The 56,817-nt window shown below is 41.4% G+C and carries 61 protein-coding genes and 3 riboswitches (1 of these 64 cut by a window edge); of the genes, 43 read left to right on the forward strand and 18 right to left on the reverse strand.

From position 1 onward, the window contains the following. The first annotated feature begins 42 nt into the window (after positions 1–42). Complete coding sequence (locus G476_RS22820) at positions 43–474, forward strand: SRPBCC family protein (protein WP_051314682.1); 432 nt, start codon at positions 43–45, stop codon at positions 472–474. A 97-nt stretch (positions 475–571) separates the two neighbouring features. On the opposite strand, the gene namA is transcribed toward G476_RS22820, so the two are convergent. Continuing rightward, positions 572–1,585, reverse strand: a complete 1,014-nt coding sequence (gene namA / locus G476_RS0106400; protein WP_026689363.1) for an NADPH dehydrogenase NamA — start codon at positions 1,583–1,585, stop codon at positions 572–574. 174 nt (positions 1,586–1,759) lie between these two features. Between namA and G476_RS0106405 the strand changes: the two genes are divergently transcribed. After that, positions 1,760–2,140 (forward strand): DUF2512 family protein, encoded by a 381-nt coding sequence (locus G476_RS0106405; RefSeq protein ID WP_026689364.1) that lies wholly within the window; start codon positions 1,760–1,762, stop codon positions 2,138–2,140. Positions 2,141–2,175: 35 nt separating this feature from the next. Here the strand turns inward: G476_RS0106405 and cbpB are convergent, their stop codons facing one another. Beyond that, on the reverse strand, positions 2,176–2,625 hold the full coding sequence (gene cbpB, locus G476_RS0106410) for a cyclic-di-AMP-binding protein CbpB (protein ID WP_026689365.1): 450 nt from the start codon (positions 2,623–2,625) through the stop codon (positions 2,176–2,178). 250 nt (positions 2,626–2,875) lie between these two features. Between cbpB and G476_RS21385 the strand changes: the two genes are divergently transcribed. Next, complete coding sequence (locus G476_RS21385; RefSeq protein WP_051314683.1) at positions 2,876–3,142, forward strand: hypothetical protein; 267 nt, start codon at positions 2,876–2,878, stop codon at positions 3,140–3,142. 49 nt (positions 3,143–3,191) lie between these two features. Further along, positions 3,192–4,820 (forward strand): M20/M25/M40 family metallo-hydrolase, encoded by a 1,629-nt coding sequence (locus G476_RS0106420; protein WP_026689366.1) that lies wholly within the window; start codon positions 3,192–3,194, stop codon positions 4,818–4,820. 46 nt (positions 4,821–4,866) lie between these two features. Here G476_RS0106420 and G476_RS0106425 read toward each other — a convergent pair whose 3' ends face one another. The 4 genes from G476_RS0106425 to G476_RS0106440 all read right to left on the reverse strand — a co-directional run bounded on the left by G476_RS0106425 (position 4,867) and on the right by G476_RS0106440 (position 7,853). After that, the gene (locus tag G476_RS0106425) at positions 4,867–5,436 is read right to left on the reverse strand and encodes a GNAT family N-acetyltransferase (protein WP_035186184.1); all 570 of its coding nucleotides are present in this window, start codon (positions 5,434–5,436) and stop codon (positions 4,867–4,869) included. Further along, on the reverse strand, positions 5,405–6,271 hold the full coding sequence (locus G476_RS21390) for a divergent polysaccharide deacetylase family protein (protein ID WP_245579639.1): 867 nt from the start codon (positions 6,269–6,271) through the stop codon (positions 5,405–5,407). Before G476_RS21390 ends, G476_RS0106425 begins: the two co-directional genes overlap by 32 nt. A 153-nt stretch (positions 6,272–6,424) precedes the next feature. Continuing rightward, entirely contained in the window at positions 6,425–6,730 is a 306-nt protein-coding gene (locus tag G476_RS0106435) for a MerR family transcriptional regulator (protein ID WP_026689368.1), read from the reverse strand. 298 nt (positions 6,731–7,028) lie between these two features. After that, positions 7,029–7,853 (reverse strand): ion transporter, encoded by an 825-nt coding sequence (locus G476_RS0106440; RefSeq protein WP_026689369.1) that lies wholly within the window; start codon positions 7,851–7,853, stop codon positions 7,029–7,031. Positions 7,854–8,021: 168 nt separating this feature from the next. Here G476_RS0106440 and G476_RS0106445 point away from each other — a divergent pair, with 168 nt between their 5' ends. After that, positions 8,022–8,813, forward strand: coding sequence for an SDR family NAD(P)-dependent oxidoreductase (locus tag G476_RS0106445; protein ID WP_026689370.1), 792 nt, complete (start codon positions 8,022–8,024; stop codon positions 8,811–8,813). A gap of 124 nt (positions 8,814–8,937) precedes the next feature. Then, complete coding sequence (locus G476_RS0106450; RefSeq protein WP_026689371.1) at positions 8,938–10,200, forward strand: Y-family DNA polymerase; 1,263 nt, start codon at positions 8,938–8,940, stop codon at positions 10,198–10,200. A gap of 49 nt (positions 10,201–10,249) precedes the next feature. Here G476_RS0106450 and G476_RS0106455 read toward each other — a convergent pair whose 3' ends face one another. Beyond that, the gene (locus tag G476_RS0106455; RefSeq protein WP_026689372.1) at positions 10,250–10,561 is read right to left on the reverse strand and encodes a YolD-like family protein; all 312 of its coding nucleotides are present in this window, start codon (positions 10,559–10,561) and stop codon (positions 10,250–10,252) included. 210 nt (positions 10,562–10,771) lie between these two features. Between G476_RS0106455 and G476_RS0106460 the strand changes: the two genes are divergently transcribed. The 7 genes from G476_RS0106460 to G476_RS0106490 all read left to right on the forward strand — a co-directional run bounded on the left by G476_RS0106460 (position 10,772) and on the right by G476_RS0106490 (position 19,085). Beyond that, a complete protein-coding gene (locus G476_RS0106460; protein WP_026689373.1) occupies positions 10,772–11,065 on the forward strand; it encodes a hypothetical protein in 294 nt (97 codons plus the stop codon). Positions 11,066–11,308: 243 nt separating this feature from the next. Then, positions 11,309–11,779 carry a low molecular weight protein-tyrosine-phosphatase gene (locus tag G476_RS0106465; RefSeq protein ID WP_026689374.1) on the forward strand — a complete coding sequence of 157 codons (471 nt, stop codon included), beginning with the start codon at positions 11,309–11,311 and terminating at the stop codon, positions 11,777–11,779. 161 nt (positions 11,780–11,940) lie between these two features. Continuing rightward, the gene (locus G476_RS0106470) at positions 11,941–12,927 is read left to right on the forward strand and encodes a class I SAM-dependent methyltransferase (protein ID WP_026689375.1); all 987 of its coding nucleotides are present in this window, start codon (positions 11,941–11,943) and stop codon (positions 12,925–12,927) included. Positions 12,928–13,184: 257 nt separating this feature from the next. Next, positions 13,185–15,029, forward strand: coding sequence for an asparagine synthase (glutamine-hydrolyzing) (gene asnB, locus G476_RS0106475; protein WP_026689376.1), 1,845 nt, complete (start codon positions 13,185–13,187; stop codon positions 15,027–15,029). A gap of 186 nt (positions 15,030–15,215) precedes the next feature. Further along, positions 15,216–16,712 carry a phytoene desaturase family protein gene (locus tag G476_RS0106480; protein WP_026689377.1) on the forward strand — a complete coding sequence of 499 codons (1,497 nt, stop codon included), beginning with the start codon at positions 15,216–15,218 and terminating at the stop codon, positions 16,710–16,712. Further along, a complete protein-coding gene (locus tag G476_RS0106485; protein ID WP_026689378.1) occupies positions 16,709–18,172 on the forward strand; it encodes a phytoene desaturase family protein in 1,464 nt (487 codons plus the stop codon). Before G476_RS0106480 ends, G476_RS0106485 begins: the two co-directional genes overlap by 4 nt. A 70-nt stretch (positions 18,173–18,242) precedes the next feature. Beyond that, a complete protein-coding gene (locus tag G476_RS0106490; RefSeq protein WP_026689379.1) occupies positions 18,243–19,085 on the forward strand; it encodes a phytoene/squalene synthase family protein in 843 nt (280 codons plus the stop codon). Between the two features lie 75 nt (positions 19,086–19,160). On the opposite strand, the gene G476_RS0106495 is transcribed toward G476_RS0106490, so the two are convergent. From G476_RS0106495 to G476_RS0106510, 4 genes are read right to left on the reverse strand one after another with little or no spacing between them, the layout of a single operon-like run. Next, positions 19,161–20,633 carry a phytoene desaturase family protein gene (locus G476_RS0106495; RefSeq protein WP_026689380.1) on the reverse strand — a complete coding sequence of 491 codons (1,473 nt, stop codon included), beginning with the start codon at positions 20,631–20,633 and terminating at the stop codon, positions 19,161–19,163. Beyond that, a complete protein-coding gene (locus G476_RS0106500; RefSeq protein WP_026689381.1) occupies positions 20,630–21,739 on the reverse strand; it encodes a glycosyltransferase family 2 protein in 1,110 nt (369 codons plus the stop codon). The genes G476_RS0106495 and G476_RS0106500 overlap by 4 nt, the downstream gene beginning before the upstream one ends. Before the next feature lie 15 nt (positions 21,740–21,754). After that, positions 21,755–22,468, reverse strand: a complete 714-nt coding sequence (locus G476_RS0106505; RefSeq protein ID WP_026689382.1) for a lysophospholipid acyltransferase family protein — start codon at positions 22,466–22,468, stop codon at positions 21,755–21,757. Further along, the gene (locus G476_RS0106510; RefSeq protein ID WP_035186186.1) at positions 22,446–23,255 is read right to left on the reverse strand and encodes a carotenoid biosynthesis protein; all 810 of its coding nucleotides are present in this window, start codon (positions 23,253–23,255) and stop codon (positions 22,446–22,448) included. Before G476_RS0106510 ends, G476_RS0106505 begins: the two co-directional genes overlap by 23 nt. Positions 23,256–23,493: 238 nt before the next feature. On the opposite strand from G476_RS0106510, the gene G476_RS0106515 reads away from it, so the two are divergent. Further along, positions 23,494–24,360, forward strand: a complete 867-nt coding sequence (locus G476_RS0106515; RefSeq protein WP_035186189.1) for a Cof-type HAD-IIB family hydrolase — start codon at positions 23,494–23,496, stop codon at positions 24,358–24,360. A gap of 255 nt (positions 24,361–24,615) precedes the next feature. On the opposite strand, the gene G476_RS0106520 is transcribed toward G476_RS0106515, so the two are convergent. Together G476_RS0106520 and G476_RS0106525 are read right to left on the reverse strand one after the other, a co-directional pair. Next, positions 24,616–26,133, reverse strand: a complete 1,518-nt coding sequence (locus G476_RS0106520) for an NCS2 family permease (protein ID WP_026689385.1) — start codon at positions 26,131–26,133, stop codon at positions 24,616–24,618. 1 nt (position 26,134) lies between these two features. Beyond that, a complete protein-coding gene (locus tag G476_RS0106525; RefSeq protein ID WP_026689386.1) occupies positions 26,135–26,728 on the reverse strand; it encodes a xanthine phosphoribosyltransferase in 594 nt (197 codons plus the stop codon). 145 nt (positions 26,729–26,873) lie between these two features. Beyond that, positions 26,874–26,975: riboswitch (purine riboswitch) on the reverse strand. Positions 26,976–27,191: 216 nt separating this feature from the next. On the opposite strand from G476_RS0106525, the gene G476_RS0106530 reads away from it, so the two are divergent. Then, entirely contained in the window at positions 27,192–27,725 is a 534-nt protein-coding gene (locus G476_RS0106530) for a PTS sugar transporter subunit IIA (RefSeq protein WP_026689387.1), read from the forward strand. A 57-nt stretch (positions 27,726–27,782) separates the two neighbouring features. Here G476_RS0106530 and G476_RS0106535 read toward each other — a convergent pair whose 3' ends face one another. From G476_RS0106535 to G476_RS0106545, 3 genes are all read right to left on the reverse strand, one after another. Beyond that, positions 27,783–28,763: a TIGR03943 family putative permease subunit gene (locus G476_RS0106535; protein ID WP_026689388.1), complete on the reverse strand. Its 981-nt coding sequence runs from the start codon at positions 28,761–28,763 to the stop codon at positions 27,783–27,785. A 31-nt stretch (positions 28,764–28,794) separates the two neighbouring features. Further along, on the reverse strand, positions 28,795–29,850 hold the full coding sequence (locus G476_RS0106540) for a permease (protein WP_026689389.1): 1,056 nt from the start codon (positions 29,848–29,850) through the stop codon (positions 28,795–28,797). Between the two features lie 201 nt (positions 29,851–30,051). Continuing rightward, positions 30,052–30,885: an undecaprenyl-diphosphate phosphatase gene (locus tag G476_RS0106545; protein WP_026689390.1), complete on the reverse strand. Its 834-nt coding sequence runs from the start codon at positions 30,883–30,885 to the stop codon at positions 30,052–30,054. 253 nt (positions 30,886–31,138) lie between these two features. Between G476_RS0106545 and G476_RS22825 the strand changes: the two genes are divergently transcribed. Further along, positions 31,139–31,804: a TlpA disulfide reductase family protein gene (locus G476_RS22825; RefSeq protein WP_051314685.1), complete on the forward strand. Its 666-nt coding sequence runs from the start codon at positions 31,139–31,141 to the stop codon at positions 31,802–31,804. Between the two features lie 62 nt (positions 31,805–31,866). On the opposite strand, the gene G476_RS0106555 is transcribed toward G476_RS22825, so the two are convergent. Then, on the reverse strand, positions 31,867–32,781 hold the full coding sequence (locus G476_RS0106555) for an aldo/keto reductase (protein ID WP_026689391.1): 915 nt from the start codon (positions 32,779–32,781) through the stop codon (positions 31,867–31,869). A gap of 128 nt (positions 32,782–32,909) precedes the next feature. Here G476_RS0106555 and G476_RS21400 point away from each other — a divergent pair, with 128 nt between their 5' ends. Beyond that, the gene (locus G476_RS21400) at positions 32,910–34,001 is read left to right on the forward strand and encodes a DUF3866 family protein (protein ID WP_035186192.1); all 1,092 of its coding nucleotides are present in this window, start codon (positions 32,910–32,912) and stop codon (positions 33,999–34,001) included. On the opposite strand, the gene mciZ is transcribed toward G476_RS21400, so the two are convergent. Then, entirely contained in the window at positions 33,937–34,113 is a 177-nt protein-coding gene (gene mciZ / locus G476_RS24170; protein ID WP_084405645.1) for a Z-ring formation inhibitor MciZ, read from the reverse strand. The genes G476_RS21400 and mciZ overlap by 65 nt on opposite strands. Positions 34,114–34,212: 99 nt before the next feature. On the opposite strand from mciZ, the gene G476_RS0106565 reads away from it, so the two are divergent. The 26 genes from G476_RS0106565 to G476_RS0106695 all read left to right on the forward strand — a co-directional run. Then, entirely contained in the window at positions 34,213–34,749 is a 537-nt protein-coding gene (locus G476_RS0106565) for an NUDIX hydrolase (protein WP_026689392.1), read from the forward strand. A gap of 167 nt (positions 34,750–34,916) precedes the next feature. Continuing rightward, complete coding sequence (gene spoIIM / locus G476_RS0106570; protein WP_425387226.1) at positions 34,917–35,552, forward strand: stage II sporulation protein M; 636 nt, start codon at positions 34,917–34,919, stop codon at positions 35,550–35,552. Positions 35,553–35,673: 121 nt separating this feature from the next. Beyond that, positions 35,674–36,135: a ferric iron uptake transcriptional regulator gene (gene fur / locus G476_RS0106575; RefSeq protein ID WP_026689394.1), complete on the forward strand. Its 462-nt coding sequence runs from the start codon at positions 35,674–35,676 to the stop codon at positions 36,133–36,135. Between the two features lie 290 nt (positions 36,136–36,425). Further along, on the forward strand, positions 36,426–36,656 hold the full coding sequence (locus tag G476_RS0106580) for a YqzK family protein (protein ID WP_026689395.1): 231 nt from the start codon (positions 36,426–36,428) through the stop codon (positions 36,654–36,656). A 19-nt stretch (positions 36,657–36,675) separates the two neighbouring features. Continuing rightward, positions 36,676–37,566: a site-specific tyrosine recombinase XerD gene (gene xerD / locus G476_RS0106585; RefSeq protein ID WP_026689396.1), complete on the forward strand. Its 891-nt coding sequence runs from the start codon at positions 36,676–36,678 to the stop codon at positions 37,564–37,566. A gap of 133 nt (positions 37,567–37,699) precedes the next feature. Beyond that, entirely contained in the window at positions 37,700–38,884 is a 1,185-nt protein-coding gene (deoB, locus tag G476_RS0106590; RefSeq protein WP_026689397.1) for a phosphopentomutase, read from the forward strand. A 206-nt stretch (positions 38,885–39,090) separates the two neighbouring features. Continuing rightward, the gene (locus tag G476_RS0106595) at positions 39,091–39,900 is read left to right on the forward strand and encodes a purine-nucleoside phosphorylase (RefSeq protein WP_035186196.1); all 810 of its coding nucleotides are present in this window, start codon (positions 39,091–39,093) and stop codon (positions 39,898–39,900) included. A 79-nt stretch (positions 39,901–39,979) separates the two neighbouring features. Continuing rightward, on the forward strand, positions 39,980–41,281 hold the full coding sequence (locus G476_RS0106600; protein WP_026689399.1) for a pyrimidine-nucleoside phosphorylase: 1,302 nt from the start codon (positions 39,980–39,982) through the stop codon (positions 41,279–41,281). Between the two features lie 519 nt (positions 41,282–41,800). After that, positions 41,801–42,973: a D-alanyl-D-alanine carboxypeptidase family protein gene (locus tag G476_RS0106610; RefSeq protein ID WP_026689400.1), complete on the forward strand. Its 1,173-nt coding sequence runs from the start codon at positions 41,801–41,803 to the stop codon at positions 42,971–42,973. Between the two features lie 159 nt (positions 42,974–43,132). Beyond that, positions 43,133–43,486 carry an anti-sigma F factor antagonist gene (gene spoIIAA / locus G476_RS0106615; RefSeq protein ID WP_026689401.1) on the forward strand — a complete coding sequence of 118 codons (354 nt, stop codon included), beginning with the start codon at positions 43,133–43,135 and terminating at the stop codon, positions 43,484–43,486. After that, positions 43,483–43,923 (forward strand): anti-sigma F factor, encoded by a 441-nt coding sequence (gene spoIIAB, locus G476_RS0106620; protein WP_026689402.1) that lies wholly within the window; start codon positions 43,483–43,485, stop codon positions 43,921–43,923. The genes spoIIAA and spoIIAB overlap by 4 nt, the downstream gene beginning before the upstream one ends. A 9-nt stretch (positions 43,924–43,932) precedes the next feature. Further along, complete coding sequence (gene sigF / locus G476_RS0106625; protein ID WP_026689403.1) at positions 43,933–44,694, forward strand: RNA polymerase sporulation sigma factor SigF; 762 nt, start codon at positions 43,933–43,935, stop codon at positions 44,692–44,694. A 101-nt stretch (positions 44,695–44,795) separates the two neighbouring features. After that, a complete protein-coding gene (locus G476_RS0106630) occupies positions 44,796–45,419 on the forward strand; it encodes a stage V sporulation protein AA (RefSeq protein ID WP_026689404.1) in 624 nt (207 codons plus the stop codon). After that, positions 45,412–45,834, forward strand: coding sequence for a stage V sporulation protein AB (locus G476_RS0106635; RefSeq protein WP_026689405.1), 423 nt, complete (start codon positions 45,412–45,414; stop codon positions 45,832–45,834). Before G476_RS0106630 ends, G476_RS0106635 begins: the two co-directional genes overlap by 8 nt. 6 nt (positions 45,835–45,840) lie before the next feature. Then, positions 45,841–46,305 carry a stage V sporulation protein AC gene (spoVAC, locus tag G476_RS0106640; RefSeq protein ID WP_026689406.1) on the forward strand — a complete coding sequence of 155 codons (465 nt, stop codon included), beginning with the start codon at positions 45,841–45,843 and terminating at the stop codon, positions 46,303–46,305. A 13-nt stretch (positions 46,306–46,318) separates the two neighbouring features. Continuing rightward, on the forward strand, positions 46,319–47,335 hold the full coding sequence (spoVAD, locus tag G476_RS0106645) for a stage V sporulation protein AD (RefSeq protein WP_026689407.1): 1,017 nt from the start codon (positions 46,319–46,321) through the stop codon (positions 47,333–47,335). Between the two features lie 5 nt (positions 47,336–47,340). After that, the gene (gene spoVAE / locus G476_RS0106650) at positions 47,341–47,691 is read left to right on the forward strand and encodes a stage V sporulation protein AE (RefSeq protein WP_026689408.1); all 351 of its coding nucleotides are present in this window, start codon (positions 47,341–47,343) and stop codon (positions 47,689–47,691) included. 8 nt (positions 47,692–47,699) lie between these two features. Further along, on the forward strand, positions 47,700–48,263 hold the full coding sequence (gene spoVAEA, locus G476_RS0106655) for a stage V sporulation protein SpoVABEA (protein ID WP_026689409.1): 564 nt from the start codon (positions 47,700–47,702) through the stop codon (positions 48,261–48,263). Next, on the forward strand, positions 48,263–49,759 hold the full coding sequence (locus G476_RS0106660; protein ID WP_026689410.1) for a spore germination protein: 1,497 nt from the start codon (positions 48,263–48,265) through the stop codon (positions 49,757–49,759). The genes spoVAEA and G476_RS0106660 overlap by 1 nt, the downstream gene beginning before the upstream one ends. Before the next feature lie 183 nt (positions 49,760–49,942). Beyond that, a riboswitch (Lysine riboswitch) is annotated at positions 49,943–50,120 on the forward strand. Positions 50,121–50,252: 132 nt separating this feature from the next. Then, positions 50,253–51,584 carry a diaminopimelate decarboxylase gene (lysA, locus tag G476_RS0106665; RefSeq protein WP_026689411.1) on the forward strand — a complete coding sequence of 444 codons (1,332 nt, stop codon included), beginning with the start codon at positions 50,253–50,255 and terminating at the stop codon, positions 51,582–51,584. A gap of 246 nt (positions 51,585–51,830) precedes the next feature. Continuing rightward, on the forward strand, positions 51,831–52,268 hold the full coding sequence (locus tag G476_RS0106670; protein WP_026689412.1) for a peptidylprolyl isomerase: 438 nt from the start codon (positions 51,831–51,833) through the stop codon (positions 52,266–52,268). 314 nt (positions 52,269–52,582) lie between these two features. Next, positions 52,583–52,735, forward strand: a riboswitch (FMN riboswitch). A 213-nt stretch (positions 52,736–52,948) separates the two neighbouring features. After that, positions 52,949–54,037 (forward strand): bifunctional diaminohydroxyphosphoribosylaminopyrimidine deaminase/5-amino-6-(5-phosphoribosylamino)uracil reductase RibD, encoded by a 1,089-nt coding sequence (gene ribD / locus G476_RS0106675; RefSeq protein WP_026689413.1) that lies wholly within the window; start codon positions 52,949–52,951, stop codon positions 54,035–54,037. Continuing rightward, positions 54,037–54,690 carry a riboflavin synthase gene (ribE, locus tag G476_RS0106680; RefSeq protein WP_026689414.1) on the forward strand — a complete coding sequence of 218 codons (654 nt, stop codon included), beginning with the start codon at positions 54,037–54,039 and terminating at the stop codon, positions 54,688–54,690. The genes ribD and ribE overlap by 1 nt, the downstream gene beginning before the upstream one ends. Before the next feature lie 66 nt (positions 54,691–54,756). Next, positions 54,757–55,956, forward strand: a complete 1,200-nt coding sequence (locus G476_RS0106685) for a bifunctional 3,4-dihydroxy-2-butanone-4-phosphate synthase/GTP cyclohydrolase II (RefSeq protein ID WP_026689415.1) — start codon at positions 54,757–54,759, stop codon at positions 55,954–55,956. A gap of 296 nt (positions 55,957–56,252) precedes the next feature. After that, positions 56,253–56,723: a 6,7-dimethyl-8-ribityllumazine synthase gene (gene ribH, locus G476_RS0106690; protein ID WP_026689416.1), complete on the forward strand. Its 471-nt coding sequence runs from the start codon at positions 56,253–56,255 to the stop codon at positions 56,721–56,723. Between the two features lie 15 nt (positions 56,724–56,738). Next, positions 56,739–56,817 carry the start of a GNAT family N-acetyltransferase gene (locus G476_RS0106695; protein WP_026689417.1) on the forward strand. 269 nt of this gene lie beyond the right edge of the window, so only the first 79 of its 348 coding nucleotides appear in the window; its start codon is at positions 56,739–56,741; the stop codon falls past the right edge of the window.

Here is a 56,817-nt window from a genome sequence, read left to right on the forward strand (position 1 = left end):
CAATCTAAAATAAATTTATCAAAACGGAAATGAGTGACGCCCATGTTTACAGGGAAATTTGAATATAAAACGGTCATTGATCAACCTATTGGTGAGGTTTGGGCATTCTTTTCCAACAATAATAATTTGGCAACGATAACAGGGTTTCCGAAAGTCATTGTACGTGGTAATGATGAGGTGAAAAAAGGCTCAAAAGTTCTCTTGGAATTGAACTTTATCATCATGCGCCTCAACTGGCAGGGGAGAATCGTTGATGTAAACGAAAAGGAGTCCTTCACTGATGTAGGAGAAAAGGTTCCGTTCCCATTCAGGTTGTGGTCTCATACACACCGCTTTAATTCAAAAGGTGATAAAACAATGATGGTTGACGAGGTTACTTTTCGCTCTTGGATACCTGCGCCGTTTATTAAAGTGATGCTCTATGGCATGTTTATGGACCGAAAACGACAAATCAGGAAGATGGGACGCTTATAAACCTCGAATTAACTAACGCCTCTTTAACGCTCTTTATTCAAATAAAAAAGATAAACCGAGCCTTTTCACTCGGTTTATCTTGAAGCTATATTCGACTTTACCACGAACGTTTATATTGGCGTGGGGTTTCAATTTCAACATCAAGCTCTTTTGCAGCCGTTCTTGGCCAGAATGGATCACGTAAGAAGGCACGCCCGATAAACACAAGATCGGCTCGGTCGTTTTTAATGATTTCTTCAGCTTGTAATCCAGTCGTAATCAGTCCAACTGCTCCTGTAGAAATGGCGGCTTCTTTTTTGATCGTCTCTGCATGGCGAATTTGGTATCCGGGATAAACATCAATGGGTGTTCGTACAATTCCCCCGGTACTGCAATCAACCAAATCTACACCAAGCTCTCTCATCCAAGAAGAGAAAGTAACCATGTCGCTTAAGCTATTCCCATCTTCATGGTATTCATCTGCTGAAATACGAACAAATAAAGGTCCGCTCCACACTGCTTGTACTTCAATGATGGTTTCTTTTAAGAAACGAAAACGGTTTTCAAGTGAGCCTCCATATTCATCCACGCGTTTGTTTGAGAGTGGAGAGAGGAATTGGCTGATTAAATAACCGTGAGCACCATGGAGTTCGATTATATCAAAACTAGCTTCCTTTGCTCGTATAGCCCCTTTTTTAAAGGCGCGGATCGTTTCTTTTATCTCTTCAATTGTCATTTCTTTAGGAACCTTGGCATTTTCATCAAACGGAATGGCAGAAGGGGCAAGGGTATCCCCATCGTAAATGGCTTTGCGTCCTGCATGACCAAGTTGGATGGCTGTTTTTGATCCGTATTTTTTTATAGAATCCGTTAACTGTTTTAGACCTGCAACATGATCGTCACTCCAAATGGCCAAGTCTTGAGGGGAGATTTGTCCTTGCCTAGTCACTGGTGTGGCTTCTGTCATAATGAGTCCGGCTTGTCCAATGGCTCTGCTTGTGTAATGGACCATATGCCAGTCGTTTACAAGACCATCTTCGTTGTCACAGGAATACATGCACATAGGGGACATAACAATGCGGTTTTTCATCGTTACATCTTTAATGGTATATGGTGAAAACAATGCAGTCATCTAGAAATCCTCCTGTTTATTTCGAGTTACTAAATGTACTTTACCATAGTTCAGGTAGTCAGTGGAATAAAGAAGGCTTGGAGCGTAAAAACTAACGTTAAATCTCGAAGGCATTGAAAAAGTAAAATGAAATTTTTTCAGTGCCTTCTAAATCAATCCCTTGGAGGCAATGAGATGACGCATGGGAAAATCCTTTTCTTAAAAATGTTTACACAGCTATCCGCTTTGTTTCTAGTGTTTACATTCTATGGCTTTGACCCGGGCTTTTTATTTGTGTTTGCTGCATTAATGACAATGGTTACGTATGTGTTAAGCGATTATTTGGCTTTTTCCTTTTTGGGAAACTGGCAAGCGGCCGTTGTGGATGGTCTGATTGTATGTGTATCCATGTTAGCCTGGCTGTTATTTACTTCAGGTATCTATTTCTCTGTTTTTGCGGGAGTGGTGTTTTACGGATTGATCGTTTCTTGTGCAGAATGGTTTATTCACGCTTATGCGATTGCGCCTGTACGTAGGGGAAATCATAAAGATGATGAACATCTACAATACGAATAAAAACAGCCCTGCAAAATTTAGCAGGGCTGTTTTTATCAATTCTTTTTCTTTTGTTCGTGAAGGTATCCGCTAAGGTAACCTAATAATTTACTACGGGTAATGATGCCTAAAAAGGATCCGCGATCATCCTCAACACAGATAAAGGGATTGTTAATGGAATAAGACAAAGCTTTTTCAAAAGGAGCGTCTTTCTTAACGCATGCGAAGGTCGTACTCATCACTTCAGCGACGGTTGTTTTGTGGAGACGATCCGGTTCAATCTTTTCTATTCCAATAATTGAATCGAGGATTTGTGCTTTACTAATCAACCCTCGTAGTTTAAATGTTGTGTCGAGTACCGGAATCGCTGTGTAGCCTGACTTTACTAGTACAAGCAACGCGTGTTCGAGTGAGTTATCCGGTTGAACGTGAGCCACTTCTTCTGCCGAGATAATGAACGATTCAATCGGTTGTTGAAGAATATGAGCTTCTTGCAAGTTTTGCATGTTAGCAGCACACTTTCTTTAATTTATTTGTACCATGTATCAAATACCCAAATTAAGGATAAAAGTAAACGTCTTTATTTTCTCCCACTCCTATATTAGTGGTAAGACGAGGAAAAGTCAACGCATTGTGAAAACGCTTACATTTTAAACTATGAATGATTTAAAGAACGGTGCTTGTCCATTGTTTATTCATGCGTTTGGAGTTCCATACTAGTGATAGGGGATAAGAACTGCAAACGAGGTGAATGCATTGCACAGCAAACAAACAGTCCGGTATTTATGTCAGAAGTACCCTTCTGGCAATGAGTACTATTATAAAGAAGAGATCATCACTCATGATACGTGGGATAACCTTGATTCTCTTGAATGGGGAAGAAGGCGTCCTGTTTCAAAACAAACAGTTGAGAAAAGAAAAAAGGAAGGGTTCAGAGTGATCACGACCATTGTTAAAAAGCCCAAAGGCAAGCTTTATTACTTTCCGAACGAAAATTTGGCTAAAAAAAAGGAGAGAGGGTAGTGGGAAGCGAACCCAATAAGGATATAGATTATTTATCGGGGTGAATCAGATGGGGAAATGGCAGACAAAAGAACAATTAAAGGATTTAACCATATCATTATGTGAATATGGAAGCGTATCTGGAAGTGAACCTGAAATCGGAATTATGGAGTATGTGGATTATCAGCTGAAAAGGCTTGATTACTTTAAGAAGCATGAACATCACCTTCAAACTCACTATACGAATGACGGACGGAAGTTCGTTTCTGCTTTGGTGAAAAGCAAAAATAAAACGAAGAAAACGTTGATTGTGATGGGACATTTAGATGTGGTTGATGTTGAAGATTACGGAGAATGGAAACACTTGGCTTTTAAACCACGAGAGTTAACAGAACAAATGATTGCCCAAAAAGAACACCTTCCTATGGATGTCCAAAATGATTTGGAAAAGGGAGAAGAGTGGCTCTTTGGGAGAGGCGTAATGGATATGAAAGCTGGAATAGCGCTTTGTATGAGTATGATTGAAAAAGCCTGTGATGGGGCTTTTGATGGTAACCTGCTCATGCTTGCGGTTCCTGATGAAGAAGCCAATTCAACAGGCATGCGTGCAGCTGCAGAGAAGCTTTTAGATATTCGTAAGGATCATGATCTTACATACCTTATGGCGTGGAATACAGAGCCTGTCTTTTCTGGATATCCGGGAGATGAATCATTGTATGTTTATCGAGGCTCATTAGGAAAAGTGCTGCCAGGGTTTTACTGTTACGGTGAAGAAGCTCACGTTGCTGAGCCTTTTTCAGGATTAAACGGGAATTTCATGACCTCTTATTTAAGCGATGCCTTTGAATTAAACCCGAACCTAACGGAACAAACTGGCAATCAACAAACACCACCTCCTACTAGTTTGATTCAAAAAGACTTGAAAACGGATTATTCAACACAAATTCCCCATACGGCAGTTGTGTTATTTAATCTCCTCTTCATGAAGAAGAACATGAACGACATCACAACAGAATTATTGGATGTGGCGCAAAATGCGGCGAACAATATTATTCAGGCTTATGTTGAAAGAGAACGTGCTTTTGCCAAAAGACATGATTATGAACCTGAAAAGAAAAACATTCGAATTTTAACGTATGAGGAATTGTGGAAGCACGCTGTTGCCCAAGTGGGGGAAAAAGAAGTAGAACGACAAGTTTCCTTTATCCAGGCTAATGAAAGTAAACAGGACGATCGAGAGGTAACCATCCAAACGGTTCATCATATTGCCGGTTTTTGTAAAGACTTGGCTCCGATGATCGTGTTGTTTTACGCACCACCTTTTTATCCGGCAGTTGAATCTGTCGATCACCCTTTAGTTGACAGGATCGCGAAGAAGGTCAAAGGAGATGCTGAGAGGGTAAGTGGAAATGAAGTCATTGACTTGCCATACTTTCCGGGTCTGTCGGACTTAAGTTATTTGCAGCTACCAAACAAACGAGACTCGTTGAAGATGATGTTAGATAATATGCCTTTGTGGGAAGTGAAGTACGATTTGCCTCTAGTGGCGATGGAAGAGCTGAACATGCCTTTAATGAACTTTGGACCGATGGGAAAAGGAGCTCATAGTTGGACGGAGCGACTTCAAGTTACCTATTCCTTCGGCAAATTTCCAAAAGTGTTGGAGGAAGGGATTAAAGCGGTTTTTAACGAAGAATAAGGCATAACAAAAGGCCGTCCTGTTAAAGTACGGCCTTTTGTTCTAGTTAATCTCTGGATCGATTTTCGTCAATAAAATGAGCCATCGAGACCTCATCGTCGTATTCCCCGTCAACAAACACCTGGTCTTTCTGTACTCCTTCTGTGACAAATCCGTAACGTTCGTATAGCTTTTTTGCCACTGTATTTTGTGCAAAAACAGTGAGACATACTTTATACAAACCATTTTGTTTTGCCCAATCAAGGGTGTATTCCATTATTTTTTTGCCGAGTCCCTTGCCCTGGGCTTCTTCTGTGAGCCATGTACGAAAGAGAGCCGTATGTCGCTTCATGTTTAAATCGCCTCTAATTAGTCGAGCAATTCCGTATACGTGTCCATCAATTTCAACAACGGTGTACATGTTGTTTTTGTCTGTCATCTCTTGAATGAAAGTTTGTTCTTCTTCAATGGTGCGAACGCGCTCTTTTTGTATGTAGCGTCCTTTTTGTATGATTTTTTCTACATTCGTAATAATGTCAAAGGCATCCGTTTTTCTTGCCTGACGAAGCGTCACTTCTGTTCCATCTTTAGCTGTAAATGTAATCTCATCGGAATTTAGCTCTTTGTTTTGTATCATCTTTTTCTCCTCCATGCTGCCAAAACTTTCCCGGGTCTATCTCCAGCGCGGTGGGAATTAACTCTGAGACCGGAACGATATGGACGTTTTGGTCTTTTAAATACGTTAGCGCATCGGAAATTCCGTTGAAGGTATCTGTTCCTTTAATTCCTACATGCCCGATCCCGATGGCTTCTCCGTTTTTTTGTGCTTGGTTACATAGTTTGACCATCTGATTATATACGTGGTTTCTTGAGGACTGGCTGTCATCAAGAAACGTGTCCCGAACACCGTATCGTAGCTTCATTTCCTCTGCCAGTTGTGGTATCACCGAGTCACCGCTTGTCCCACTATCGATAATGAAAAGGTTATTATCCTTGGCTACCTCAAGAATGGCTCTCATAATTCGTTCGTTCCCGACGATGTTTGATCCCATATGGTTGTTCAGGCCTTTTGCATGAGGAACGTCATCAATGGCCAGTTGAACACGTTTTTTCACTTCATCGGTGGAAAGGTCTGAGGTAATCGGAAGTGGTCCGAGCCAAGAGGCCTTTCCTCTTTTCGGTTCAAGAGGCATATGAACAATCACTTCGAATCCAAGTTCGTGGGCTCTTTTTGCTTGTTCGGTGGATTCTTCCAAGAAAGGCATTACAGCAACGGTAATTGGGATGTCAGCTTTTAAAAAACGATACACACCGCCTGTATTTCCGCCAAAATCGTCAATGATAATGGCGATCTTTGCCTCTTCCTTTTCCATCTGGGTTGCAAATGATGGATGAGGAAGGGCAGTAAAAAAGACCCCGAGGCAAATGATAATAGCAAGAAAGGTGGTTCGGTGTAAAGTCATTTTACTCATGTTTCATACTCCTTACTTGGCTTAATAAAAACATAGAGGCATGCGTTTTTATAGTATAGCCGAGATAAGGAGATATACTTATTTAAAAACTTCTTCATTCCCTTGATCAATAAATCTTATGGGAAAAATGAAAAAAAGCACCATCTAGGCGCTTTATCTCTGGTTGGGGAAGGCGGTATTGAGCTGACCGCGAAGCATTTTCTTTTTGATCTGCTCTCGATTTTCACGTTGTTTCTCCAACTTGCGGATTTCGAACGTCTGCATACCGTCTTCCATTTTATTGGCGATGTCCACAAGCCGTTCGACATCCATAAAAGAATACTTTCTTGTGCCACCCTTTGAACGTTCGGGGCTGATAAGCTTCCGCTGTTCATAATAACGGATTTGACGTTCGGATAAGCCTGTTAACTCACTAACAACGCCGATGCTTATGACTTTCTTTTCCTTGTACGCGTTCATCTTATCCCTTCCCTTGCCCCAAGCTTTGTAATTATTATAGCAGGAATAATAAAAATTGACTGGGTTATGTAAGGAAATCTAACAAGGGAGTTAAGGAAAGGTGGAACTTTACCTTTCCTTAACTCCCGAAGCGCTGAGCGATCCGGTGTATGTCTTAAAGCAGGTAAGGCGATTTTCCTTACCTGCGCACATCGGAAGGAGCCAGCGCCCGAAATGGAAAGGTGGAACTTTACCTTTCCTTAACTCCCCGTAAGGAGATATAGAAAAAGCAAGGACACGTTTGTCCTTGCTCGATCCATTAACCACTTTTTTTGTTGTTATCCAAGCTTTGTTTTAGTAAGTCTTTTAGCTCTCGAACTTCTTTTCGTAGCTCTTTTACTTCTTCTTTCGTTTCATCAATCTCTTCTTCATCAGCAGCTTCCGCTTTCTCAACGTTGTTTACGATAACTCCGATAAAGAGGTTAAACACGACAAATGTTCCTACTAAAACGAATGAGACGAAATAAACCCATGACCATGGAAGTTCCTCAAAGATCGGTCTCATGACTTGGCTGGCCCAAGATTCAAGGGTGACTACCTGAAATAGGGTGAGTAAAGAAAGCTGCAGCGACCCGAAATACTCAGGAGATACGTTTTGGAACAACATTGTCCCGATTACGGCAAAAATATAGAAGATGATACTCATCAATAAAAGAATGTTACCTAAAGCCGGAATGGTAAGTAGCAAGGCGTCAACTAGTCTTCGAAGGGAGGGGATAACCGAAATGGCTCGAAATACCCTTAACACCCTAAGAATTCTTAGTACGGTCACAAAGTATGCACCGGCAAGGATATGACCACTTAAAACGATAATTAGGTCAAACCAGTTCCAACCACCTTTGAAAAACGTCCCTAGTGATCGTGCAGCTAAAAGGCGAAGAATGATCTCGACTGTGAAGATGTATAATAGTATTCGATCGATCGTTAAAAATGTGTCACCATATTCGGCGTAAAGGTGCGGATACGTTTCCAGACCAACGACAATGGCGTTAATTAAAATAAAGGTAATAATGACAGCTGTGAAATATTTATGTTCCACTAACGTATCAAGCTTTTGTTTCCATGGGGGCATCGGTTTTGACATTCTATTCTCTCCTCAAAAAAATCACTTACGAAATAATCCTCTATCATTCTACTAAAATACCATTGAAGATGAAAGCTTTCCTTTATGTTTTCGAGAATTGTTTTAGACGAACGTACAAAGAATCGGCTATAATATGGGGTGGTATTGAATGAGAAAGTGGTGGTAAAGATGAAGTCTTGGGATGAACGTATTGTAGTCGTAACAGGGGCCTCTGGCGGACTAGGCCTCGAAATGGCAAGGCAAGTGGCAAAGAAGGGTGGCATGCCGGTTATGCTAGCCCGATCCTATGGGAAACTGTTAAAAGCCGCTTCAGATATTAAAAAGGAAACTGGCATTTCACCCTATGTATATGAGCTTGATGTAAGTGATGAAAGAGCGGTCAAAGAAACATTCCAAGCTATTTATCAAACGGTCGGTTCTGTGGATGTGCTCATTAACAATGCGGGATTCGGTAAATTCGACATGTTCGAGGATGCCAAAATGTCAGACGTAAAAGAGATGTTTGAAGTCAATGTGTTCGGACTTGTGGCATGTACACAGGCCGTTTTGCCTCATATGAAAGAGGTAGGTGAAGGGCACATTATCCACGTGGCCTCTCAAGCGGGGAAGATTGCGACCCCGAAATCAAGTGCCTATGCTGCAACTAAACACGCTGTATTAGCTTTTGCCAATAGTTTGCGAATGGAACTTGAAGGTACTCGCGTTCAAGTGAGTACAGTGAATCCCGGACCTGTCAAAACGGATTTCTTCTCTAGAGCAGATGAGTCTGGGGAGTATGAAAAAAATGTAGCTAAGTATATGCTTGAGGCGCACGTTGTTGCATCGAAAACATTACAATTGATTGACAAGCCGAAGCGAGAGCTCAATTTACCTGCATGGATGAATGTGGGAACCAGGTTATATCAAGTCTTCCCAAGCTTAATGGAAAAAGTTGCAGCTAGTCAGTTTCGAAAAAAATGATTAAAATCACCCAAAAGAAACAATCTTTTGGGTGATTTTTACTGTTGAAAACAGAACGTATATTCCCCTATAATAAACATACACTATAGCGAACGTTTGTTCTTATTATTAGGGAGGAATGAAAATGGATGTGGATGTAATGTCTTTGCCGAAACGGACTATTTTTTGCATTGATATGAAAAGCTTCTATGCAAGCTGTGCGGCTGTTGCTTTAGGGTACGATCCTCTTTCTACTCATTTAGCCGTGGTTGGTGATACGAATCGAAGTGGAAGTGTCGTTCTTGCAGCCACGCCACCACTAAAAGCGGATTTCGGTATCAAAACAGGGAACCGTCTTTTTGAAATTCCCGATCATCCCAAAATTCATATCGTGAATGCTTCCATGGCCACATACCTTCATATTTCCGTTCAGGTTACCGACCTTTTTCATCGCTATGTTCCAATGGAAGCCATCCATACATACAGCGTAGATGAAAGCTTCCTTGACGTAGGCGGTACATCCAGGCTTTGGGGGAGCGAATGGGAACTGGCAGAAGCGATTCGAAATGATTTGCACCGGCAATTTGGTCTCGCATGCGCGATTGGCATTGGAGATAATATGTTGTTGTCAAAGCTGTGCCTCGATTTGGAGGCAAAAAAAAGAGGTGTTGCCAAGTGGACTTATGAAGATGTAGAACAGAAGCTGTGGCCCGTTACACCTCTTCAAAAAATGTGGGGAATTGGTAGTCGGGTAGAGAAGAGGTTGCACAACATGGGGATTTTTACCGTGGGACAATTGGCAAACTATTCTCTTCATAAGCTTGAAAAGGCATTTGGCGTGATGGGGAACCAACTGTATTATCATGCAAATGGAGTAGACATGTCGGAGCTTGGAGCCCCAATTTTATCCGGTCAAGTCAGCTACGCGAAAGGGCAAATTTTGTTGAGGGACTACACCGATAAGACGGAGATTAAACGAGTCTTACTTGAGATGTGTGAAGAAGTAGCTGCAAGAGCAAGAAGAGAAAAACGGGTAGGTCAAACCATTAGCCTGGGTATGGGGTACAGCAAAGATGAAAAAGGAGGAGGATTTTATCGTCAACTGACAATTCCCGATCCGACTAACATTACGATGGAAGTATATGACGCATGTATCAAGCTTATGGACAGGTTTTATGACGGGAGTACGGTCCGGAAGCTGAATGTATCCATCTCAAACGTCTATTCCGATGATTCTGTTCAGCTTAATCTGTTTGAAACGGATCGACCAAAAAAAAGAGCGCTCGGCTATGCGATGGACGACATTCGTAAAAAGTACGGCCCTAATGCTCTTTTACGGGCCGTTTCTTACACAGAAGGAGGCACAGCCAGACACCGGAATACCCTTGTTGGCGGCCATAAGGCATAAAAGAAGGATGACACAACTCCTAAGTCATTCTTCTTTTATGCTATTTAATCTACCCTTCATTTTCAATGTGTAAAATTGAATCGAACCGTAGGGACCCGCTTGAAAGATAAAGATGGTTGCGGTCAAACCTGCGTACGACTCCGATGGTAGATTGTTTACGGTCCTCTTTTACATACGTGACCAACACAGCGAGGCCTTTTGCTTGGGCCGATTTAAGGGTGAGATTCCATTCCTCTAAGGTTTGGGGATCAAGAGTGGGTATCGTGTCTTTTTCATACTCCTCCTTCAACCTTTTCAGCTCTCTTACATGTTCGGGAAGCATCATGGAAGTCCACTTTATTACTCCGCGATCCTGAAACATAAACAATCCTCCTTTTTACGAACACTTGTTCTTATTTTAACGGAGAGGACAAGAGAAGACAAGAGGATAAAATTTGTCATTCTTTTTTTATAAAAAGGGAAGAAAATCAGAAGAAAAACGTGTATAGTAGGTGGTGAGAATTTTTAGTCTGTGATTAAATTCACAAATTAAGAGTTCGAAACCTAGGTAAAGAAAGAAGGGAAAGTCTCGATGATCGTACGAGATCTGGTAGCGTCCGCACAGATGATGGAAGCAGAAACGAAAGAAGGCATTTTTGTCGTTTACGAGCGTTATGAAAATAACGAATGTGAAGGGTATGGGAGAACGTTTACGCAAAAAGAATGTGAGCCGGAAGAGAGAGTGGAAGTGTTGGAAGAGAAACACGGTGGCTCATTAAAACAGCTGTTCACATATTCCGTTAAAGGGGATGTAGCACCTGTGTTGGACAAAATTCGCACAGAACACCCGGAACTATTCATAAAGAAAGAAGCTCTTGTAGGCTAAACATACACATAAAGCTGCAACCGGAAGTGAAAAATACGGTTGCAGCTTTTTTATGCTTTTTTATAGGTTTGATTGGAAGTGGGGATTTGGATAAAATTAGAAATAAGTGGCACGACAAAGAATAGATGGCTCAAAAAAATATTCGATCATGAACATAATAGCATTTCATTCAGGAAGCTTTTTATTATCAAGTGTATATAGGCTATAATGAGGAAAACGTTAAGAAAAAGGAGAGGATCTTCGGTGGTTAAAGTATTGTTTGTATGTCTTGGTAACATTTGCAGATCTCCGATGGCAGAAGCCATTTTCAAGGAAAAGTTAAAGGGGGATGGACTTGAAAATCAAATCGAAGTAGATTCAGCAGGGACAGGGGATTGGCACGAAGGAAACCCACCACACGAAGGAACACAAGGGATTTTGAAGGAAAAGAACATCTCGTCCGAGGGATTAAGGGCTCGTCAAGTGAAAGAAGAAGACTTAGAGATGTATGACTATATTATTGGAATGGATGCAGAAAACGTAGGGAACCTCACTCGGATGAAAGGATTAAAAAAATCGGGAGAAATTGCCCGACTCCTTGATTTTGTTGAAGATGGAAAAGAGGACGATGTGCCGGATCCGTACTTTACAGGGAATTTTGATTATGTATACGAGTTGGTGGATGAAGGTTGCGAAAGGTTACTTGCTCACATTCGTGAAAAAGAGGGATTGTAAATGTAACAAAGAAAGGCTCATGTAGGTTCAGGTCCAAAGACGGGTACCCGCTCATAGAAAACGGAATACCAAAATTACTAGCCATTCTTCTGTTGTTTAACTCTGATTTAAACAGGGAAAAGCGATTACATGAATTGGAAGAAGAATGGAGTGAGCAATGGATGAAAGAAATACAAAAATTTTGGCAAGCGCGAAATTGGATGAAAAGCAATGAAAGCTTTCTTACGACGTGGCATGCTCACGTAGGCTATAAATTGGATTTGTTCGACAGCTTCGCCGGAGGGGAAAAAGTACAGGAAGTAGCAGAAAAAGAAGAGTTAAACGGTCAATTGCTTCTTCGATGGGTTGAAGTTGGACTGGAAGTAGGCCACTTGAAAAAGACCCTTACAGGTAAAATAAAACCGAAGCAAAAAATGCTAAAGTACGTTTCGGCGAAAAGTAAAGACTCAGTAGGAATTTTACTTCGTGAAATGATGGAATTACACATACCAACTTTGATGCAGTATCCAGACCTTATGCAAAAAAACGAGCAAATTTCATACTTGGAGGACAAGTTTGCAAACGTAGTGGCAGAGACTTCAGCTTTATTAGAAAAAGCTTCTGTACCACCTATGATGAAGTGGGTCGGGAAGTACAAACCGAACCATATCGTTGACTTGGGTTGCGGGTATGGAGGGTATTTGAAAAAAATCAGAGAAACGAATGATTCCGTTACTCTTACAGGTGTTGAAATCAGTGAAGAAGTAGCAAAAGAAGCACAAGAAAAAGTAAAAGATGATGGAATTACAATTGTGCATGATGATTTAAGGAATTATATAGATAAAGGTGAAAAGGTTGACATGGTGATGCTTCATAACTTGCTGTATTATTATCACCCGGACGAAAGAGAAACGTTGTTTTTGGACGTGGCTAACCTTCTAAATGAAAAAGGAACGATTACAGTTATCTCTCCTTTAACAGAAGCGAAACATGGTCAAACATTCGCCGCTGCTTTTAACACGTTCATGTCAGCACATGAAAACCTGTATCCTTTACCTTCAGAAAAGGAAATTGAAGAGTATGCGAAAAAAGCAGGATTAAAAGTGAAAATGAGTAAACCGATCATAAAAGAAGGCGGATGGTATTTAATCGGTCTTGAAAAGAAATAATGGAAATGCTGAAGCAATCAAAATCGCTTCAGCGTTTTTTTTTGGTAATATACTACTTTCTTTCATGTGAATTACCTTTTAGGGTGACGCTCTTTTTTTTGCGCTCTACATCTTTTACGAACAAAATGTTGTTTAAAAAGTAATATGAGAAGCGAGCCTACACAGACACCTTTTTTACGTTGTGGGCACCCTCTTTCATTGTAGTGAATACGATGTGTTAGAGATTGTATAAAGTGACATGAAAGAGAGGGAGCGACATGTGTGGAATTACCGGATGGGTGGATTTCAAACGGCCGATCGAAAACGAAGAAAGCACACTCAAAAAGATGGCACAAACCTTGTCAAAACGAGGTCCTGATGCATCAGAAGTTTGGGCCAAAGGGCATGCAGGATTCGGTCATACAAGATTGATCGTTGTCGACCCGAAAGGCGGTCTCCAACCGATGAGCCGCACCAAAAATGACAATACGTACACCGTTTGTTATAACGGAGAGTTGTATAATACCGAAGATATTCGTTCGGACTTGCAAAAGAGAGGGTATACCTTTTTATCTCACTCGGATACGGAAGTCCTTTTAACCGCTTTTATCGAGTGGGGTGAACAGTGTGTAGAAAAGTTCAATGGCATTTTCGCTTTTGCCATTTGGGATGAAAAGAAAGAGCAATTGTTTTTGGGGAGAGACAGACTTGGTGTTAAGCCACTGTTTTACCTTGAGCATAAAACAGGAATCATGTTCGGTTCAGAACCTAAAGCCATTCTTGCTCACCCTGAAATTACAGCTGAAATAGATGAAGACGGCTTGCAGGAATTACTTGCCCTGTGTCCGTCACGGACGCCGGGGCATGGGGTTTACAAAGGTATGAAGGAATTAAGGCCTGCCCATTTTTTGAAAATCAGTCGAGAAGGTTTGCGTGTGAATCGTTATTGGCAAGTTAAAAGTGAAAAGCATATCCAAACAGCAGATGAAACAGCCGAACAAATCCGCTGGTTGTTGACGGATACGGTGGAAAGACAACTCGTGGCCGATGTGCCTGTATGCACCTTTTTGTCAGGCGGAGTTGATTCCAGCGCTCTTACAGCGTTGGCTGCAACCTACTTTAAAAAACAAGGAAGGGGCACGCTCAGTACCTATTCCATTGACTACGAGGAAAACGACAAATACTTTAAGGCAAGTAAGTTCCAGCCCAACCCAGATGCTCCTTGGATCAAGAAGATGTCTGAGTTCTTAGGCTCGAACCATCATGGATGTGTAATCAATAATGATGTCCTCTTTGATTACTTGGCACCGGCTACAGTCGCGAGGGACTTTCCCGGGATGGCAGATATCGACTCGTCACTACTTTGGTTTAGCGAACAAATCAAGAACGATGTAACCGTCGGACTTTCAGGAGAATGCGCTGATGAAATCTTCGGCGGATATCCATGGTTTCATGATGAAGAAACGATTAAAAGAGAAAGCTTTCCATGGATGAGGTCCGTACAAGAGCGTCAGGAGCTGTTGAGGCCAGAATGGAATCAAAGGCTCCACCTTAACGAGTATGTAGAAAAAAGATACACAGATACCGTAAAAGAAACGCCTTTACTTGACGCTGAGACAGAGTTGGAACAAAAGAGACGCGCCTTATTTTACTTGAATATGACGTGGTTTATGACAACCTTATTGGACAGAAAAGATCGGATGAGTATGGCAGCGAGTCTGGAAGTAAGGGTCCCATTTGCGGATCACAGACTAGTCGAGTATGTATGGAACATTCCTTGGGATATGAAAATGTACGGTGGGAGAGAGAAAGGGATCTTGCGAAAGGCATTGGAAGGCGTTCTTCCTCACGAGATTTTATACCGCAAGAAAAGTCCATATCCTAAAACCCACCACCCTGTTTATACAGAAAAAGTGACAACGGCTCTCCAACGTGTGATTGACGAAGGGGACTCCACGCTATTCGACCTTTTTGACAAGAAAAAAATTCAAGAACTTGTTACTACTAAAGGGTCGTCATTTAAAACACCTTATTTCGGTCAATTGATGAGTGGCCCTCAATTGATCGCTCATATTTGGCAGTTCCATCATTGGCTTACAACTGCAAAAGTGAAATTACGTTAACGCCTGTTTTTTGCAGGCGTTTTTTTGTTCGATGTAGAAGTAATTGGAAATGGTTATAAAAAGTGTATAAGGGTTAATCGTTGCTCTGTCCCGTATTTGGTGGTATACATAGTGTATAAGTTTTGTTTAACTATTTTCGACTGAGGGAAAAGGTTTTGCAGGATCATGTTAGGCGGGGGAGATAAAATGAATACTAAAAAAATTGCTATTATTGGTGCCGGTCCAGGTGGGTTGGCTGCAGCCATGATGCTTTCTTATAAAGGTTTTTCTGTAGATGTATACGAAAAGCAACCCTACATAGGGGGACGGACCTCCAGAGTAACAAAAGGAGATTACCAGTTTGATCTTGGACCAACATTTTTTAGTATGCCGCACATTCTGGAAGAGATATTTGAATTTTCCGGGAGAGATTTGCATGAGTATGTGGACCTAGTTGAACTTGATACGATGTATGAACTGAAGTTTGAAGAATTAAGCATCCGCGCAACGAGAAACAGAGAAGTTATGAAACAGCGAATTGAAGAACATTTTCCTGGTTACGGAGAACGATACGAACAATTTATGGTCGATACGAAAAAGAAAATGAATAAATTGATGCCTATGCTTCAAAACAAACACGGCAGTCTTCTCGATTATGTAAGGCTAAGAAGTTTAAAAGCGTTGCCGGAACTGGAGGCAGGTCGCTCTTTGTACGAAGTGTTAGGTCGTTACTTTGATGATGAGAGGTTGAAGCTTTCCTTTACATTTCAATCCAAGTATTTAGGCATGTCTCCATGGGAATGCCCCGGAGCGTTCAGCATCCTTTCATATATGGAACACGAATGGGGTGTCTTTCACCCGGTCGGGGGCTTGAACAAGCTTACGGAAGCAATGGCTACCGTGGTCAAAGAACATGGTGGACGTATTCATACAGGAAATGGCGTAAGGAAATTCATTTTGGATAAAAAGAAACTCACAGGGCTTGAACTGGAAGACGGACAAATTGTTCAGGCTGATGATGTGGTCATGAATGCTGATTTCGCAAGAGGGATGACGACCTTTCTTGATGAAGGCCAATTGAAAAGATATTCAAAGGAAGCACTTGAAAAGAAAAAATACTCCTGTTCTACATTTATGATCTATGCAGGCGTAAGCAAAAAAGTCGATCTTAATCACCATACGATTTTATTTTCAGAAGACTATAAACAAAATGTAGAAGAGATTACCCGAACAGGAAAGCTATCGGCAGATCCTTCCGTCTATGTGCATAATGCGTCAGTAACGGACCCCACTTTAGCACCTGATGGCAAATCTGCTCTTTATATTCTTGCTCCTGTTCCAAACAATTTTAGCGGAATCGATTGGAATAAAGAAAAAGAAAGATTTAAAGATTTAGTATGGGATTTAGTAGAAAAGAAAACCGGACAGTCGTTACGAGATGATGTAGAAGTAGAAGAAGTGCTAACACCATACGACTGGGAACATGATAAACAAGTGTACAAAGGTGCTACGTTCAACCTCGCTCACAACTTGGGACAAATGATGTACTTTAGACCTCACAACCAATTTGAAGAGATCGACAGGCTATGGCTTGTAGGAGGAGGTACCCACCCAGGAAGTGGCCTCCCGACAATCTTTGAATCAGCAAGAATTACGTCAAACGAAATCATAAATAAGTATGAGAGAGTAGGGGTGCAATCATGAAAACAGCCATTATTGGAGGGGGGATCGGTGGTCTCGTTACTGCCCTTTATCTTTCAAAAGACGGACATGATGTGACCATATACGAACAGCAGTCGGACGTTGGTGGACGTCTCTCATTTGTGGAACACGACGGATTTAAGATCGATGAGGGACCGACAATCGTTTTACTACCGGATATGATTCGTACCATCTTACAGGAAACAGGCATCAATCCAGATCGACTTGAAATGGAGCGGATTGATCCCCTTTATCCGATCCATTTTCCAGATGGGACAACCTTTGTTAAATGGAGTAATAGAGAAAACCAGTTAGAAGAAATCAAACGGGTTTTCCCAGGGGAAGAAGAATCGTTTCTTCGGTATATGGACGACATGAAAGACCGCTTTAATAAAGGGAGAGCGGCTTTTATGGACAGAGACTTTCGAGACCGTAAGTCGTTTTTTTCAAAAGCCAATATGAAAACATTACTCAAACTAAAAGCGTATCAGTCGGTTCGAACGCAAGCGAAGCACTATTTCACCGATACAAAGATGCAAGATGCATTTTCGTTACAGACACTATACATTGGTGGCGCTCCTGACGAAACACCGGCCATATATTCCCTTGTACCTTTCAGTGAGCATTACCATGGGATTTGGTATGTGCGAGGAGGATATGCGTCACTTGTAGAACTTGTGACAGAAGAGCTTGTAAAGCGAGGAGTAAAAATCAAGACGAATGCAACGGTTACAGAAATAGAGACGGATGGCAAAAAGGGCACGGTTCTTCATGTAAATGAGGAAAGGCATGCCTATGATTCGTTTATTGTAAACGGAGATTTCCCCGTATCTAGAAAGCTTGTCAGTGGAGAGAAAAAAGGGCGTTCCTTTTCCCCATCATCTGGCTGTCTGCTCCTTTATTTGGGGATTAAGGGGGAGCTTGATACAGACACTGTTCATCAATTTTATATGGGCGAAAGCCTGGATGAAAACATGAAGGAAATCTTTGAAAAGCGTGAATTACCAACGGATCCTTCATTCTATGTTTTTTCTCCGTCAAAAATGGATAAGTCTCTCGCTCCTAAAGGATACAGCAGTGCCTATGTACTGGTGCCCGTTCCGAGTGGGGATAGCTTATCTGAAAAGGAATATGAAGAGTATGCAGAAAAAATTATGGACTCTCTTGAACAACGAATGGATAAGGACATCCGAAAGAAGCTTGTTTGGAAAAAGATGAAGACGCCAATCGAAGCAAAGAAGGAAGGCTTGTTTGACGGAGGTTCGTTCGGTCTTGCTCCGTCCCTTTTCCAATCAGGAGTGTTTAGACCACAATTGCAGCCATTCCCTTATTCTAATATCTATGCGGTAGGTGCTTCTATCCACCCGGGCGGTGGCGTGCCGATCGTGATGCAAGGGGCAAAACTGCTAGCTCAAGCGATCCGTGAAAAAGAACAGGTATCAAGACCGCTAGAGTCATATTAAGAGATTATTCCGTTTAATCATGCTACTATTAATGTAGTATAGTAAAGCGTTATTGAGAAGGAGGAAGATCATGCTCTCGGTAAATGAAGCTTACGAACAATGCCATAATGTCATTAAATATCATTCCAAAACCTTTGCCAAAGCGTTTGGTCATTTGCCTTTGAAGAAGAGAAACGCCGTTTGGGCCGTCTATGCCTTTTGCAGAACAGCAGATGACATCGTCGATGAAGGGGATCATCCAACTCAAGAACTAGCCGTGTTCAAACGCCAACTGTATTCATTTGCTGAGGGGGAGCTTCCTGAGGAAAATTATTTGTGGATTGCTCTTCGACATACATTCGCTACCTTCGAGATGGACTTGCAGCCTTTTTACGATATGCTTGAAGGCCAATACATGGATTTGGTGAAAAAGAGGTATGAAACTTTGGATGATGTCAAGCATTATTCCTATCATGTAGCAAGTACGGTCGGCCTAATGCTGTTACCGATTTTAGCTCCTGAAAAGAAGGAACGTTTGAGAGAAGGAGCAATCTCCCTTGGAATTGCCATGCAAATTACGAACATTTTACGGGACGTGGGTGAAGACCTTGAAAGAGATCGCATTTACCTACCCGAATCGTTAATGACAAAGCTTGGTTACAACGAAAGAATGCTCACAGAAGGCATTGTAAATGAAGAATTTATTGAAGTGTGGGAGACAATGGCCAAGGAGGCCGAGCATTTTTACGAGAAAGGGCTTGCTTCATTAAAAGAATATCCTTTGGATTCTCGTATCCCTGTAAAAGCCGCAGCCTTGTTTTATCGTGAAATATTGACGTCGGTCCGAAATAATGGCTATGAAGTGTTTCATGAACGGGCTTTTGTTTCAGTGGAAGAAAAAAATAAGATCTTAAAAACAATGGTTAATGGATAATACGTAAAAAGGATGTTTGTTTTAGAAATAAAGGTGCTCCAACTAGGATGTCATATCCTTTTGGAGCACCTTTTTTTATTGTAGTTCTTTTCGTAATCGATCCGCTGCATTCATACCACTCAAAACGACCATCGGAGACCCGCCACCAGGATGTGTACTTCCCCCTGCGAAGAAGAGGTTCGAAATATCGGGGCTTTGATTGTATGGTCTTAAGAAAGTATCAGAGCGACGGTTCGAAGCAATTCCGTACAAGGACCCTTTATAGGCGTTAAAGGTATCTGCAATCTCTTTTGGGGTAACTGTTTTTTTATGAAGCAAGTGAGGCAAAATGGCAATCCCTTTTGCTTTTAAACGCTCAAAGATCAATTCCTCGTATTCAAAAGGATCAACAGATAACTGTTCACCCTCTTTTAACGGGGGGGCATTAACAAGGATAAACAAATTGTCTCCATCAGGGGAGACGCTTGGGTCGGTTTTGGAAGATGTACAAATGTAGATGGTGGGATCTTTTGAATATTCTTGTTTCGTAAAAATTGATTCGAATTCATCTTTATAGTTATCATTGAAAAACACTTGATGATGATGAAGATCGAAACGATGATTTACCGCAGCTAAGGTAACAAATGCTGAGACGGATGGTGAAAAGCGGTTCATCTTTCGATTAGACATTTTCGGCCGAACTTGTTCTTCCAGGAGGGCCGGAACCTGTGTGAGTAAGTCACCGTTCATGACAATTGCATCCACGTCAAAAGATTGATCATCTGATGTGATAACAGTTGTAGCTTGTTTGTTTTTTGTACGTATCTGTTTTATTCCGCAGTTCCTAAAGATCGATACTCCAAGTCTTTCGGCAGCTTTTGTCAACCCTTTGGCGATCTCCACGTTCCCTCCCTTTGTATAATACACCCCATCGGTAAGCTCTAAATGTCCAATTAAAGCAAACGTGGCAGGGGAGCGGTATGGGGAAGAACCAATATATGTGGCATATCTGTTAAAGGCTTGAACAATACGATCATCACGAAAATACTGACGGTGAAAAGCATCCAAGCTTTGTAGTGGTTTTACGCTCATGAGAGCTTTAGCAAGAGGAAGGGAAAGGTAATCTTTCCAAGACGAAAACGTACGCTTGAAAAAATGTGTTTCAGCAAGGGTATATAAACGAGCGACTTCTTCTTTATACTGCCGATATCCTATTGCACTATGAGGATCGATACTCGAGAGCTCTTCTTCCATTCGATCCTGGTTCGAAGAAAAGAAGAAAGAGGAACCGTCGTTAAAGACGTTTTTCGTATGTGTTTCAAGACGCTTAAACGAAAAGTATTCGTCAGGATTCTCTCCCGCATCCAATAATACTTGCTTGAATACGTGTGGCATTGTAATCGTATTCGGACCAAAGTCGAAGGAATGAGTTCCTAGTTGCACTTCGTGTAGTTTTCCGCCTGTATGAGCATTTTTTTCAAACAATAGAACGTGATAGCCGTGACTTTTCAAGCGAATAGCTGAAGCGAGTCCGCCTAGTCCACCACCTATAACCGCGATTGTTTTCATTTGTACACTCTTCCTTTCCAACTAAACCCTTTTTTGAACATACCTAAGTAAGTGGAGTACCATAATAAGCTAATCATGAGAATTGCTGAAAAGGGCATTAAAAATGATAGCCACCATTTCTGCCCTGTTGCCCAATCGACTGTACCTTTTTGAAGGACTCCTACTACATAAGGAAGCATGTATACAAGCGGCAATACACCACTTAGTGATAAAAGGAGTAAGCCAAGAGGTGCGACGTATAATAGGCTGTATGTGATGCTTAGAACGATTACGAGGGAAAGAGAACGCCCAAGGCCCGGAAACATGTTCTTTGCAAACCCTTCCCACACTTCCCTATTGGAGTGGTACATGTCACAAGAGACGAGGGACGTAATGTTTGATAGCTTCACTCGGTAGCCGGATTTTTTGACTTGTCTTGAAATATGAACGTCTTCTACCAAGGAATTCTTCACGGACTCGTGCCCCCCAATGCGATCATAAGAGGCTCTTCTAAACATCATGAACGCCCCGTGAGCAGCAGTGGCTGCCGTATAGGTGGTCTTGTTTGAAAGAAGTACAGGTAAATGAAAATGGACAACAAAGTGTTGAAGGGGAACTAGAAGATGACCTAACATACCATGAACGGGATTTTTAGGAAAGCCTGTGATGAGACCGGTATTTTGGTCAAACTCCTCTATCATGGCTTCAATTGTAGAAGGGGCTATGGTCACATCTGCATCCATGAACAAAGCAAACTCACCATCCCCGTGTTTGGATAATTGGTGGCATGCATGAACCTTTCCAACCCATTCTTTAGGTAACTCAATTCCTTGTAAAAGAGTGAAGCGAGAATCGGTACGGATGAATGTTTTCAATAAGGCGTGTGTGTTATCAGTAGAACCATCGTCTAACAAATAAATGGAAAGGTTCGGATACGTTAGTTTTTTTAGATTTTCAATCAATGACTCTACATGTCGCTCTTCGTTCCGAAGAGGAATGTAGAGGTTTACTGTTGGATAGGAGACATCCGATGAAAGGTTTTTTTGTGTGATTTTAGGAAGGCTAATCGTATTTATTATCGTGAGTATGAGACTGAATAATAGTAAAGTCAATAGTAAGTAAAGCATCCATCGCCCTCCCTGTTAACGCCGGGTGAATTTTTGTTTGACCCCGTACCAACGATCACCGATTGTCTTTTGTTCTTTTATTAGTGGGGTGAACCCCTTTGTGTTTTCAGTAACTACAGCGTCTTTCAAACTCTCAAGTTGGTTTATCATGGTTTGCTCGAGGGTCTGTGTAAGGACTGTTCGGTCAGTTGTCTCCATTAAAGAAATAGAAGGACCGATATGAATGTAAAATTCCGGGTACTGACCGTGGAGTAAGCCGTGATAAAACGTGATGGGAACAACATCGCAAGCTTCGGCTTTTTGTACAAGGTAGCTGGCTCCATGTTGAAAATGGAGGGGACGAATGTCCACGTGACGTTCTTCTCCTTGGGGAAAAAGGTACAGTGCTTTCCCTTCGTCAAGGAGTTTGGCAGCCTTTTTCAATGATCTTAGCACAGAGGTATAGGAAGAAGAGTTGATCGGGAAGGCTCCAAGTTTCTTAAAGAAAGGGAACTTCGTGAGCCCTTCTTCACTCATGAGGGCATATCCATCCTGCTTTAACACGTGTCGATTTAAGTGAAATAACACTAAACTGTCCCACCAAGAACTGTGGTTGATATAAAAGAGAACACCTCTTTTAGAAGAGGTGGGAGTCCAATCATTTTTTACTTGGACACTTTGAAAATGCTTGGTTAGTAATCTTTTATTATAGACGGAAAACAACGATTCAAATTGAGGCTTCTTTTCCATTGTGCACCGCTCCTGTGCGCTTTTTTCGTAAGAGAAAGTCGACCGTATATACAATTGCCAAACAACACGCTGAGACAATCCCAGCAAGAATCAATCCGTTTACAAGGGCCACAATCACAAACATCATTGTCATCAAAAAGTAAAGCCAGCGCATGTTTGTGTGCCAGTAGGAGTCAGAACTAGTAAGCCACTGGCCATTTTTCCTACCTAGAGCAAAAATAATGGTGTGTAAAACGAAAGAAAGGACAAACCATCCCAGGAAATTCGAGAAGGGAATATCATAATAAAGTCCTCCTTCAAGCCATACCCAGTACTCCTTGACTTCATATGCAACAGGATCAATGATCAAGTCTATACTTGTTGCTACTAACGCTCCGTATAAAGTGTAAACGAGAAAAGCAAATTTGCCGACAAACGCGCTTAAAAGCTTTGCGAAAACGTGTGATGTTCCAATAACCATAACCCAAGCGAACCCAATCGTAATTGGTACGCCAATGATTTTAGGGCCAAAATCCGTTTTATATACGTAATCTCCAAAAAACAATCCAGTAGCGACACCGATCGACTCGATCACCATGGACAAGACAAACACGGTTAAGATAAAGAAAAGCCCGAGCGTTTTTTTATATGTACGATAAAAAAACATCATAGCCAAAAGACCACTTGTGATTAAAAAGACAACATTTGCCCATTCTAACCATGGAGGTACCAAGTCGAAGCTTAACAAAACAACCCCACATCCATACCAAACGATAAAAAACCGAAATAAGTATTGATCAATACCCATGATGTAAACCTCCCAAAGCATATAGTTAATGGCCCAAACAATACAAAATAATCGTGAAAAGATCTTAGAGTTAGAAAGATCTACTGGGGCTCTCTAAGTATATCTAAAAGTAAAAAGGCTGTACAATCATTTGAAATTTTTTGTACAAATCTAATGATTGAGCCGATTTCTTGATGTATATACAACGCTTCGATACGATGAATGTGAAAGAAGACTTTACATAAAAGGAGAAAACAAAATGGAACGAATTCGACTAATAGCAACAGATATGGATGGAACATTACTAAACAGTGAGCGAAAAATCTCAGAAGGGAATATTGAAGCGATTAAGTATGCACAGTCTAAAGGAGTCGAGGTGGTTGTGGCTACAGGTAGAGATTTTACAGAAGCCATTGAACCGTTGAAGGAAGCAGGTATTCGCCTCCCCCTTATTTGTGTAAATGGTGCTGAAAGGAGAAATGCGAACGGTGACATTGAATCCAAAACGCCATTAACGTACGATCTCTACTCAAAAATGAAAGCCATTTTAAAAGAGGAAGAGGTTTATTACGAATTGTATACAGAGAAAGGGTCTTATACGGAAAATCCGAAAAAAGGGATCGATATCGTTGTAAACATTATGATGAGCACAGGGGAATTCGAATCGTACGATGAGGTAATGAAGCTCGCTGAAGAACGATTCCAAGAAGGAGCAATTAATCTCGTTTCCGATTATGAAGAGATACTAAAGGACAATGTTGAAATCTATAAGCTTCTTGCCTTTTCGGAAAACGACGAAAGCCGAATGCGAGCCAAGGAAAAGCTTGAAGACTTGGGTGAGGTAACAGTGAGTGCTTCAGCATCGGAAAACTTGGAGATTACACACCTCGATGCAACAAAAGGAGAAGCGTTAAAAAGCTTGGCAGAAACGTTGAAGGTTCCACTAGAAGAAACAATGGCACTAGGGGATAACTTGAATGACATTTCCATGTTGGAAGTCGTCGGTACTCCTGTAGCTATGGCGAACGGAGTTAGGGAAGTAAAAGACATCAGTTCGTTTACAACAGATGAGAATACTGCTGATGGTGTAGCTAAGGCCATATATAAGGTTCTTGGTAAAGAGTAGAAGTGTCTTGAAGATCTGCGCTCTTGGGTGGGTTTGTGGTGGTTATAGAGCTAAGCCGTTAATTGTAGTGGCCACCCGTCAATCGCATAAACCAAGAGGTGAATGCTCAGTTTAAAGCCGTTAAAAATGGTTTCTAAGCCGCCGATCACCCAGCAAAAGCATCAAAAGTAATTCTATCCATAAGAGGATTGAGTTACATGCAAAAAAACGTAAAACAGCCAATGGAATGGCGATCATTCCATTGGCTGTTTGATATTATGCTGCTTCTACTTTTGATGAACTCTTTTCATTTTTTAAAACACGGACATCTTTTAAATGATAAGCGCCGAGAAAGGCACCTACGAGGACGTATCCAAGGGCAAAGTCTGTAGCTGCTCCTATTCCTATCCCCGGAGCGTGCATAAATCCGAAGAAACTAAGGGCTGCTGCAACGGTAGAAAAGTAGGCGCCCCGCTTGAAATCGTTATCGATAATACAAACGGTGATGGCTCCAAGGAGGATACCAGTAAACATCGCTCCTTCACCAAGAGGGACAATGCCTGATGACAGGTCATTCAAAACAGCCCCTGCATCATTGTTAAAACGAGTCATTAAATAGTTTGCAAAATACGGGAGCATGGCTATCGCCACAGCAGGATAGTATTTCTGTTCATTTTTCCCAAATGCTGTAGAAACCATTGAAATTCCTACAAAAACTAGGATAGGTGCTACAACAGCAACAGGAATGATTGCGGAAAGCGCTGCGATGATTCCAAAAGAAGCAGCCAAGAAAAACACAGCAGCGTTTAGGATACTGTACCCCCTGCCGGCATTCATCCATTTAGCACCGACTGTGGCAATGTAAACCGTAGTTGGAAAGAGTCCGCCAAACAAAGCCCCGAGCATTGTTCCAACGCCATCTACAGCCTGACACTCGGAAACGTTGTAATTGTCTCCTTCTGCTTTCATCGCTTCTACATTGTTCATTGTTTCAATCGCGTTGTAAATCGTAATTGGAAGAATGACAGCAAGAAGGGCAATCATGCTGCCGAATAAGAAGCCAAATCCTTCAAAAGCAGCTAACGTAGGGAAAATGGGATAAAACCCTAGGTGAGAGGCACCTTCTCGAACCGCACCCCATTCAGCGTAGCCAAGAGTAAAAGCAAGTCCTGTTCCAATTACAATGGCAAACAAAGAAGCAGGAATCTTAAATGGTAAACTCACTTTTCCGACAATGCCCAATAAAATGACTGCGAGGACAAACAAGCCGACTACAGGCATCTCAAGAGTGTTAAACAACATTTCTCCAGCGATAAATGTAAGGGCAACGCCGGCCAATGCACCAAGCATCGCGGCTCTTGGGAGTGTGCGCTGAAGCCATTTCCCCGTAAAACTTGCGAGCAACTCGATAAGCCCGCTTAAAAAACAGGCTGCTAATGCAATTTTCCATGCCAATTCTGGATCTCCTGTAATTGCGTTTGCAGGAAGTAAAACGCCGAATAAGAACACAAACATGACAGGCGTGCTAATTCCGTAAGAGAGGGCCGTTACATTTGTTCGACCTTCCTTTTGTGCAAGGCGATTTGCCATGTATGCGTAATACAGGTTTCCGAAAATAACGGCCACCGCAGCACCAGGAATGACTTTACCGAACACAAGAGAAGCGGGGAAACCCATGCCGAGCATCGTGACGGAAATGATGACAAAATTGGCAAGGTTATTTTGAAACAAGGCGAAAAAAGCATCGATATCTTCTCTTTTAAACCAAGGGTAGTGTACCGACTGTTGAGCCATGTTATTGCACCTCCGACAAAATGTCATCTACGAATGTGACAGCATGGTTCGATAATGATTCAATGCGGGCAAGAGACTCTACGCGAAGCCCTGCTCCTGTGAGGAGTGTGCGTCCTGGTTGGAAGGACTTTTCGATTACGATGCCTATACCGGCGATAGAGGCACCTGCATCTTGACATATGGAAGCAAGCCCTAATGCTGCTTGACCATTAGCGAGAAAGTCATCAATGATCAAGACGCGATCTTCTTTGTTTAATTTGTCACTAGTCACACTGATCGCTTGATGAGTCTCCTTTGTAAAGGAGTAAACGTTAGCTGTATACACTTCAGCGTTCATCGTAAGTGATTTTTGTTTTCTAGCGAAAACTAAAGGACACTTTAAGTAAAGGGCTGCCATCAAAGACGGAGCGATCCCGGAGGATTCAATAGTAAGTATTTTTGTGATGTTGTCTTGACTGAAACGAGCAGCGAATTCCTTTCCGATTTCATCCATTAGTACGGGATCGATTCCGTGGTTTAAAAACGCGTCTACTTTCAAGACGCCGTCGGAAAGTACGACACCTTTGGTTTTGATTGCTTGTTTTAATTGCTCCATTCTATTTTCCTCCTAAACAATAATAAAGCCCGGTGACCTTTACTTGTAGATACAAGTGAAAGGCGCACCGGGCAGGAGCGTAAAACAGCTTAAAATGGACACATACATCCCAAGAAAAGAGGGTAAAGTAAGGTAGTCCATTATTAACCATTGCCTTTTCACTCGTAGTCAAACAATTTACGGTTGTTTGGTAGAAACTTGTGAGCCATATTCTCACCGTTATACGAGTATTTTTAAAACGAATGCCCTGATTATAACACAGGTTTTTAAAGAAAACAGCTGAATATCCGAACTTTTTTAAATGGATAATTATGTTTGTTCGTGTTTTGCGGAAGTATAGTGTTTGGACGTATCTATGTACGGGTAAAAAATGTTTTACAAACCCACCATTTATCGTTTAAACTATATCATTGCGTGGAACATGTACATACAAATGAAAAAACATGAAAGAAAGGTGATTAATATGTTAAAGAAATTATTTGGTCTTGATAAGAAGGAAGAGAAAAAGCCGGAAGTTCAAATGCCTGAAGCGGACGGGAAAGATGTTGTCGTATCTCCGATTACAGGAAAAGCTGTGGCATTGTCTGAAGTACCGGACCCAACATTTGCTGAAAAGATGATGGGAGACGGCCTTGCAATTCAACCGAGTGAAGGAACGGTTGTGTCCCCTGTGCACGGTGAGATCGTACAATTATTCCCTACAAAGCATGCTATAGGACTTCGCACCGTTAATGGTGTTGAAATCTTGATCCACATTGGTATCGAAACAGTCAACATGCAAGGAGAAGGCTTTGAAGCATTCGTGAAAGAAGGGGACAAGGTTGCAGCTGGTGACAAATTAATTACGTTTGATATGGACCTTGTTAACGAAAAAGCTGAAAGTACCATTACACCAATCATTATCACTAACGGCGATGTTGTTAGCGAATTACAAAAAGAGGAAGGCATCGACGTAACGAAAGGCGAAACAACGATCTTTACGATTACAACAAAATAAAGCAACAAAAAAACACCCATCCAAGGGTGTTTTTTTGTTGGAGAGAAGTAAGATTCTTTACCTAAAGCTAGGATAAACATAAGGACTTTCCGGTTCATCCACTTCGTTCAATATAGCATCTGTAATGACAGGAAGGCGGTATCCGTTATATTCACTTGCTTCAATTGTTCCATAGGCGTGAATCCAGGTGTCTTCTTCAATGTCTTTAGCTTCGTCTGATTGAATGAGTGTCCCATACACACCAGCGTCGGCGGTACAGCATGTCATTGAAAAACGAGCAGCAACTAATTCGTGATCTTCAAAATCGGGTTCTCGATATGCAAATCCTACAATTTCAATATCTTTACCGATGAATTGGTCCAAGTGAACATCCATTACAGTCATGATATCAAGGTAATTATCCTCAGTAACCGTAATCACATCCTGGTGCTCAAGCTTGTTAGCCAACTCCTTATAATATTGATCGAACCCTTCTTGGTCGTAAAAGTCTTCGATCGTGTAGTGCTCTTCAAGATCCTCTGTGTCAGCCCCTTCACCATTTTCTAATTGTTCCATATAACCTTCCGGGTCATCCAGGTACGCTTCTGCACGATTGGATTTGGTTTCTGTTTCAGCTGCAGAAGCGGATTGCGTTACAGAGGGAGCATTACCGCTACCATAAGTGATCCCTCTGTTTTGGGCAGCAGAGCTATCGAGGCTTCGATCAGGTAAAACAAAGCCTAATAGAACAGGCAAAATAAACACACTGTAAATAGCCAATTTTACCAACGGTGGGCCAGGGATTTGATGGTCATGTCCGCACGAACAAGAAGGACCGTGTTCATGGTTGGCTTCTTTTTTTGTACTTCTAAAAATTTGGACTGTCCCTAAAATGAAGAAAGTAACTAATCCGAAGTATACAAAAGGCATCATTTTAGGTGCAATATAATAAATAATGTTGCCACTGATTGTTAACCACAACATTAAAAGGGCAAAGCCGATTAAAATAATACCCTGTATAAAGGCATGAAAAGACGAATCGTAGTGTTTCAAGTGCATAACCTCCTTTATGAATGAAAAGCTTTACAGTTTAAAACCATTGGTACCAGTTTGGTAAAACAAACTGGTTGAGCAAGATAATAGCTGTAAATACCACAATGGTTACGATAATCATAAATGCAATAACGAATTTTGCTCTAAAGTATGCGAAAAGCATGAACGTATTCTTTAAGTCTAGCATCGGACCGTACACGAGGAATCCGATCAAGGAAGCGGTCGTAAAGTTTTGGCCAAACGAAGCGGCTACGAAAGCATCTGCTTCTGAACATAATGATAATAAGTAAGCAAAGCCCATCATGACCAGTACAGAAGAGTATTCTCCTGAGCCGATTGTTTGCAGTACTTGTCGATCGAGGAACGTTTGGAACAATGCAGCAATCAAAGCACCGAGAATTAAGTATTTTCCCATTAAGAAAAATTCGTCTACCGCATGATAAACCGTTTCTTTAACACGATTTAAAATACCTGGTTTTTTTGAATGTGTCTGATGATGATGGTGCTCATGAATGTCTTGTTGTTTAGCTCGAAGTTGATAACTGTTTTTGAAAATGAAGTATAACGCGCCCCCAATAATAATGGAGAGAATGAAAGCCAACCCCATTCGCGATAAAAGAACCGGGTGGGTCCAGTCAGAACCGAATGCGAAGAACGTCGACATAAAGACAATCGGGTTCAAGATTGGAGCTGCCACTAGGAATACGACTCCGACGTGTAAAGGCATTCCTTTTTTTACGAGCCTTGCCACAACCGGAACGATGGCACATTCACATAATGGAAAGATGGCCCCAAGAATTGCTGCAGGAAATAAAGCGCCAAGGGCATTTTTAGGTAAATAACGTTTAATGGTTTCTTCAGATACATAGATTTGAATAAGGGCGGATACGAATACACCGAGGAGAATAAATGGAATCGCCTCTAAAACAATGCTAAGGAAGATCGTATTAACATTTACCCAAGCACTAGGTAAATCTTGTATGTATTGTGTGTTGCTTAGTTGATCACTAAAAAGAAAGAGGAATAAAAATAAAAGCAAAAGCCCCATTCCGATTAAGTCTTTCCCCCATGATCTAGCTTGTTTTGGGTTCATAGTCGACTCTCCTGTCCTATTATATGACTCGTTTTATTAATAATGAAAATAGTAGTAAAATAGACACTAAAAGTTATTCTATCAAAGCCTATTATAAAGGTAAATGGGGCGAATTAAATGTAATAGATATGAAACAAAGCGAGGGTGACGGATGAGGTTTACATTCTTCCTCACTCGCCACCCTCACTATATGATTCATTTTTATTCTACATCCATCACAGTTCCCGGATCTAAAAGGAAGAAGACTAGTGCCGCTACAACGAAACAATAGACCGCAAAGTAAACCAGTTTGCTTCGTTTGATAAATTCGATCAACCATACGATCCCGATCCATGAAAAGATAAACGTGATCACAAAGGATACGATAAGTGGAACTACACCAATTTGATTAATAAATCCTGATGAAAGATCGTCAAGAGCAAGAACACTGGAGCCGAGAATGACTGGTATTGCCAATAAGAAGGAGTAACGCACCGCTGTTTCGCGTTTTAATCCAAGCAGTAAAGAAACGACTAACGTTGATCCTGATCTGGATATACCTGGAATGACAGCAAGGGTTTGTCCGAGACCGACAATAAAGGAATCGAGAAACGTCATATCTTTCTCAGTGCGATCCCCGTATTTATGAAAACGTTCGATAAAGATTAGTGCAAAGCCTGTTACAGTAAGAGCTCCTGCAATAAAGGCAGGTGTTTTAATAGAATCGGCCACGAAGTCAGAGAGAATATATCCAAGCCCGCCTGTAATAATGGTTGCAACGATAATATAAAGACCAAAGAAAAAGGAGACTTTATTTTCTTCGGAACGGTTACTCAAATAGCCGATAAAACCTGTTATAACATTCCATAGATCTTTTCTAAAGAAAAGAATAACAGCGAGCACAGAAGCAATGTGCAAGTAGATCTCAAATGCCAGCCCCGGGAACGTGTATCCAAACACTAGTTGGGTAATGACAATGTGGGCAGTGCTGGAAACCGGTAGAAATTCAGTAATCCCTTGAACAATACCAAAAATAATAGCTTCAATAATAGACATACAAGACTTCCCTCCATGATTATATAAACACTGTTTTCTATTCTAGCAGAAACTTGTAGTTTTGCTTATGTTTTTTATGTGAAAGAACGATTTAAGTTTATGTACGAAGAAATCGGAACATGTCTATTTAAAAAATGACCTGAATTTAGCAATAAAAAGAATCTTTGAATATTGTGTGAAACAGGGAATGAATATTTCGTTATTAACTTTTTCAGGATATACTATAGAAAGTGAAAGAAAAGGGGGTATAGCAATGAAAAAAAAGCATCTTTCAAGCATGTTGATTTTAACAGCTGCGATGCTCGTTGCTGCCTATGTTGTATATGAGCACCGTTCAGACAGAGCGGGCTATGATCCTTTGGATGAATATTTAGAAACAGAAGGAATAGATGTCATTGAACGTGGTGAGGTCTCGGACCTGGATTCGAATGAGTTTGAGAGGGTTAACGAGACAGGTGTAAAGCCGGGCATGCTATTAAAGGATGTCTCATTACCTACGTGGGAAGATGATGAACGTGAGATAAGCGTTGCTGATTTTAGAGGAGAATACGTTGTATTGAACATATGGGCATCTTGGTGCAGGTATTGCAGAAAAGAAATGCCCGATTTCGTTCAATTCCAAGAAGATTATGGTGATGAGGGTGTTCAAGTAGTTGGAATCAATCGTACCTTCCAAGAAGGAAGCGAAGAGAATGTTGACAGGTTCATTGAAGAGTTTAATATTAACTTTCCGACTTTAATGGAATATTCCGATCAATTAAGCTTGGATTATCAAGTCATTGCACTTCCATTAACGTATATCCTTGATCCTGATGGACGAATCATTACTAGAACGCAAGGGTATATGGATTACGACATGCTCGAAGAATTTCTTGAAGAAGCAAAGTATCTTTATGAAGAAAGCGATGATACAGCTTGACTTCGTAACTTAAAAGAGGTTGGGGCAGAGTGTTTTAATAACACTCTGTCCCAACCTCTTATTTATTCTCTATGCTTGTCGTATTGACTTTCCTTAGTAATCGTTTGAAGGAACTCAATCGTATCAGGCGATAGGTTATTCACTTGTGTGGCGAGTATATTCCCCTCAACCTGTGCTACCTCAGAAGCCCCAGGCACAGTACAAGCAACTGTTTGTGAACCTAATACATAGCGCAGTGCTAATTCATTTAAATTCATATGTTCTTCTTTTGCTACTTTTTCCAGCTTTTTTATCGTTTGTGTAAGTTCATCTCTATTATAATTGAGATAACCTTCATCAGACAATTTTCGTTCATAGTCGTGCGCTAGTAACCCCTTGGCAACTGGACCTCGGGCGATCACTGATATTGTATGGTCATTTAACAATGAAAACAGCTCTTCTGGTCGCCTATCTAATAGGCTGTATTGCATCATTACGCTAACGATATTACTACGTGTAGCGTATTCTTTAATCACGTTTGGCCGAATAGAGGAAATGCCATAGTAGCGAATGGTACCTTCTTTTACAAGGTCCTCGAATGCTTCGATGGTTTCATCAATTGGGTCATCTATAGTTCCTCCATGTAACTGATATAAATCCAAGTAGTCAGTTTGAAGCCGCTTCAAGCTGTCCTTAACGGCATTTTTAAGGTGCTCTTTTGAAGGGTTCCATCTCCAACCATCAATGCCAGTTCCCCACTCGTTTCCTCCTTTAGAAGCAAGAATCACGTCTTGGCGCTTTCCTTTTAAAGCTTTTCCAACCGACTCTTCATTGGCACCGAATTCATAAAGATCAGCCGTATCAAAATAATTTACGCCTCGATCGATGGCTTCGTGAATGATCTTTTCATTTTCTAGTTGATTATTTGAAAGAGACATGCAACCAAACCCGATCTCTGTTGCATGTAAATCAGACGAACCAATTCTGTTTTTTTTCAATGCTATTCCTCCTTAAAGTAGGGATCATGTATAGAATACCACAGGTCTTTTAAGCTAAAACATTGCCCTGTGGTAGGGTATGAAGATCTTAAAGTTTGAATACGTTTGTGGTAAGGGGAGGGAACGACATGCTATGTACAAAAAACGTAACAGTGACGAAGATCATAAATGAAACAAACGATATACAGACACTTACTGTTGATGGTGGTTGTGGGTCAGCCGTTTTGTATAAAGCGTACTTTCCTCGAGTGGAGCCGGGGGATAAGGTGAAGATTAATGTAACGGCTACTCAGCTTAACCTTGGCACAGGTGGGTTTGATTTTGTAATGAATGTGGAGGATCGTAAAAGTCATTCCATTGGAGAGCAGAAGGGGCACATTATTAAAGGTCGATACTTGCCGATTCAACATAGCATGCTAACCGTTGAATCACCTGAACAACATCTGGAAGCTCCTTATTTTAACCAAAAATTAAATCTAAATGGCAAACCGATTTTGCTATGTGAATTACATAGCATGCTCCCTGTTCTTTGGGGCCTGTTTGAGGAAAATGATAAAGAAGGTAACCTAATTGCCATTATTGACGATTCAGCTGCACTTGCTCTCCCTGTAAGCAACCATTTACAATCTTTAAAAACAAATAGCCGAATGGCAACAATATCGATAGGGCAAGCATTTGGTGGTGATTTTGAGGCAATTAATCTTGTAACTGCCCTACAATTTGTAATGAATATCGATCCAAAAGCAACCGTTGTTGTCACTGTAGGGCCAGGAGGGGTAGGCACAGCAACTCGCTATGGATTCAGTGCAATAAGAATGGCAGAGTGGGCAAACATAATCGGAAAAGGAAACGGAAATCCCATATGGACACCAAGGTTATCTGAAGCAGATAAAAGAGAGCGTCACCTTGGCTTGTCTCATCATACAATGACCGCCCTCACTGAGTTTACGTACGCAAAGAGTGTTTTGACTCTTCCGGTTGGAGAACAAGCAGATCGGTATTTGATGGAGTCGGTGAAAAAGCTCGAACAGTTTTCACACGTTGAAGTTATTAAAGTGTGTGAGAACCTTATTAAAGAGTGGGTAGAACGGTCTTTATCAAATACTGGCCCGATTCACTCCATGGGCAGATCCTTCCAAGAAGATCCGTTATACTTTAGCGGTGTGGGAACGGCACTATATTATTTGTTTGAGTATGAGAAGAAGCGGGCTTTCCGTTAGAGATCCATTGCTCTACCGTATCGTGTTGTGAAGCGAGCTTTTTTAAGTAAGCTTTTACTTGCCACACTTTTCCTGCTACAACAAACCCGTTATCTTTCAAGTATACGTGCATCGTTTATCTCTCCTTTTTTTGCCATGCTTTGTTTGGTATGCTTAACATTATGAAATGTTCTTGAAAAAGAGAACCGGTAAAAGAGAAGGAGTGTTACCTTTGACAGATCATTTAGAAGAAAAAACAATAAATAAAAAAGAGATCTATAAAGGCAGAATTATTGATCTTAGTGTTCATAATGTAGCTTTGCCAAATGGAAAAGAGAGTAAACGGGAGATTATCAATCATCCTGGAGCAGTAGCAGTCCTCGCTGTAACTAAAGAAAACAAGATTGTTCTCGTAAACCAATATCGGAAGGCACTAGAAAAGACGATAGCGGAAATACCAGCGGGTAAGCTGGAAACAGGCGAGGACCCTAGTCTTTGTGCTATTAGAGAATTGGAAGAAGAAACAGGATATCGTGCTCACTCCGTTAAAAAGATTGCTTCGTTTTATACTTCCCCAGGATTTGCCGATGAAATCGTTTATTTATTCGAAGCAGAGCATTTAAGTGAAGGAAAAGTTCAGACCGATGAAGATGAATTCGTTGAGTTGATTGAAGTAACAGTAGAAGAAGCTTTAGATATGATTAAATCAGAAGCGATCCACGACGCAAAAACGATCCTTGCTATTCAGCACTATCTTTTGAATCGGTAGATCAACTTCTAGAAAGCCGGTCATACCCTAGAGGATGAACCACTACTTTAGAGCAGATCGTCACTTTCTTCGCCCCTATAAACATGTCATAGATTATCAAGTAGATTCATAGAGTAAGATTGAGTGAATCTTGATTGACTGTAAAGGGGCGAATAAACATGAACCGGATGAATCGCGGTTTGAAATGGGCAATCATGAACCACATTGAAGAAAACCGTTCCATTTACGTATTCTCTATCGTTCTTCTTATGATGGGGGTTATCTTTGGGGCGATTATTGTGAATAGTTTAAGCATCAGTCAGAAAACTGACCTGTACACATACTTGACGCAATTTTTCGGACAAGTTGAAAAAGGTGAAATGGCCTCTTCTGAAGATGCATTTATCCAAACGTTGGCTCATTACAGCAAATATTTAGGATTAATGTGGTTTTTAGGACTGTCAGTGATTGGATTACCAATCATCTTGATTCTGCTCTTTTTAAAAGGATTAGTCATCGGTTTTACAGTCGGTTTCCTTGTGAGCCAAATGGGGTTTGATGGATTTGTTCTTGCTTTTGCAGCGATTTTTCCTCAAAATATGATTTTGGTTCCCGTTTTTATTATCGTGGCTACGGTTTCTATTTCTTTTTCTTTGAAAATATGCAGACAGATTATCCGAAAAGGGTATGAGCCGATCTTTCAACACTTTACGGCATATTCACTTTTTCTACTCATCACAGGTGCAGTTATTACCGTCATGTCAGGGTATGAAGCTTACGTATCACCAATCCTGTTACGATCGGTAGTACAGTGGTTACCATAATTGTATTAATTACTTTATAATAATAATTATTGTTTTGTGTTTGGAACAATTCTTATTTGACACCTTTTTTTGCCCAAGAGTATAATAGAGTTGGAAATGGCAGTTTAAAGGGGCGTTAAATATGGAGCAACGTATTGAACGAATTAAAAAGCAATTGCACTCCCAAAGCTATAAGCTGACACCGCAACGGGAAGCAACCGTTAGGGTTCTGCTTGAACACGAAGAGGATCACCTCAGTGCGGAGAATGTATACCTGCTTGTAAAGGAAAAGTCCCCTGAAATTGGTCTGGCTACGGTGTATCGAACATTGGAATTACTGACTGAATTAAAAGTGGTGGACAAAATAAACTTTGGCGATGGTGTATCAAGGTATGACCTTAGAAAAGAAGGGGCAACCCACTTTCATCACCATCTTGTATGCATTGACTGTGGATCTGTTGATGAGATCCAAGAGGACCTCCTCGGGGATGTGGAGAAAATAGTTGAACGCAGATGGAATTTCTTGATCAAGGATCACCGGTTGACATTTCACGGCATTTGTCATCGGTGCACGAATAATAAAGGAAATCAGGAAAACGAGTAAATGTTGAAGCAATGTGCTTGTTGCTCTTCCGATAGGGGAAGTTTAACTGGCCGTTGCTTTCTTCTTTTTGGACTTGAATAAGAGAAACAATAGAATACACTAAAACAGGGACCACTCCCTAAAGAAGAACGTGAAAAAGCACATAAAAAGACGTCTTCTTGTCTAATACATAGTTAATTCAATATAACCCGTATAAAAAGCTGTCCATACGGCATATTCTTTTAGTAGACAAATAGGCCGGAACATCTGCCTTTAGCAGATGCTAAAATTCGGACAGAGGGTGTGTTGGTATGGCTTTTTTACGTTCATTATACGAAACGATGCTTGTGTTCGTTCTTTTTATGGGATGCACACTTGTTTTTTACTATGGTATCATGTGGGTGAGTGATGAGTATGACCGTTATCATCGCTACGATGAGCCTAGTGGAAGGGCTGTTAAAGTCATTGGGCAAGTTCAGGAAGAATCCGTCTACCAAGAAGCACTTGAGCGGTTAAGGCTCTTTTATCTCAATGGAGAATAAAAGAAGAGGGGGGAACGCTTTGGACAAGGCACTAAAAGAATATCTTCACTACCTCTTAGTAGAAAAAGGACTTTCTTCAAATACGCTTGAGGCATATAAACGAGACATAACGAATTATATACAATACTTAAAAAACGTCGAGCAAATTCAAGATGTTGAAAAGGTTCATAGAACGAATATCGTATCTTTTCTTTTCTATTTAAAAGAAAAAGGAAAAGCGGCGACAACCGTTTCACGCCAATTATCGTCATTGCGATCCTTTCATCAATTTATGCTACGTGAAGGCCTTTCAACTCATGATCCAAGTACACTTATTGACTTACCGAAAGCAGAAAAGCGCCTCCCTAAGGTGCTAAATATGGGTGAAGTGGAGGCTTTGTTAGATTCACCTGATTCTACGTCACCATTAGGACTGAGAAACAAAGCCATGTTGGAAATGCTATACGCAACAGGCCTTCGAGTGACAGAGTTATGTTCCATGACACTTTCGGACTTGCATCTACAAATGGGCTTTGTACGTTGTATCGGTAAGGGAAATAAAGAGAGAATCATCCCCCTTGGAAAGACAGCTTCAAATGTCCTTGAGATGTATTTACGTAAAAGCAGACCTAAGCTGCTAAAAACGCAAAGACATGATGTGTTATTTATTAACCATCATGGAAGACAGATGTCAAGACAAGGGTTTTGGAAAGTGTTAAAAAGCTTGGCTAAAGATGCGAAAATCGAGAAAGAGTTAACCCCCCATACACTCAGGCATTCGTTTGCTACTCACTTACTTGAAAATGGGGCAGATCTTAGAGCTGTGCAGGAAATGCTTGGTCACGCAGATATATCGACGACCCAGATTTATACACATGTTAGTAAAACGAGATTAAGAGATGTATATGCAAACTATCACCCTCGAGCATAAAAGATCTTGAGGGAATGGTTTGTTCATTTGAGACGTCTGACTTCTGACCTGCCTTTTTTGTTACTATAGTTTATACTTGTAATGGGTAAAGTACATAAAGGTATTCTGAAACAGATAGAGGAGGAATTAGGAAATGGAAAGTAAGCGCTTCAAACGTATTTTTGTTATTGTTATGGATTCAGTAGGCATTGGTGAAGCACCCGATGCAGCAAAATTTAATGATGAAGGATCTAACACCCTCGGTCATATTGCTGAAAAAATGAACGGGCTTAAAATGCCTAACATGGCTGAACTCGGATTATCTAATATTAGAGAAGTTGAAGGAATTGAAAAGGCATCCAAGCCAAAGGCCCATTTCGGATTAATGGAGGAGGCATCAAACGGGAAAGACACGATGACAGGTCACTGGGAGATTATGGGGTTGCGTATTGATCAACCATTCCGCACGTTTCCTGACGGATTTCCTGATGAGCTAATTCAGGAACTTGAAGATAAGACCGGGCGTAAAATTGTCGGCAATAAACCGGCTTCAGGTACGGAAATCCTTGATGAATTAGGTGAACATCACCTAAATACGGGGGATCTTATTGTTTACACGTCTGCAGATTCCGTATTACAAATCGCAGCACACGAAGAGATTGTGCCGATTGAGGAGCTTTATCGGATTTGCAAAATTGCTCGTGAACTAACGCTTGATGAGAAATATATGGTTGGAAGAATCATTGCCAGACCATTCCTTGGGTCTAAAGGACAATGGGAACGTACATCCAATCGTCACGACTACGCATTAAAACCTTTCGGTAGAACGGTAATGAATGAGTTGAAAGATGATGGGTATGACTCCATTGCCATTGGTAAGATCTCGGACATTTATGATGGTGAAGGGATTACTGAATCCTTAAGAACGACTTCCAATATGGATGGAATGGACAAGCTCGTTCAAACGACCAAAATGGATTTTAGGGGTATCAGCTTTTTGAATTTGGTGGACTTTGATGCGAAATTCGGCCATAGACGAGATCCAATCGGATACGGAAAAGCGTTGGAAGAGTACGACGAGCGCTTACCTGAGGTGCTCGCAGAACTAAAGGATGACGATTTATTAATCATCACTGCAGATCATGGAAACGACCCTTGCCACCCTGGTACGGATCATACTAGAGAGTATGTACCGCTTCTTTGTTACAACAAAACGTTTGCAGAAGGAAAGAGACTAGAAGACAGGAAGACATTTGCAGACGTAGGAGCTACGATTGCAGATAATTTCCAAGTTAAGATGCCGGAGCATGGTATTAGCTTTCTTAAGGATCTGAAGTAAAACTGATTGAGGATAAAGGGGCGCTTTTTTGATCAACCCCAATCAAAAAACAAGGGTATACCCCTTATTCAGGAAACGTAATTTTACGTGAAGTACCGTGTCCTTATGTTATGCGTATCGGATGGGGTGAAGTGTAGCTTTATAAACTGACGCGAGTGGCTACTCATGAAAAACAATATAAATCAAACAAGAGAGGGATCATCATTATGACAGCACTTACTGAAGCTAAACAATTTATTGAAAGCAAACTCAATTCAACACCTCAAATCGGCCTCATTTTAGGTTCAGGATTAGGGGTTCTTGCAGATGAAATTGAACAAGCAGTAACCATACCTTATAGTGACATTCCTGGTTTCCCAACCTCGACTGTTGCTGGTCACAAAGGCCAGCTGGTAATTGGAACATTGAATGGAAAAAGTGTCGTCGCTATGCAAGGCCGTTTTCATTATTATGAAGGCTATGACATGAGCCTTGTGACGCTACCAGTGCGTGTAATGAAAGCGATCGGTGTAACAGATTTAATCGTTACAAATGCAGCAGGAGGGGTAAATGAATCCTTTGAGCCGGGGGATCTAATGTTAATTGAAGACCATATTAACAACTTTGGGACGAATCCATTGATTGGACCGAATGAAGAGGAAATGGGTCCACGATTCCCGGATATGAGCGAAGCGTACACGAAATCCCACTTCGAATTGGCTAAACGTACAGCGAATGAGCTTGGAATTAATGTACAATCCGGTGTGTATGTAGGTAATACAGGACCATGCTACGAAACACCTGCAGAAGTTCGTATGCTTCGAACGCTAGGTGGGGACGCAGTAGGTATGAGTACAGTACCTGAAGTGATTGTCGCAAGGCACTGTGGATTGAAAGTACTCGGTATTTCCTGTATCTCCAATATGGCTGCAGGTATCCTTGACCAACCACTTCACCATGATGAAGTGATCGAAACGACAGAAAAAGTAAAAGCGAACTTCTTATCACTTGTTAAAGAAATCGCAGGAAAAATGTAGCTCTTCAAATAAAGGCACTGAAAAAGGTTAAACTTTACCTTTTTCAATGCCTTAGTATCTTAAGGATGGTGTCTTAGTTATGAGAATGGTTGATTTAATAGAAAAGAAACGAAACGGTGACGTTCTTTCCAAAGAAGAAATCGAGTTTATTATTGACGGGTATACAAAAGACGAGATTCCTGATTATCAAATGAGTGCATGGTCGATGGCTGTCTATTTCCAAGGCATGACGGATGAAGAGAGCGCGTATTTAACAAATGCGATTGTTCATTCAGGTGACACCATTGACTTATCACCGATTGAAGGTGTTAAAGTCGACAAACATAGTACTGGAGGGGTGGGAGACACAACAACTCTTGTGTTAGCTCCTCTTGTAGCTAGTGTTGGTGTACCTGTGGCTAAAATGAGTGGTCGTGGTCTGGGACACACAGGCGGAACGATTGATAAACTCGAAGCCATTCCAGGGTTTAGTGTAGAAATTACAAACGATACGTTTATTGACTTGGTGAATCGAAATAAAGTTGCTGTGATTGGGCAGACGGCTGATCTGACACCTGCGGATAAGAAGCTATACTCTCTTCGTGATGTTACGGCCACAGTAAACTCGATCCCGCTCATTGCTAGCTCCATTATGAGTAAAAAACTTGCATCTGGTGCAGACGCGATCGTATTAGATGTAAAAACAGGGTCTGGAGCCTTTATGAAAGACCTTGACGATGCGAAAGAGTTGGCTAGAACGATGGTTAAAATCGGGAATGACTTGGGACGTAAAACGTCTGCTGTCATCTCGGATATGAGTCAGCCGCTGGGCAAGGCAATCGGAAATGCTTTGGAAGTAGAAGAAGCGATTCTGACATTAAGAGGAGAGGGGCCAAGTGATTTAACAGACCTTTGCATAACATTGGGAAGTCACATGGTAGTCTTGTCAGGAAAAGCAGATAATCACGAAAAAGCGAAAGAGATGTTGCAACAAGCCATTAATGATGGTTCGGCATTGGAGCACTTCAAACTTTTTGCTAAATCTCAAAACGGTGATCCTGATGTGATTGCAAATCCTGAAAACCTTCCGAAAGCGTCATTTACATTTGATGTAAAAGCCAAACAGTCCGGTTTTGTATCCAACATCATTGCCGATAAAATTGGGACTGCAGCTATGATTTTAGGTGCTGGACGGGCAACGAAATCGTCTGAAATTGATCTCGCCGTAGGATTGATCCTTAACAAGAAAGTCGGGGACCAAGTTGAAGAGGGTGAAACGTTGGTAACAATTCACTCAAATCAAGAAGATGTTAAAGAATGCATGGATCGCATTTATGAATCCTATGACATCAGCAATAATAAAGTAGCAGCCCCATCACTTGTTTATGATGTGATCAAGTAAGAGAATGCTAACAGTCGTTCTACTATAAAAAAAGAGAGGCTGGGACATAAGTGTGTTTATGATTGGAAATCCTAACAAAGGTATGCGGTGGAACTATGCCGCTCTGCTAGCGAATTGTTCGGATTCTACTTTAAACACTTACTATATGTCTCAGCCTTTCTTTATGTTGTTTAGCGTTTATGAATCACTTAGTAAACCCTCTAGCTCCAGCTCCATCAAAAAACCTATCTTAACCTTCGCCATTCATTATCTTTCCACATTCTTTCTATCCAAATATCAATCTCTAGGAGGCCATGTTCGTTCTTAAGTGGCACTCTTAAAATCCAATGACACTCCTTCTTAGCTTCGTGTTTACGAAACGAAAAAACCACCACATTTCCAATAACGAAAATCACCCATCATTCTCCTATAAAAAGAGCATGGTATAAACAAGAATAACCGGGGCAAAATGGTAAAGAAATGTGGTGTTTCTTTGTGCAGAACTAGGAGCGCCCTGATACATAATGGAGGGATAATATAATGAAGCCATACTCAAAGCTTTTACTAGTGTTTTCTGTTTTGATGATTCTCGCGATGACAATTTATACTCCTGTACATGCACAAGAAAGCGGAGCAAAGCTTGCGGAAGATGCGAGCTCTGCTATTTTAATTGAACGAGACACAGGAGAGATCATGTTTGAAAAAAATAGCAATGAACAGCTGCCACCGGCATCAATGACGAAAATTATGACTATGCTCCTCATCATGGAAGCAGTTGATAATGGAAAAATCACATTGGATGAGAAAGTGCGTACCAGCGAGCGAGCAGCCTCCATGGGGGGTTCTCAAATCTTTCTTGAGCCTGGTGAAGAGATGACTGTTGATGAAATGCTAAAAGGGATTGCCATTGCCTCTGGGAATGACGCTTCTGTAGCTATGGCTGAACATTTAGCTGGAACGGAAGATGAATTTGTGAACATGATGAATGCCAAAGCAAAAGAATTGGGCCTTAAAGATACAAACTTCTTAAACTCAAACGGATTACCAGAAGCAAACCATTATACGACTGCCCACGATATGGCGATGATGGCAAGAGAACTTCTTAAGTACGAGAATATTACGGATTATACAAGCCTGTATGAAGACTACTTGAGAGCGGATAGTGATAAAAAGTTTTGGCTAGTAAATACAAACAAACTCGTTAAATTCTATCCTGGTGTTGATGGGTTGAAAACAGGATTTACAAGAGAAGCGAAATACTGCCTAACAGCTACAGCCAATAAAAAAGATATGCGTGTGATTGCAGTGGTGATGGGAGCCTCTACACCTAAAGAACGTAACCGGCAAATTACTGAAATGCTCGATTATGCATACAGCCAGTACCAAGTCCATAAGCAGTATGACAGAGGTACTGTGATTGACCAAGTGAAAGTAAACAAGGGATCGAAGAGCAAAGTGGATGCTGCGACAGCTGAAAATGTATCCATGCTTACTAAGAAAGGCCAATCTCTAGATGGAGCGACAGAAGAAGTGTCATGGAATAAAGATGTAAAAGCCCCGTTAAAAGAAGGGGACACAGTCGGGAAACTTACGGTTAAGTTGGATGGTAAGACCTTGTCTGAAGTATCCCTCGTTTTGACGGAAGATGTGGACGAAGCATCTTTGTGGCAGTTCATTAAGAGAACATCGTCTATTCTAGTCGGGAAAAAATAGTCACCTTTGGTCGTTCGGTTATTTACTTTGACGAAACTACACTAGTTTTGTATCGGTGAAGGATAACGAGTGATCTAAGGCGAAATTCCCTTTACGTGTATTCCGAAGAACAGCCTTAGAGCGGAATTCATAAACCTTAAGGCAAGGAGTGAAGGGGCAGTGAGTTTACTAATTGATTTAGAAAAAAAGGAAAATGTTCTCTGTGTTCGATTGGAAGGTGAACTTGATCATCACACAGCAAAGAAACTTCGTGAACGTGTCGACCAGGCGATGACAGAGCATCATCTAACACATATGCTACTAAATTTAGAGCAGTTAACGTTTATGGACAGTTCCGGTCTTGGCGTGATATTAGGAAGGTATAAGTTCATTCAAACGCTTGGAGGAGAAATGGTTGTATGCTCGATTTCTCCACAAATTAAACGTCTGTTTGATATGTCAGGGTTATTCAAGATCATTCGCTTGGAAACAGACGAAGATCGTGCATTATCTATGCTGGGGGTGGCGTCATGAGAAATATCATGAAGTTGGCATTTAGTGCAATCAGTGAAAATGAATCTTTTGCAAGGGTTACGGTTGGAGCTTTTATTGCCAAGCTCGATCCGACCATGGATGAACTGACAGAAATTAAAACCGTTGTCAGTGAAGCTGTAACAAACGCAATTATTCATGGCTATCCAAACGAAGGCAATGGCATGGTTAAAATCGAAGCGGAATTAAGTGACGACACGGTACGAATTTTAATTGAAGATGAAGGCGTTGGAATGAATAATGTTGAGGAAGCAAGACAGCCTCTTTATACTTCCAAACCTGAGTTAGAAAGAAGCGGAATGGGCTTTACAATTATGGAGAACTTTATGGATGATGTGGTAATCCGTTCGGAACCGATGGTCGGTACGACGGTACGTCTCACCAAGCGCCTTTCTAAACAAAAGGCCATGTGTAATTAGGGGTATGTTATGGAAGTAAATGTAAAGCAAAAGCAGAAGAAAGAGGTGTTTCTGAAGGACGAGGAGCTAAAGCGCTTAATTGCTGAAGCACAAGAGGGAAACCAACAATCAAGAGATCGCATCGTAAGTTCCAACACTCGCCTCGTCTGGTCGGTAGTGCAGCGGTTTTTAAACCGGGGTTATGAGCCGGACGATTTGTTCCAAATTGGATGTATCGGTCTGATAAAATCGGTAGATAAGTTTGACTTGAGTTACGATGTGAAATTTTCGACATATGCTGTTCCTATGATTATTGGTGAAATTCAACGTTTTCTCCGTGACGACGGGACGGTTAAAGTGAGTCGCTCCATCAAAGAAAGTGCCAATAAAATCCGTAAGATGAAAGAAGAGCTCACAAAGACTCTTGGGCGTGTTCCAACGGTTAATGAAATTGCAAAGAGTTTGGATATGTCTCCTGAAGATGTGGTTTTTGCACAAGAAGCAAGCAGAAATCTTACATCCATACATGAGACAGTCTATGAAAACGATGGAGACCCAATCACTCTCTTAGATCAAATCTCTGACCAAAATGAAGGCAAGTGGTTTGATAAAATTGCATTAAAAGATGTCATTGAAAAGTTGGAAGAGCGGGAAAAACTCATTGTTTACTTGAGGTATTACAAAGATCAAACCCAATCAGAAGTCGCAGAACGTCTTGGTATATCACAAGTACAAGTATCAAGGCTTGAGAAGAAAATACTTAAACAATTAAAAGACCAACTGGGTGAGTAGACCCGGTTGGTTTTTTGCGTGCGCTCCTTACTCCTTATGCATGATGTGTTTCCTTTCAACTCATAATAAAAGGAACAGGCGTGTGAGAAGGGGTGAGGGAAATGGATGAAAGAGTCTACGTACGTTTAAAAGCGCGAATTAGAGCAAAGAAACCTGATGAGCTGTTGCTAAAAGACATTTCTCAACTCATTGCAGATGAACCCGTACTTGAAAGAATTGGTTCAATCCCTATTAAAGAAGCGATGACAGATGGTCAAGGAAGTCCTATTGTAGTGGACTCCATGAAAATAGTTGAATTAATTCTTGCAACGTGGCCTGAAGCTGACATTCAAGTTGTCGGACCGATCCAAACGATTATTTGGCATGAGATTCAAAAACAGCCGATGAAGCCACTCCTGTTTAGTATGGTTTGGTTCTTATTGTTCGTAGGATCGGCACTTGCCATTATGAACTTTCATGAAGATGTGAGTATGTCAGGGGTACATAAAAAATTGTACAAAGTTATCACTGGTACAGAGGTGGAACATCCTCTCTGGTTACAGATTCCTTATTCATTTGGTTTGGGTCTTGGTATGATTCTTTTTTTTAATCATTTGTTCAAAAAGCGAATTAACGATGAACCAAGTCCCCTTGAGATGGAAATGTTCAATTATCAAGATAATATCGACCGGTACGTGGCTCTAAATCATAAGAATCCCATGGAGCAGGAGAAAAACAATGATTGACCTTGTTATAACTATCTTAATTGGTTTGGGAGGCGGCATTGCAGTAGGTAGCGGTTTGGTCGCATTTATAACTGTACTTGGCATTATTCCAAGGCTAGCTCAACTTACTAATACGAGTAAAGCTGTAACAAAGTACGAAAGTGCTGTCATTATTGGGGCTCTTGGTGGGGCATGGATGAGTTTAGGTGATCCTGCGTTACGTTTGCCTGCGTTTTTTACGATCCCAGTAGGACTTGCAGCCGGTATGTTTATCGGTCTCTTAGCAGCCGCGTTAACAGAAGTGCTCAATGTATTTCCAATATTGGCAAAGCGAGTAGGTGTAGCCGAAAGAATATCTTGGCTTTTGTTTGCGATCGTATTCGGAAAAATAACGGGATCGTTGTTTCACTGGTTGTACTTTTATCCCATGAGGTGAGTGTAAATGAAGACAAATGAACAAATCATGAAAGACAGGTTTGAAGAACGTCGCAAGAAAATGACGTCCGACCGTCCGTGGGTAAAAAACGCACTCATCGCCTATCTTGTAGGAGGCGCATTGGCTGTTCTCGGTCAATGGCTATTTAATAGATACATGATTTGGTTTGATTTGACGGAAAAAGAAGCTGTCAATCCCGTCTTGGCTACGTTCATCTTTTTTGCTTGTTTACTTACTGGATTTGGTGTGTTTGATAAGTGGAGTGAAAAATGGGGAGCAGGTCTCATCGTGCCTGTAACTGGGTTTGCGAATTCGGTTACAAGCAGTGGGATGGAGGCGCGAGCGGAAGGGATTGTGTTTGGAGTAACGGGCAATATGTTTCGCATTGCAGGGGTGGTTCTCGTTTTCGGGGTTGTGTCTGCTTATCTGGTTTCATTTATAAGAGTATTGATTGAAACCTTGATCAATTAACGGAGGACAAGTGATGAAAGATATAAAGCAAACGTGGATGTTTAATAATCCGGTATACATTGAAGCCGCCGCTAGCGTTTCTGGTCCAAAAGAAAAACTAGGGCCGATTGGTCGGTTTTTAGATAAATCTTTTAGCGACTTATATTGCGGGGAAAGCACATGGGAAAAAGCTGAGAGAGCGCTAATGAAAGAAGCGGTTACCCTTTGTCTCGGTAAACAGTCAACCCAAGTCGATGATGTGGGGCTTTTTATCGCTGGAGATCTCCTAAATCAAAATGTAACAAGCCATTACACGGCAAGGGAATACCCGTGGCCTTATTTAGGGGTTTTTGGTGCGTGTGCAACCTCAATGGAAGGGATCGCGATTGGAGCAATGTCCATTCAATCAGGGATGGTGAGTCGGGTATTAACTGCAGTATCGAGCCATTACGGTGCCGTGGAAAGGCAATTTCGCCTACCTCTAGAGCACGTAAAGCAGCATCCGAAAACAGCAATGAGGACAGTAACGGGTGCTGGAGCGGCCCTTGTTTCGACTAAAAGAAGTCCAATCGCCATTCGCTCGGTGACAATTGGAAGAGTGGTTGACTGGGGAATGAAAGATCCGTTGGACATGGGGCAAGCGATGGCACCGGCTGCATTTGATACGTTCAAAAAGCATTTAAAAGAAACAGGAAAAACGGAAAATGATTATGATCTCATTATTACAGGTGACTTGAGCATGTTTGGCTCGAGACAGTTTCTTGAACTATGTGAAGAAGACGGCTTCTATATTACCGACCGTTATCTTGATGGGGGTAACACAATCTTTGGCTACCATCCTGAAGGATTTGCCGGTGGAAGTGGTGCTGCCTGTAGTGCCCTAGTCCTCTATGGTTACGTTTTTCACAAGATGAGAAGTGAGCATTGGAAGAAAGTGTTGTGCATAGCAACCGGCGCTCTGTTTAACCCTTTAACAACGAGACAAAAAGAGACCATTCCATGCATTGCTCATGCAGTTGAATTTGAATTAGCGGATGGTTTGGAGGAATAAAGCACATGGAGTATCTCTCAGCTTTTTTAGTTGGTGGCTTATTCTGTTTTATAGGTCAACTTTTCATGGATATTGGGAAATGGTCTCCTGCTCATATTATGGGTGGTTTTGTAATAGGAGGAGCGCTTCTTGACGGCTTTCATTTATATGACAGACTGATCGATTTTTCGGGTATGGGAGCCCTTCTACCCATTTCAAGTTTTGGACATTTCCTTGTTCATGGTGCCATGACGGAGGCAGAGCATTACGGGTTTCTTGGAATAGGAATGGGTATTTTTGAAGTGACTTCCGCTGGCGTTTCAACTGCTATTTTATTTGGATTTTTAGCAAGTGTAATTTTTAAGCCTAAGGGGTGAGAAAAGGGATGGGAACGAAAAAGCGGGTTATATTAATCACTGACGGAGATACTGCAGCTCGAATGGCAGTTGAGCGAGCTTCTAAAAAACTACATTGCTTTTGTATTTCTAAATCAGGAGGTAACCCAAGCCCTTTGACTGGTGAAGCGCTTGTTGATCTCGTTTTGGAATGCCCTGGAGACCCTGTGATTGTCTTATTTGATGATTGTGGGTACCCGGAGGAGGGACCTGGAGAGAAGGCCCTTCTTACAATCTGCCAACACCCTGACCTCACTATTCTTGGTGCCATAGCGGTTGCATCACAATCGTATTCCCATGAATGGGCAAAAGTGAACTTTTCCATTGATAGAAATGGAGAACTTACGGAGTATGGGGTGGACAAAGACGGGATTGTTGATACTGAAATCGGGCGCATCCGTGGTGATACAGTGTATGTTCTCGATCAAGTTGACATCCCAATTGTAATTGGGGTTGGAGACTTAGGCAAAATGGGAGGGCGTGATTCTATTGATAAAGGAGCCCCTATTACGACGCAAGCTATAAAAACAATCTTGGAAAGGAGCGATCCATAATGGCGGATAGGCATGAAGATTTATCTAAAGTTGATCATCCCGTTTCACGTAATATCATCGACAATGAACGAAGGATGAAAGAGCGTGTTGGCATCGGAAAGAGTTTCGATGTCGGTGTAAGGAAACTACATATTCTGGACAAAGAAGTACAGTTTTATTTTGTGAATGGCTTATGTGATACACAATACATTATTGAACTCTTACGAGAATTAATGTTTATTGACGTAGCGGATAAAAAGAAAAGCAATGTTCGAGACCAAATTGAGAATCATTTGGCCCATATGCAAGTAGAGCATGTGGACACATTAGATGATGCCATTCGTCAAATGCTCTCCGGACTTATCTCTATTTTTATCGATGGTGAAGCCCAGTCCATTATTGTAGACGTTCGTAAATATCCTGGTCGAGGTCCGGAAGAGCCTGATCTTGAAAAGGTAGTAAGAGGAAGCCGGGACGGATACACGGAAAACATTATTGAAAATACAGCTCTAACACGAAGACGGATTAGGGATGAACGTTTAAGGAACGAAATCATGCAAGTAGGAAGGCGATCCAAAACGGATATTAGCCTTTGTTACCTTGAAGGTGTTGTAGACGAAAACTTGGTTAAAGTCGTAAAGAAAGAGCTAGAAGGAATCGATATCGACGGATTAACCATGTCTGATAAGCTTGTAGAAGAATTCATAGTGAAACAAGGAAACAACCCGTTTCCTTTAGTGCGATACACTGAAAGGCCGGATGTAGCGGCTACGCATATTTTAGAAGGGCATTTGGTGATTATTGTTGACGCATCACCTAGTGCCATGATCTTACCTACTACTTTCTTTCATCATGTTCAACATGCGGAAGAATACCGGCAAGCGCCTTTTATCGGAACGTTCTTGCGTTGGGTACGTTTTGCAGGCATTGCCTTTTCATTATTCATCTTGCCTCTATGGTTGTTAATGGTTGTGGAACCGAGTTTATTGCCTGAAGGATACGAATATATCGGTCCTGATGAAACAACAAATGTACCAATCTTTTTGCAGATCGTACTGGCAGAACTGGGGATTGAACTTCTCAGGATGGCGGCCATCCATACCCCTTCACCACTTGCAACCGCCCTAGGGTTAGTTGCAGCTTTACTCATAGGTGAAATTGCGATTGAAGTAGGGTTATTCGTACCGGAAGTAATCCTTTATGTAGCAGTAGGTGCAATCGGGATGTTTGCTACGCCAAGTTATGAACTAAGTATCGCTCTTCGGGTTATGAGACTTGGGCTGTTGGTGGCTGTAGTATTATTCAAGGTTCAAGGATTCGTTATTGGAACGACCGCTTTATTCTTATCTCTTGCAGCAATTAAATCCCTGAACGTTCCTTACATGTGGCCGTTCTTACCGTTTTATCCTAAAGCCTTGATGGACATTGTGATGCGTCAGGCCGTTCCAATGAAAATGAAACGTCCAAGCATCGTTCATCCTCAAGAATCGGTTAAACAAGCAAAATCGAAAACATAAACTTAGTGTGAGCCCGTAAGGATTAATGCCTTATGGGTTTCTTTATGATCACTATCGGTTAATGGATCATTCTTTTCGTAGGTTGTTACATCAAATTACTTGCTCCCAAAAAAGAAGTGTGGTAAAGTTTTGACTAAGTTATTTGGAATAAAGATATTACAAACTTCATATTTCTCATGTAAGTCATGAGGTAGAGGAGCAAAAAGAATGAGTAAGCTGTCCGAGTGTTGGAGCACGGTGACGACAGTGGAAAGGTCAATTTGCCGAAGAAAGATGAAAACTCCATCGTTTTATCTTTCTGGGGTGTTGTTGAAAAAACAACGCACTGTCACTACATTAGTAGTGGAGCACTATCCGGATGATAAAAGGACAAATGAGCCATCCAAAGGTAATTAGTGCATCCATGCATTAATTACCTTTTTTTATTATTTGTTTGACGGAGTGCATAGATATTTGAAACATAAATTATCAGTGATTGAGGGGGACATGGACGATGAAAACGAAAAACCACGAGGTAAACAATAAAGGGAACCTCTCAATAAACGGCGTAGATACAACTTATTTGGCGGAGAAATATGGTACGCCCCTGTATGTGTATGATGTTGAGGACATTTGTGATCGTGCAAATGAATTTAAAAGAGCATTCGAACAGGAAGGCATTGATTATCAAGTAGCCTATGCAAGTAAAGCTTTCAGCTGTGTAGCGATCGTTCAGCTGATGGATGAGCTTGGACTAAGTTTGGACGTTGTTTCAGGTGGTGAATTGTATACGGCACTGGAAGCAGGGTTCCCGCCGGAAAGGATCCATTTTCATGGAAATAACAAATCGCCTGATGAAATTGAAATGGCTGTTAAAGCAGGCATTGGGTGCTTTGTGGTTGACAATTTTCACGAGTTGACTTGGTTGACAGGAATAACCCAAGCGTTGAATTCTGAAATGAAAGTGTTGTTGCGTATTACCCCTGGTGTCGAGGCACATACACACGAATACATTAGCACAGGCCAAGAAGATTCAAAATTCGGATTTGATATTACGAGCGGTCAAGCTGAAAAAGCGATTCAAATGGTGGATCAAGAAGAGCGACTTGAATTATTGGGCGTTCATTGCCATATTGGTTCACAAATATTTGAAACGAGCGGATTTGTTTCCGCTGTTAATGAAGTCTTTCGTCATTTGAAAGTTTGGAGAGAAAATACAGGATTTACACCTAAAGTTGTGAACCTAGGTGGGGGATTCGGGATCCGCTATAACGAGAGTGATGAACCTTTACCACTAGGGGAATATGTTCAAGCAATGGTAAAAGAAGTGAAAGAACATGCAAAGGAAGGGAACTTCCCGATTCCTGAAATATGGATTGAACCGGGTCGTGCCCTTGTTGGTGAAGCGGGAACCACCCTTTATACTGTCGGGTCTAGAAAAACAATACCAGGGATTCGCGATTACATCTCTGTTGATGGTGGGATGACAGATAACCTTCGTCCGGCTTTGTACCAAGCAAAATACGAAGCAATTGCTGCCAATAAGGCAGCAGAAGAAAAAACAGAAACAGTGTCTGTTGCTGGGAAGTGTTGCGAATCCGGTGATATGCTCATTTGGGATGTTCAAACACCAAAGCTTGAACAAGGCGATATTCTCGCTGTTTTATCTACAGGAGCCTACGGTTACTCCATGGCGAACAATTATAATCGAATTCAACGACCGGCAGTTGTATTTCTCGATCAAGAGGAAGATCACTGTGTCATTGAAAGGGAGACTTATGCGAACATGACTCAACTCGATCGTCCTTGGAAGAAAATCCAAACGAAAACGAAGGTTTTCAGTTAATTTATAGGAACGAATTTGGCTAACCTGTTTAAAGCAGCACCTAACCTGTTTAAATTAAACATTAACCTGTTTAAACGTGCCTTCAATCTGTTTTAGCTTACCCCTCGCTCCACATAACACATCAAAAGGTGCCTAAAGGATTCGTCAATTCCCTCGTTTTAGGCACCTTCATTTCTTTTCGAGCTCGTTTATAGTAAAATGGACAAGGTTGGTACATACACTTTTTTAGAAGAGAGGACGATTAAAATGAAAAAAGGAACAATCGTTTTAGACAATGGAAACAAACTTGCTCTTGAGTTCTATCCTGAGGCAGCACCAGGTACTGTTGAAAACTTTGAAAAGCTTGCTAACGAAGGGTTTTATGACGGTTTAACATTCCACCGTGTTATTCCAGGTTTCGTAGCTCAAGGGGGATGCCCAATTGGGAACGGAACAGGCGGCAGCGATAAACAAATCAAATGTGAAACGAAAGGAAATCCTCATAAACATGTACAAGGAACCCTTTCAATGGCTCATGCCGGGAAGGATACTGGAAGCAGCCAGTTCTTCATCGTTCATGAACCTCAGCCTCACTTGGATGGTGTTCACACTGTTTTTGGACAGGTAACAGAGGGCATTGAAGCAGTACTTGATATCAAAGCTGGGGATGTCATGCAAGAAGTTCGTGTTTTTAACGAAGAGTAATTAAGTTTTGTAAAAGGGCTCCTGCGATATGGAGCCCTTTTCTCATTTGCAAGAGTAAGATCTCCACAACTCGCATTTTCACCATCGTATGTTTCGTTCGCCGTGTAACGAGGATTTCAGGTATCACAAACTCATCTTGGCAAGGTGTATTTAACTTACATTTATACTCAATTACCGGCGAATTACACCCCGGATGCCCTATTAAACCATACAAAAAGCCGGAAAATTCCACACAAAAATGTAAACGCTTCCGTTTTTGTGCATATTTCGACCACACCAGAAAGTTTTGTGATATACTATACAAAACGAAAACGATTTTCCTTCGGGGTCGGGTGAAAATCCCAACCGGCGGTGATGAGGTGCATCTCGCACCCTAAGCCCGTGACCCGTTTTATGCACAAGCACGAAACGGTGGATTCGGTGAGAAACCGGAGCCGACAGTATAGTCTGGATGGGAGAAGGAAACAGTGAAAAAACCGGTGAAAACTGTCATGGCACCAGTGTGTCTTTTTACACACGTGCAGAATTTTCTGCAAGAATGTCCATTTCGGCTCACGCGGGCTTCTTTCTCATTGTTTACTTTAGACCAAACCTGAAGGTTCATCCTTCAGGTTTTTTGTTTTTATACTATAGACAATCACGAGGCCATCGTGCTTAACACATTCCAGGAGTGAAAGAGTATGCTCGATGAAAGATATATGAAACTAGCTCTCGAACTTGCCAAGTCAACGGAAGGGCAAACCTCCCCAAATCCTGTAGTAGGTGCCGTTATTGTTAAAAACAACCAAGTGGTAGGGGTAGGTGCCCATCTCAAAGCAGGTGAGCCCCATGCGGAAAAGCATGCACTAGCGATGGCGGGAGATGAGGCAAAGGGATCTACTATTTACGTGACGCTCGAGCCTTGTGCCCACCACGGAAGAACACCTCCGTGTGCGGATGCTTTAGTTGAGGCACAAGTGGCAAGAGTCGTTGTAGCTACGAAAGATTCTAATCCTAAAGTGGCAGGCAAAGGGATTGAAAAGTTACGAAAAGCGGGTATTTTGGTTGATGAAGGGGTTATGGAAAGGGAAGCAAGAGAATTAAACACGACGTTCTTCCATTTTCTAAAAGAAAATCGCCCCTTTGTCACATTAAAATCAGCTACAAGTCTTGATGGTAAGATTGCAACGTCAACAGGAGAAAGCAAATGGATTACAGGTCCTGATGCCCGGTTTGATGTTCATAGACTTAGACACCAAAATGATGGGATATTGGTTGGAGTTAACACTATTCTTGCTGATGACCCGGCTCTTACTACTCGTTTGCCTGGTGGAGGAAATCATCCGATCAGGATTGTCCTTGATCACACCCTTAAGATTCCACTTGATAGTGTCGTTGTGACCGACAAAACGACCCCTACATGGGTCATTACGAGCCACAAGTATGACTTTGAAAAAAAGACAGCTCTTGAATCTATGGGCGTACCTGTCTTTTCTCTTCCTTCTGCCACAATAGAAGTGGATGATTTACTAACCGTGTTAGGAAATCAAGGAGTGACGTCATTATTAGTTGAGGGAGGCGGACGAGTCAACGACAGCTTTTTAAGGTCTGGCCTCTTTGACAAAGTCATCGTTTACATGGCACCCAAATTGATCGGCGGCGACAATGGTTATTCGTCCTATGCTGGGATTGGTATTGAGAGACTGTCTGACTGTGTAGATTTGAGAATTGAGGATGTTACTATGATCGGCAAGGATTTAAAGATAACGGCAGTGAAGGAGGAAAGCTGATGTTTACGGGTATTATAGAAGAAAAAGGAACAATTCAATCGATTCGTCAAACAGGAGAAGCAATTGTCATGAGAATAAAAGCTCCCCATATTTTAACGGACGCCAAGCTTGGAGACAGTATTTCTGTTAACGGTGTTTGTCTCACGGTGACCTCTTTTGATGATGAATCATTTACAGTCGATATTATGCCGGAAACCGTCCGGGCAACAAGCTTGAAACTGCTTTCCAATGGCTCGTCTGTAAATCTTGAACGTGCTATGGGAGCGAATGGTCGCTTCGGCGGACATTTCGTAACAGGACATGTGGACGGCGTAGGGACAATTCGATCAAAGCGAAAAGAAGCAAACGCCGTTTATTATGAAATCGAAGTCAATGAACACCTCAGGCGACATATGATGATGAAAGGTTCCGTTGCAGTAGATGGAACAAGCTTAACCATTTTCGGAGTGGATGCTACTTCTTTTTTAATCTCGATTATTCCGCACACCTTGGAAGAGACGATTATTGGCTCAAAAGGTCCTGGAGATATCGTCAATATTGAGACGGATATGCTCGCAAAGTATATGGATCAGCTCCTATCGAGGTCACAAAATACCGATAAAGATGCATCCGATAAACTGACAGAATCGTTCTTGAAAGATCACGGGTTCTAATAAAACAAGACAGATAAGAAAGACCCCCTTTAGACACATGGATTATAAAAGAGAGGTCGTGAAATTATGATCAAATTTGATCTTATTGAAGAAGCAATTTATGACTTGATGCAAGGTAAAATGGTTATTGTATGTGATGATGAAGACCGTGAGAATGAAGGGGACTTTGTTGCACTGGCAGATAAAACCACTCCAGAAGTAATCAACTTTATGATTACTCACGGCCGTGGACTTGTGTGTACACCTATTACTCAAAGTCGTGCAGAAGAGTTGGACCTCGTACCAATGGTAGACCACAATACGGATCCACATGGTACAGCATTCACTGTAAGTATCGATCATCAATCGACAACAACAGGAATCTCTGCACATGAAAGGGCTGCTACCGTCCAAGCCCTTATAAATCCTCACAGCAAGGGAATTGATTTCAAAAAACCTGGACACATTTTCCCTTTGATTGCAAAGGACGGTGGTGTATTGCGCCGGGCAGGTCATACGGAAGCTGCCGTTGATTTAGCAAGGTTGTGCGGGTCCGAGCCGGCAGGTGTCATCTGTGAAATAATCAAAGAAGACGGATCTATGGCGAGAGTACCTGATTTAAGGAAAATTGCAGATGAACATGATCTGAAAATGATCACAATAAAAGACTTGATTCAATACAGAAATCGAAAAGACAAGCTTGTGAAAAAAGAAGTGGAAATTACTCTTCCTACAGAATTCGGTGAATTCAAGGCAGTAGGATATTCTAATATTGTAGACGGTAAAGAGCATGTTGCCCTCGTTAAAGGGGAAATCAATCCAGAGAAGCCAACACTTGTCCGGGTTCATTCGGAATGTTTGACCGGTGACGTCTTTGCTTCTGAACGTTGTGACTGTGGTCCTCAGCTTCATGCTGCCTTAGAGCAAATTGAAGCTGCTGGAGAAGGGGTTCTCCTTTATATGAGGCAAGAAGGCCGAGGTATAGGCTTGTTAAATAAAATGAGAGCTTATAAACTACAAGAAGAAGGTCTTGATACAGTTGAAGCAAACGCTAAGCTTGGGTTTGCGCCGGATCTTCGGGATTATGGAATTGGAGCTCAAATTCTTCGTGACTTAGGGGTAAGTAAGATGAAGTTATTAACAAACAACCCTCGTAAAATTACAGGCTTAAAAGGATATGACTTGGAAGTCGTGGATCGAGTAGCACTTCAGCTCCCCCACACGAAAGCAAACGAACGTTATTTAAAAGCAAAGAAAGATAAGTTAGGTCACATGCTCCACTTATAATAGTCACTTCTTTTTAGACGGGACGTTGATCGTCAGGACAATCGATGAGGATGGGGCACAGAGGAAGTGTTTGGTCAATACACTTAAACACTTCTGCCCTACCAAAATCGATCCATGTGAGTGAAGAACAATAATAAGACTTGAAGTACTGCTTGTCGATGGTGTATGTTCCGTTTATACATATAAGAGTGATGGAGAAGAAAGACCTCTTAAATAATGAGAGCTAATTTAACTTATGGAGCTCATGTGATGAGACCCCATTGTAAAAGGAAAATAAAATCAGGAGGCGTTATAATATGGGAAACGTGTATGAAGGACAATTAGTAGCATCAGGACTTAAAGTTGGTATCGTAGTAGGGCGTTTTAACGAATTTATTACAGGTAAGCTTTTAAGTGGAGCACAAGATGCGCTAAGACGACATGGTATTGATGAGGCGGATGTTGACCTTGCGTGGGTACCAGGTGCATTTGAGATTCCCCTTATCGCTAAAAAAATGGCTGATTCTAAAAAGTATGATGCTGTCATCACTCTTGGAACGGTCATTCGTGGATCTACCCCACACTTTGACTATGTTTGTGCAGAAGCTGCAAAAGGCGTATCCAGTGCAGCCATGTCCAGTGGTATTCCGGTGATCTTTGGTGTATTAACAACCGAAACAATTGAACAGGCAATTGAAAGAGCGGGTACTAAAGCTGGCAATAAAGGATGGGAAGTAGCTGTTGCCGCTATTGAAATGGCAAACCTGACAAAAACGCTTGAAGGATAAGAAAAGAGGAACCGTATGATTATTCCTTACCATCGTGATTACGAAAAAATAGCCATGGGTTTACTGTCTTATACCCCGCACGAAAAGAAAGTGA

The organism is Alteribacter aurantiacus DSM 18675, from assembly GCF_000429705.1.
In the GTDB taxonomy this organism is placed as follows: Bacteria; Bacillota; Bacilli; order Bacillales; family Salisediminibacteriaceae; genus Alteribacter; species Alteribacter aurantiacus.

What these genes read in the sequence shown, in the direction of transcription:
- ribH (WP_026689416.1), top strand. Translation starts at nt 56,253, where the DNA reads ATGGGAAACGTGTATGAAGGACAATTAGTAGCATCAGGACTTAAAGTT.
- G476_RS0106495 (WP_026689380.1), bottom strand. Translation starts at nt 20,633, where the DNA reads ATGAAAACAATCGCGGTTATAGGTGGTGGACTAGGCGGACTCGCTTCA.
- G476_RS0106525 (WP_026689386.1), bottom strand. Translation starts at nt 26,728, where the DNA reads ATGGAGCAATTAAAACAAGCAATCAAAACCAAAGGTGTCGTACTTTCC.
- lysA (WP_026689411.1), top strand. Translation starts at nt 50,253, where the DNA reads ATGAAAACGAAAAACCACGAGGTAAACAATAAAGGGAACCTCTCAATA.
- fur (WP_026689394.1), top strand. Translation starts at nt 35,674, where the DNA reads ATGGAGCAACGTATTGAACGAATTAAAAAGCAATTGCACTCCCAAAGC.
- G476_RS0106635 (WP_026689405.1), top strand. Translation starts at nt 45,412, where the DNA reads ATGATTGACCTTGTTATAACTATCTTAATTGGTTTGGGAGGCGGCATT.
- G476_RS0106455 (WP_026689372.1), bottom strand. Translation starts at nt 10,561, where the DNA reads ATGTTTCAGGATCGCGGAGTAATAAAGTGGACTTCCATGATGCTTCCC.
- G476_RS0106610 (WP_026689400.1), top strand. Translation starts at nt 41,801, where the DNA reads ATGAAGCCATACTCAAAGCTTTTACTAGTGTTTTCTGTTTTGATGATT.
- spoVAEA (WP_026689409.1), top strand. Translation starts at nt 47,700, where the DNA reads ATGGGAACGAAAAAGCGGGTTATATTAATCACTGACGGAGATACTGCA.
- G476_RS0106440 (WP_026689369.1), bottom strand. Translation starts at nt 7,853, where the DNA reads ATGTCAAAACCGATGCCCCCATGGAAACAAAAGCTTGATACGTTAGTG.
- G476_RS0106580 (WP_026689395.1), top strand. Translation starts at nt 36,426, where the DNA reads ATGGCTTTTTTACGTTCATTATACGAAACGATGCTTGTGTTCGTTCTT.
- spoVAC (WP_026689406.1), top strand. Translation starts at nt 45,841, where the DNA reads ATGAAGACAAATGAACAAATCATGAAAGACAGGTTTGAAGAACGTCGC.
- sigF (WP_026689403.1), top strand. Translation starts at nt 43,933, where the DNA reads ATGGAAGTAAATGTAAAGCAAAAGCAGAAGAAAGAGGTGTTTCTGAAG.
- deoB (WP_026689397.1), top strand. Translation starts at nt 37,700, where the DNA reads ATGGAAAGTAAGCGCTTCAAACGTATTTTTGTTATTGTTATGGATTCA.
- G476_RS0106600 (WP_026689399.1), top strand. Translation starts at nt 39,980, where the DNA reads ATGAGAATGGTTGATTTAATAGAAAAGAAACGAAACGGTGACGTTCTT.
- G476_RS0106485 (WP_026689378.1), top strand. Translation starts at nt 16,709, where the DNA reads ATGAAAACAGCCATTATTGGAGGGGGGATCGGTGGTCTCGTTACTGCC.
- G476_RS0106425 (WP_035186184.1), bottom strand. Translation starts at nt 5,436, where the DNA reads ATGATACAAAACAAAGAGCTAAATTCCGATGAGATTACATTTACAGCT.
- G476_RS22825 (WP_051314685.1), top strand. Translation starts at nt 31,139, where the DNA reads ATGAAAAAAAAGCATCTTTCAAGCATGTTGATTTTAACAGCTGCGATG.
- G476_RS0106535 (WP_026689388.1), bottom strand. Translation starts at nt 28,763, where the DNA reads ATGCACTTGAAACACTACGATTCGTCTTTTCATGCCTTTATACAGGGT.
- G476_RS0106460 (WP_026689373.1), top strand. Translation starts at nt 10,772, where the DNA reads ATGATCGTACGAGATCTGGTAGCGTCCGCACAGATGATGGAAGCAGAA.
- G476_RS0106470 (WP_026689375.1), top strand. Translation starts at nt 11,941, where the DNA reads ATGAAAGAAATACAAAAATTTTGGCAAGCGCGAAATTGGATGAAAAGC.
- G476_RS0106510 (WP_035186186.1), bottom strand. Translation starts at nt 23,255, where the DNA reads ATGGGTATTGATCAATACTTATTTCGGTTTTTTATCGTTTGGTATGGA.
- G476_RS0106420 (WP_026689366.1), top strand. Translation starts at nt 3,192, where the DNA reads ATGGGGAAATGGCAGACAAAAGAACAATTAAAGGATTTAACCATATCA.
- G476_RS0106660 (WP_026689410.1), top strand. Translation starts at nt 48,263, where the DNA reads ATGGCGGATAGGCATGAAGATTTATCTAAAGTTGATCATCCCGTTTCA.
- asnB (WP_026689376.1), top strand. Translation starts at nt 13,185, where the DNA reads ATGTGTGGAATTACCGGATGGGTGGATTTCAAACGGCCGATCGAAAAC.
- G476_RS0106405 (WP_026689364.1), top strand. Translation starts at nt 1,760, where the DNA reads ATGACGCATGGGAAAATCCTTTTCTTAAAAATGTTTACACAGCTATCC.
- G476_RS0106490 (WP_026689379.1), top strand. Translation starts at nt 18,243, where the DNA reads ATGCTCTCGGTAAATGAAGCTTACGAACAATGCCATAATGTCATTAAA.
- spoVAE (WP_026689408.1), top strand. Translation starts at nt 47,341, where the DNA reads ATGGAGTATCTCTCAGCTTTTTTAGTTGGTGGCTTATTCTGTTTTATA.
- spoVAD (WP_026689407.1), top strand. Translation starts at nt 46,319, where the DNA reads ATGAAAGATATAAAGCAAACGTGGATGTTTAATAATCCGGTATACATT.
- ribE (WP_026689414.1), top strand. Translation starts at nt 54,037, where the DNA reads ATGTTTACGGGTATTATAGAAGAAAAAGGAACAATTCAATCGATTCGT.
- spoIIM (WP_425387226.1), top strand. Translation starts at nt 34,917, where the DNA reads ATGAATCGCGGTTTGAAATGGGCAATCATGAACCACATTGAAGAAAAC.
- G476_RS0106670 (WP_026689412.1), top strand. Translation starts at nt 51,831, where the DNA reads ATGAAAAAAGGAACAATCGTTTTAGACAATGGAAACAAACTTGCTCTT.
- G476_RS0106500 (WP_026689381.1), bottom strand. Translation starts at nt 21,739, where the DNA reads ATGCTTTACTTACTATTGACTTTACTATTATTCAGTCTCATACTCACG.
- G476_RS0106520 (WP_026689385.1), bottom strand. Translation starts at nt 26,133, where the DNA reads ATGGCTCAACAGTCGGTACACTACCCTTGGTTTAAAAGAGAAGATATC.
- G476_RS0106515 (WP_035186189.1), top strand. Translation starts at nt 23,494, where the DNA reads ATGGAACGAATTCGACTAATAGCAACAGATATGGATGGAACATTACTA.
- G476_RS21390 (WP_245579639.1), bottom strand. Translation starts at nt 6,271, where the DNA reads ATGAGTAAAATGACTTTACACCGAACCACCTTTCTTGCTATTATCATT.
- G476_RS0106435 (WP_026689368.1), bottom strand. Translation starts at nt 6,730, where the DNA reads ATGAACGCGTACAAGGAAAAGAAAGTCATAAGCATCGGCGTTGTTAGT.
- mciZ (WP_084405645.1), bottom strand. Translation starts at nt 34,113, where the DNA reads ATGCACGTATACTTGAAAGATAACGGGTTTGTTGTAGCAGGAAAAGTG.
- spoIIAB (WP_026689402.1), top strand. Translation starts at nt 43,483, where the DNA reads ATGAGAAATATCATGAAGTTGGCATTTAGTGCAATCAGTGAAAATGAA.
- G476_RS0106545 (WP_026689390.1), bottom strand. Translation starts at nt 30,885, where the DNA reads ATGTCTATTATTGAAGCTATTATTTTTGGTATTGTTCAAGGGATTACT.
- G476_RS0106505 (WP_026689382.1), bottom strand. Translation starts at nt 22,468, where the DNA reads ATGGAAAAGAAGCCTCAATTTGAATCGTTGTTTTCCGTCTATAATAAA.
- G476_RS0106540 (WP_026689389.1), bottom strand. Translation starts at nt 29,850, where the DNA reads ATGAACCCAAAACAAGCTAGATCATGGGGGAAAGACTTAATCGGAATG.
- G476_RS21400 (WP_035186192.1), top strand. Translation starts at nt 32,910, where the DNA reads ATGCTATGTACAAAAAACGTAACAGTGACGAAGATCATAAATGAAACA.
- G476_RS0106480 (WP_026689377.1), top strand. Translation starts at nt 15,216, where the DNA reads ATGAATACTAAAAAAATTGCTATTATTGGTGCCGGTCCAGGTGGGTTG.
- G476_RS22820 (WP_051314682.1), top strand. Translation starts at nt 43, where the DNA reads ATGTTTACAGGGAAATTTGAATATAAAACGGTCATTGATCAACCTATT.
- cbpB (WP_026689365.1), bottom strand. Translation starts at nt 2,625, where the DNA reads ATGCAAAACTTGCAAGAAGCTCATATTCTTCAACAACCGATTGAATCG.
- ribD (WP_026689413.1), top strand. Translation starts at nt 52,949, where the DNA reads ATGCTCGATGAAAGATATATGAAACTAGCTCTCGAACTTGCCAAGTCA.
- namA (WP_026689363.1), bottom strand. Translation starts at nt 1,585, where the DNA reads ATGACTGCATTGTTTTCACCATATACCATTAAAGATGTAACGATGAAA.
- G476_RS0106530 (WP_026689387.1), top strand. Translation starts at nt 27,192, where the DNA reads ATGTTAAAGAAATTATTTGGTCTTGATAAGAAGGAAGAGAAAAAGCCG.
- G476_RS0106445 (WP_026689370.1), top strand. Translation starts at nt 8,022, where the DNA reads ATGAAGTCTTGGGATGAACGTATTGTAGTCGTAACAGGGGCCTCTGGC.
- G476_RS0106685 (WP_026689415.1), top strand. Translation starts at nt 54,757, where the DNA reads ATGATCAAATTTGATCTTATTGAAGAAGCAATTTATGACTTGATGCAA.
- G476_RS0106595 (WP_035186196.1), top strand. Translation starts at nt 39,091, where the DNA reads ATGACAGCACTTACTGAAGCTAAACAATTTATTGAAAGCAAACTCAAT.
- G476_RS0106630 (WP_026689404.1), top strand. Translation starts at nt 44,796, where the DNA reads ATGGATGAAAGAGTCTACGTACGTTTAAAAGCGCGAATTAGAGCAAAG.
- G476_RS0106450 (WP_026689371.1), top strand. Translation starts at nt 8,938, where the DNA reads ATGGATGTGGATGTAATGTCTTTGCCGAAACGGACTATTTTTTGCATT.